At 70.2% G+C, this 55,984-nt stretch carries 54 protein-coding genes (2 of these 54 cut by a window edge); 32 read left to right on the top strand and 22 right to left on the bottom strand.

The window, feature by feature from the left end; genetic code table 11:
* Positions 1-77: the beginning of a pyridoxamine 5'-phosphate oxidase family protein gene (locus tag OHA61_RS33675; protein WP_406306184.1), read on the bottom strand. The gene continues 592 nt to the left of window position 1, outside the view; 77 of the gene's 669 nt are visible here — the first part of the coding sequence; it begins with the start codon at positions 75-77; the stop codon falls past the left edge of the window.
* A 23-nt stretch (positions 78-100) separates the two neighbouring features.
* On the opposite strand from OHA61_RS33675, the gene OHA61_RS33680 reads away from it, so the two are divergent.
* A complete protein-coding gene (locus OHA61_RS33680; RefSeq protein ID WP_406306185.1) occupies positions 101-1,432 on the top strand; it encodes an aminotransferase class I/II-fold pyridoxal phosphate-dependent enzyme in 1,332 nt (443 codons plus the stop codon).
* Here the strand turns inward: OHA61_RS33680 and OHA61_RS33685 are convergent.
* Positions 1,423-2,385, bottom strand: a complete 963-nt coding sequence (locus OHA61_RS33685) for a DMT family transporter (RefSeq protein WP_406306186.1) — start codon at positions 2,383-2,385, stop codon at positions 1,423-1,425. The genes OHA61_RS33680 and OHA61_RS33685 overlap by 10 nt on opposite strands.
* Before the next feature lie 74 nt (positions 2,386-2,459).
* Here OHA61_RS33685 and OHA61_RS33690 point away from each other — a divergent pair, with 74 nt between their 5' ends.
* Positions 2,460-3,371 carry a LysR family transcriptional regulator gene (locus tag OHA61_RS33690; protein ID WP_406306187.1) on the top strand — a complete coding sequence of 304 codons (912 nt, stop codon included), beginning with the start codon at positions 2,460-2,462 and terminating at the stop codon, positions 3,369-3,371.
* Positions 3,372-3,387: 16 nt separating this feature from the next.
* Here OHA61_RS33690 and OHA61_RS33695 read toward each other — a convergent pair whose 3' ends face one another.
* Complete coding sequence (locus tag OHA61_RS33695) at positions 3,388-3,855, bottom strand: pyridoxamine 5'-phosphate oxidase family protein (protein WP_406306188.1); 468 nt, start codon at positions 3,853-3,855, stop codon at positions 3,388-3,390.
* A 127-nt stretch (positions 3,856-3,982) separates the two neighbouring features.
* Here OHA61_RS33695 and OHA61_RS33700 point away from each other — a divergent pair, with 127 nt between their 5' ends.
* On the top strand, positions 3,983-4,633 hold the full coding sequence (locus OHA61_RS33700) for a cysteine hydrolase (protein ID WP_406306189.1): 651 nt from the start codon (positions 3,983-3,985) through the stop codon (positions 4,631-4,633).
* On the opposite strand, the gene OHA61_RS33705 is transcribed toward OHA61_RS33700, so the two are convergent.
* Both OHA61_RS33705 and OHA61_RS33710 read right to left on the bottom strand, forming a co-directional pair.
* Positions 4,620-5,063, bottom strand: a complete 444-nt coding sequence (locus OHA61_RS33705; protein WP_324975694.1) for a Rieske (2Fe-2S) protein — start codon at positions 5,061-5,063, stop codon at positions 4,620-4,622. The genes OHA61_RS33700 and OHA61_RS33705 overlap by 14 nt on opposite strands.
* 83 nt (positions 5,064-5,146) lie before the next feature.
* Entirely contained in the window at positions 5,147-7,285 is a 2,139-nt protein-coding gene (locus tag OHA61_RS33710; RefSeq protein ID WP_406306190.1) for a prolyl oligopeptidase family serine peptidase, read from the bottom strand.
* Between the two features lie 83 nt (positions 7,286-7,368).
* On the opposite strand from OHA61_RS33710, the gene OHA61_RS33715 reads away from it, so the two are divergent.
* The 7 genes from OHA61_RS33715 (at position 7,369) to OHA61_RS33745 (ending at position 13,366) form a co-directional block, all read left to right on the top strand.
* Positions 7,369-8,220, top strand: coding sequence for a HipA family kinase (locus OHA61_RS33715; protein WP_406306191.1), 852 nt, complete (start codon positions 7,369-7,371; stop codon positions 8,218-8,220).
* Positions 8,217-8,615 carry a DUF3037 domain-containing protein gene (locus OHA61_RS33720; protein WP_406306192.1) on the top strand — a complete coding sequence of 133 codons (399 nt, stop codon included), beginning with the start codon at positions 8,217-8,219 and terminating at the stop codon, positions 8,613-8,615. Before OHA61_RS33715 ends, OHA61_RS33720 begins: the two co-directional genes overlap by 4 nt.
* Before the next feature lie 154 nt (positions 8,616-8,769).
* Positions 8,770-9,531, top strand: a complete 762-nt coding sequence (fabG, locus tag OHA61_RS33725) for a 3-oxoacyl-ACP reductase FabG (RefSeq protein WP_406306193.1) — start codon at positions 8,770-8,772, stop codon at positions 9,529-9,531.
* Between the two features lie 17 nt (positions 9,532-9,548).
* Positions 9,549-10,310, top strand: coding sequence for an SDR family oxidoreductase (locus tag OHA61_RS33730; protein WP_406306194.1), 762 nt, complete (start codon positions 9,549-9,551; stop codon positions 10,308-10,310).
* A gap of 116 nt (positions 10,311-10,426) precedes the next feature.
* Positions 10,427-12,007: an ABC transporter substrate-binding protein gene (locus tag OHA61_RS33735; RefSeq protein WP_406306195.1), complete on the top strand. Its 1,581-nt coding sequence runs from the start codon at positions 10,427-10,429 to the stop codon at positions 12,005-12,007.
* A gap of 68 nt (positions 12,008-12,075) precedes the next feature.
* Entirely contained in the window at positions 12,076-12,759 is a 684-nt protein-coding gene (locus OHA61_RS33740; RefSeq protein WP_406306196.1) for a uracil-DNA glycosylase, read from the top strand.
* Between the two features lie 193 nt (positions 12,760-12,952).
* On the top strand, positions 12,953-13,366 hold the full coding sequence (locus OHA61_RS33745) for a hypothetical protein (protein WP_406307573.1): 414 nt from the start codon (positions 12,953-12,955) through the stop codon (positions 13,364-13,366).
* Between the two features lies 1 nt (position 13,367).
* Here the strand turns inward: OHA61_RS33745 and OHA61_RS33750 are convergent, their stop codons facing one another.
* Together OHA61_RS33750 and OHA61_RS33755 are read right to left on the bottom strand one after the other, a co-directional pair.
* Entirely contained in the window at positions 13,368-13,829 is a 462-nt protein-coding gene (locus tag OHA61_RS33750) for a hypothetical protein (protein WP_406306197.1), read from the bottom strand.
* 83 nt (positions 13,830-13,912) lie between these two features.
* Positions 13,913-14,428 carry a DinB family protein gene (locus OHA61_RS33755; RefSeq protein ID WP_406306199.1) on the bottom strand — a complete coding sequence of 172 codons (516 nt, stop codon included), beginning with the start codon at positions 14,426-14,428 and terminating at the stop codon, positions 13,913-13,915.
* A 149-nt stretch (positions 14,429-14,577) separates the two neighbouring features.
* Here OHA61_RS33755 and OHA61_RS33760 point away from each other — a divergent pair, with 149 nt between their 5' ends.
* The gene (locus OHA61_RS33760) at positions 14,578-15,483 is read left to right on the top strand and encodes a Gfo/Idh/MocA family protein (RefSeq protein ID WP_406307574.1); all 906 of its coding nucleotides are present in this window, start codon (positions 14,578-14,580) and stop codon (positions 15,481-15,483) included.
* Here the strand turns inward: OHA61_RS33760 and lnt are convergent.
* Both lnt and OHA61_RS33770 read right to left on the bottom strand, forming a co-directional pair.
* Positions 15,407-17,026 (bottom strand): apolipoprotein N-acyltransferase, encoded by a 1,620-nt coding sequence (gene lnt, locus OHA61_RS33765; protein ID WP_406306200.1) that lies wholly within the window; start codon positions 17,024-17,026, stop codon positions 15,407-15,409. The genes OHA61_RS33760 and lnt overlap by 77 nt on opposite strands.
* A 94-nt stretch (positions 17,027-17,120) precedes the next feature.
* Positions 17,121-17,579, bottom strand: a complete 459-nt coding sequence (locus tag OHA61_RS33770; protein WP_406306201.1) for a nuclear transport factor 2 family protein — start codon at positions 17,577-17,579, stop codon at positions 17,121-17,123.
* A gap of 128 nt (positions 17,580-17,707) precedes the next feature.
* Between OHA61_RS33770 and OHA61_RS33775 the strand changes: the two genes are divergently transcribed.
* Positions 17,708-18,331 (top strand): flavin reductase family protein, encoded by a 624-nt coding sequence (locus OHA61_RS33775; protein ID WP_389368872.1) that lies wholly within the window; start codon positions 17,708-17,710, stop codon positions 18,329-18,331.
* A 23-nt stretch (positions 18,332-18,354) separates the two neighbouring features.
* Here OHA61_RS33775 and OHA61_RS33780 read toward each other — a convergent pair whose 3' ends face one another.
* From OHA61_RS33780 to OHA61_RS33795, 4 genes are all read right to left on the bottom strand, one after another.
* Positions 18,355-19,512 (bottom strand): methyltransferase, encoded by a 1,158-nt coding sequence (locus OHA61_RS33780; protein ID WP_406306202.1) that lies wholly within the window; start codon positions 19,510-19,512, stop codon positions 18,355-18,357.
* Positions 19,513-19,643: 131 nt separating this feature from the next.
* Entirely contained in the window at positions 19,644-19,817 is a 174-nt protein-coding gene (locus OHA61_RS33785) for a hypothetical protein (RefSeq protein WP_266488392.1), read from the bottom strand.
* Positions 19,818-19,870: 53 nt separating this feature from the next.
* A complete protein-coding gene (locus OHA61_RS33790) occupies positions 19,871-20,746 on the bottom strand; it encodes an undecaprenyl-diphosphate phosphatase (RefSeq protein ID WP_406306203.1) in 876 nt (291 codons plus the stop codon).
* Between the two features lie 364 nt (positions 20,747-21,110).
* Complete coding sequence (locus OHA61_RS33795; protein WP_406306204.1) at positions 21,111-21,815, bottom strand: TVP38/TMEM64 family protein; 705 nt, start codon at positions 21,813-21,815, stop codon at positions 21,111-21,113.
* 48 nt (positions 21,816-21,863) lie between these two features.
* Here OHA61_RS33795 and OHA61_RS33800 point away from each other — a divergent pair, with 48 nt between their 5' ends.
* The 5 genes from OHA61_RS33800 to OHA61_RS33820 all read left to right on the top strand — a co-directional run bounded on the left by OHA61_RS33800 (position 21,864) and on the right by OHA61_RS33820 (position 26,325).
* A complete protein-coding gene (locus OHA61_RS33800; protein WP_406306205.1) occupies positions 21,864-22,574 on the top strand; it encodes a DNA alkylation repair protein in 711 nt (236 codons plus the stop codon).
* Positions 22,575-22,650: 76 nt separating this feature from the next.
* Positions 22,651-22,773, top strand: coding sequence for a hypothetical protein (locus OHA61_RS33805; RefSeq protein ID WP_406306206.1), 123 nt, complete (start codon positions 22,651-22,653; stop codon positions 22,771-22,773).
* 98 nt (positions 22,774-22,871) lie between these two features.
* Entirely contained in the window at positions 22,872-24,041 is a 1,170-nt protein-coding gene (gene tuf / locus OHA61_RS33810) for an elongation factor Tu (RefSeq protein ID WP_406306207.1), read from the top strand.
* A gap of 591 nt (positions 24,042-24,632) precedes the next feature.
* On the top strand, positions 24,633-25,475 hold the full coding sequence (locus tag OHA61_RS33815) for a patatin-like phospholipase family protein (protein WP_406306208.1): 843 nt from the start codon (positions 24,633-24,635) through the stop codon (positions 25,473-25,475).
* A gap of 4 nt (positions 25,476-25,479) precedes the next feature.
* Positions 25,480-26,325, top strand: a complete 846-nt coding sequence (locus OHA61_RS33820; protein WP_406306209.1) for a spermidine synthase — start codon at positions 25,480-25,482, stop codon at positions 26,323-26,325.
* Between the two features lie 42 nt (positions 26,326-26,367).
* Here OHA61_RS33820 and OHA61_RS33825 read toward each other — a convergent pair whose 3' ends face one another.
* The gene (locus tag OHA61_RS33825; RefSeq protein ID WP_406306210.1) at positions 26,368-27,390 is read right to left on the bottom strand and encodes a hypothetical protein; all 1,023 of its coding nucleotides are present in this window, start codon (positions 27,388-27,390) and stop codon (positions 26,368-26,370) included.
* A gap of 109 nt (positions 27,391-27,499) precedes the next feature.
* Here OHA61_RS33825 and OHA61_RS33830 point away from each other — a divergent pair, with 109 nt between their 5' ends.
* The 3 genes from OHA61_RS33830 to OHA61_RS33840 all read left to right on the top strand — a co-directional run bounded on the left by OHA61_RS33830 (position 27,500) and on the right by OHA61_RS33840 (position 29,315).
* Entirely contained in the window at positions 27,500-27,937 is a 438-nt protein-coding gene (locus OHA61_RS33830) for a DUF4442 domain-containing protein (RefSeq protein ID WP_324983634.1), read from the top strand.
* Positions 27,938-28,083: 146 nt separating this feature from the next.
* Entirely contained in the window at positions 28,084-28,731 is a 648-nt protein-coding gene (locus OHA61_RS33835) for a DedA family protein (RefSeq protein ID WP_361909260.1), read from the top strand.
* A 47-nt stretch (positions 28,732-28,778) separates the two neighbouring features.
* Complete coding sequence (locus OHA61_RS33840; RefSeq protein WP_361909257.1) at positions 28,779-29,315, top strand: gamma carbonic anhydrase family protein; 537 nt, start codon at positions 28,779-28,781, stop codon at positions 29,313-29,315.
* Positions 29,316-29,357: 42 nt separating this feature from the next.
* Here the strand turns inward: OHA61_RS33840 and OHA61_RS33845 are convergent, their stop codons facing one another.
* Positions 29,358-29,837: an ATP-binding protein gene (locus OHA61_RS33845; RefSeq protein ID WP_324978518.1), complete on the bottom strand. Its 480-nt coding sequence runs from the start codon at positions 29,835-29,837 to the stop codon at positions 29,358-29,360.
* 109 nt (positions 29,838-29,946) lie between these two features.
* On the opposite strand from OHA61_RS33845, the gene OHA61_RS33850 reads away from it, so the two are divergent.
* Both OHA61_RS33850 and OHA61_RS33855 read left to right on the top strand, forming a co-directional pair.
* Positions 29,947-32,793, top strand: a complete 2,847-nt coding sequence (locus tag OHA61_RS33850; protein WP_406306211.1) for a LuxR C-terminal-related transcriptional regulator — start codon at positions 29,947-29,949, stop codon at positions 32,791-32,793.
* 334 nt (positions 32,794-33,127) lie between these two features.
* Positions 33,128-33,865, top strand: coding sequence for an acyltransferase (locus OHA61_RS33855; RefSeq protein WP_324978515.1), 738 nt, complete (start codon positions 33,128-33,130; stop codon positions 33,863-33,865).
* A gap of 15 nt (positions 33,866-33,880) precedes the next feature.
* Here OHA61_RS33855 and OHA61_RS33860 read toward each other — a convergent pair whose 3' ends face one another.
* The gene (locus OHA61_RS33860) at positions 33,881-34,747 is read right to left on the bottom strand and encodes an EamA family transporter (RefSeq protein ID WP_406306212.1); all 867 of its coding nucleotides are present in this window, start codon (positions 34,745-34,747) and stop codon (positions 33,881-33,883) included.
* Positions 34,748-34,856: 109 nt separating this feature from the next.
* Here OHA61_RS33860 and OHA61_RS33865 point away from each other — a divergent pair, with 109 nt between their 5' ends.
* The 5 genes from OHA61_RS33865 (at position 34,857) to fxsT (ending at position 44,172) form a co-directional block, all read left to right on the top strand.
* Positions 34,857-35,429 carry an XRE family transcriptional regulator gene (locus tag OHA61_RS33865; protein WP_324978511.1) on the top strand — a complete coding sequence of 191 codons (573 nt, stop codon included), beginning with the start codon at positions 34,857-34,859 and terminating at the stop codon, positions 35,427-35,429.
* A 43-nt stretch (positions 35,430-35,472) separates the two neighbouring features.
* Positions 35,473-36,036 (top strand): YbaK/EbsC family protein, encoded by a 564-nt coding sequence (locus OHA61_RS33870; protein ID WP_406306213.1) that lies wholly within the window; start codon positions 35,473-35,475, stop codon positions 36,034-36,036.
* 450 nt (positions 36,037-36,486) lie between these two features.
* Positions 36,487-38,766 (top strand): FxsB family cyclophane-forming radical SAM/SPASM peptide maturase, encoded by a 2,280-nt coding sequence (locus OHA61_RS33875; RefSeq protein ID WP_406306214.1) that lies wholly within the window; start codon positions 36,487-36,489, stop codon positions 38,764-38,766.
* A gap of 94 nt (positions 38,767-38,860) precedes the next feature.
* Positions 38,861-40,192, top strand: coding sequence for a TIR-like protein FxsC (locus OHA61_RS33880; protein ID WP_406306215.1), 1,332 nt, complete (start codon positions 38,861-38,863; stop codon positions 40,190-40,192).
* Entirely contained in the window at positions 40,192-44,172 is a 3,981-nt protein-coding gene (fxsT, locus tag OHA61_RS33885) for an FxSxx-COOH system tetratricopeptide repeat protein (RefSeq protein WP_406306216.1), read from the top strand. Before OHA61_RS33880 ends, fxsT begins: the two co-directional genes overlap by 1 nt.
* A 6-nt stretch (positions 44,173-44,178) precedes the next feature.
* On the opposite strand, the gene OHA61_RS33890 is transcribed toward fxsT, so the two are convergent.
* Both OHA61_RS33890 and OHA61_RS33895 read right to left on the bottom strand, forming a co-directional pair.
* Positions 44,179-45,042, bottom strand: a complete 864-nt coding sequence (locus tag OHA61_RS33890; RefSeq protein ID WP_361909232.1) for an alpha/beta hydrolase — start codon at positions 45,040-45,042, stop codon at positions 44,179-44,181.
* Between the two features lie 132 nt (positions 45,043-45,174).
* Positions 45,175-45,582: a CoA-binding protein gene (locus OHA61_RS33895; protein ID WP_324978497.1), complete on the bottom strand. Its 408-nt coding sequence runs from the start codon at positions 45,580-45,582 to the stop codon at positions 45,175-45,177.
* A gap of 101 nt (positions 45,583-45,683) precedes the next feature.
* On the opposite strand from OHA61_RS33895, the gene OHA61_RS33900 reads away from it, so the two are divergent.
* The 3 genes from OHA61_RS33900 to OHA61_RS33910 are packed head-to-tail and all read left to right on the top strand — an operon-like array spanning position 45,684 to position 50,656.
* Positions 45,684-46,310 carry a YigZ family protein gene (locus tag OHA61_RS33900; RefSeq protein ID WP_406306217.1) on the top strand — a complete coding sequence of 209 codons (627 nt, stop codon included), beginning with the start codon at positions 45,684-45,686 and terminating at the stop codon, positions 46,308-46,310.
* 42 nt (positions 46,311-46,352) lie between these two features.
* On the top strand, positions 46,353-47,519 hold the full coding sequence (locus OHA61_RS33905; protein ID WP_406306218.1) for an exonuclease SbcCD subunit D: 1,167 nt from the start codon (positions 46,353-46,355) through the stop codon (positions 47,517-47,519).
* On the top strand, positions 47,516-50,656 hold the full coding sequence (locus OHA61_RS33910; protein WP_406306219.1) for an AAA family ATPase: 3,141 nt from the start codon (positions 47,516-47,518) through the stop codon (positions 50,654-50,656). The genes OHA61_RS33905 and OHA61_RS33910 overlap by 4 nt, the downstream gene beginning before the upstream one ends.
* Here the strand turns inward: OHA61_RS33910 and OHA61_RS33915 are convergent.
* Complete coding sequence (locus tag OHA61_RS33915) at positions 50,646-51,092, bottom strand: Lrp/AsnC family transcriptional regulator (RefSeq protein ID WP_406306220.1); 447 nt, start codon at positions 51,090-51,092, stop codon at positions 50,646-50,648. The two genes, OHA61_RS33910 and OHA61_RS33915, sit on opposite strands and share 11 nt — an antisense overlap.
* A gap of 94 nt (positions 51,093-51,186) precedes the next feature.
* Here OHA61_RS33915 and OHA61_RS33920 point away from each other — a divergent pair, with 94 nt between their 5' ends.
* A complete protein-coding gene (locus tag OHA61_RS33920; protein ID WP_406306221.1) occupies positions 51,187-51,669 on the top strand; it encodes a rhodanese-like domain-containing protein in 483 nt (160 codons plus the stop codon).
* A gap of 93 nt (positions 51,670-51,762) precedes the next feature.
* Here the strand turns inward: OHA61_RS33920 and OHA61_RS33925 are convergent, their stop codons facing one another.
* Both OHA61_RS33925 and OHA61_RS33930 read right to left on the bottom strand, forming a co-directional pair.
* The gene (locus OHA61_RS33925) at positions 51,763-53,445 is read right to left on the bottom strand and encodes a DUF885 domain-containing protein (RefSeq protein WP_406306222.1); all 1,683 of its coding nucleotides are present in this window, start codon (positions 53,443-53,445) and stop codon (positions 51,763-51,765) included.
* 59 nt (positions 53,446-53,504) lie between these two features.
* Entirely contained in the window at positions 53,505-53,987 is a 483-nt protein-coding gene (locus OHA61_RS33930; RefSeq protein ID WP_406306224.1) for an Lrp/AsnC family transcriptional regulator, read from the bottom strand.
* A 59-nt stretch (positions 53,988-54,046) separates the two neighbouring features.
* Between OHA61_RS33930 and OHA61_RS33935 the strand changes: the two genes are divergently transcribed.
* On the top strand, positions 54,047-55,246 hold the full coding sequence (locus OHA61_RS33935) for a trans-sulfuration enzyme family protein (protein ID WP_406306225.1): 1,200 nt from the start codon (positions 54,047-54,049) through the stop codon (positions 55,244-55,246).
* Here the strand turns inward: OHA61_RS33935 and OHA61_RS33940 are convergent.
* Positions 55,182-55,984: the 3' portion of a GNAT family N-acetyltransferase gene (locus OHA61_RS33940; protein ID WP_406306226.1), read on the bottom strand. 595 nt of this gene lie beyond the right edge of the window; 803 of the gene's 1,398 nt are visible here — the last part of the coding sequence; the start codon falls outside the window, past its right edge — the gene reads right to left on this strand; it ends in the stop codon at positions 55,182-55,184. The genes OHA61_RS33935 and OHA61_RS33940 overlap by 65 nt on opposite strands.

A 55,984-nucleotide genomic window follows, 5' to 3' on the forward strand; every position in this document is an offset into this window, starting at 1 on the left:
TACGCCGCACGCTCCTTGGCGCGCGTCGGGACGGTGCGGTCGGTCGGCTCGTATGCGTCCGGCATTGCCTTCTCCATTGCACTAGTGCATAATCTCGTTTGTGCTAGGAGACTATCGGATCGTAGGGCGCCGCGCATCGGAGATTGCCGCCAGCGTCGAGCGCGGGGTCGGCACGGGTGACCTGGAGCCGGGACAACTGCTGCCGCCCATGCGGGAGTTGGCGACCGAGCTCGGCGTCAACCCGAATACCGTCGCGTCCGCGTACCGGACCCTGCGCGAGCGCGGGGTGATCGAGACAGCCGGACGCAAGGGCAGCCGGGTGCGGCCCCGCCCGGCCGGCACCGCCCGCGGCACCATCGGCGTCGAAGCGCCCCCCGGCGTGCGGGACCTCGGCGAGGGAAACCCGGACCCCGCGCTGCTGCCCCCGCTGCATGAGGCGCTGGCCGCCGCGGCCCGGCGCAATGCCCAGGAGCCGGGCCTGTACGGACAGGCCCCCGTCGACGCGGAGTTCGGGCGTCTCGCCCGTGCGGGGATGGATGCCGACGGGGTGCCCGACGGGCCGGTCGCCGTCACGTCGGGGTCGCTGGACGCCATCGAGCGTGTACTCGCCGCCCACCTCAAGCCCGGTGACGCCGTCGCCGTGGAGGACCCCGGCTGGGGGAGCCTGCTGGATCTGGTGTCGGCGCTGGGACTGAAGCCCGTGCCGGTGGCGCTCGACGACGACGGGCCGCTGCCGGGCGAGGTGCGCAAGGCGCTCGCCGGCGGAGCCAGGGCGCTCATCGTCACCGACCGCGCCCAGAACCCCACCGGCGCCGCCGTGAGCAAGGCCCGCGCGCGTGAACTGCGCGCGGTGCTCGCCCAGTTCCCCCACACTCTGCTCATCGAGGACGACCACGGGCACGCCATCGTCGATCTGCCGCTGCACCCCCTCGCGGGGCCGACGGACAGCTGGGCACTCGTCCGCTCCACGGCCAAGGCGTACGGCCCGGATCTGCGCGTAGCCGTTCTCACCGGCGACGCCGTCACCGTCGACCGCGTGATGGGCCGGCAGGGGCTCGGGCCCGGCTGGGTCAGCAGGCTGCTGCAGCGCGCGGTCGTCCAGCTGTGGACGTCCGGTGCGGTGGATCCCCGTGAGGTCGCCCGCTCCTACGGACTGCGCCGCGACGCGCTCGTCCAGGCTCTCGCCGAGCGCGGTATCGAGGCCCACGGCCGCAGCGGCATGAATGTCTGGGTGCCTGTGTCCGACGAGACCGGAGCCGTGACGCGGCTGCTGCGCGCGGGCTGGGCGGTCGCGCCGGGAGCGCGCTTCAGGATGTCCTCGCCGCCCGGCGTACGGCTCACCGTCTCGGGCCTGGCGACGGACGAGATCGGGCAGGTCGCCGACGCGGTCGCCGCGGCGGCCGGCCCGGCACCCGCGCGCAGCTACGGCTGAGCCGCCGCGCGCACCTTCGGCCTGCTCTGGCTCAGCGCCGCGCCCGCCAGGACGATCAGCGCGCCGACCGGAGTGTTCCAGCCGAGCTGCTCGTCCAGCACCGCGACGCCCGCCGCCGTCGCGATGACCGGAATGAAGTACGTGACCATCTGCGCGGTCGTCGGACCGACCTCCGCGACCAGGCCGTACTGCATGAGCAGCGCGAAGCCCGTTCCCAGCGCGCCGAGCGCGATCACCGCCAGCAGGGGGACGAGCGGGAAGGAGGTCGGCAGTGTGGTGAACATTGGTGTGACGACGGCGAGTTGAACCGTGGCGAGCAGCAGCTGCGCACCGGTCAGCGAGAGGTTGGAATGGCTGCTGCCGGCGAGTGTGCGCCGCACATAGATCCAGCCGATCGGATAGCTCAGCGAGGCGAGAAGCGCCATCGCCGTCCCGCCGAAGTCGAGCCCCGAGAAGCCCTGCCAGGCACCGAGCACCGTCAGCACGCCGAGGAAGCCGATACCGAGCCCGGCGACCCGGCGGCGGGTGGGCCGGTCCTCGGAGAGGGCGACCATCGACAGGGCCATGCCCCACAGCGGCGAGGTGGCGTTGCAGATCCCCGCGAGCGTCGAGGGGATCGTCAGCTCGGAGTAGGCGAAGAGTGAGAACGGCAGCGCGTTGAGCAGGAAGGCGGCCACCGCGAGGTGCATCCAGGTGCGGATTCCGCGCGGCAGCCGGTCCCGACGGACCGCCATCGCGACGGCCAGCACCGCCGTACCGAAGAAGAGCCGCCCGAAGGTCACTTGAAAGGGGGCGTACGCGCCGGTGCCGACCTTGATGAGGAGAAAGCTGAAGCCCCAGACGGTGGAGAGCACCGCGAACCGGATGCGCCAGTCGAGGCCGCGGCGGCGTGCGGAGCCGGTAGGGGTGTGGGTGGGTGCCGAAGAGATTCTGGAGGGGGCAGCGGTGCTCATGGCGTCAACGATCCCGTCCCTGATCTCGTAGGACAAGCGAGAATTGTTTGGAGCCTTCGATTAGCATTGCTTACATGTTGAATCTGGAGCGCCTTCGAACACTCGACGCGCTGGCCCGCCACGGCTCGGTCAGCGGCGCGGCCGACGGGCTGCATGTGACGACCTCGGCCGTCTCCCAGCAGATGGCGAAGCTGGAGCGGGAGGTGGGCCAGCAACTGCTCGCGAAGAACGGACGCGGAGTCCGGCTCACCGACGCCGGTCAGCTGCTCGCCGACCACGCCGCGCGCATCCTTTCCCAGGTCGAGCTCGCCCAGTCCGACATCGAGGCACAGCGCGGACAGGTCGTCGGCGAGGTGCGGATCGGGGCGTTTCCGACAGCCGCCCGCGGGCTCTTTCCTGCCGCCTTGACCGCGCTGCGCTCTGCTCACCCCGAACTGCGCGTGCACTCACGCGAGGTGGAGCCCGAGCAGGCGATCAGGGAGGTGGTCAGGGGCGACCTCGACCTTGCCGTGGTCCTCGACTGGAGCAACAAACGACTGCCCATGCCCGGCGGGCTCGCCCAGGCTCATCTGCTCGACGACATCCCCGATGTCGCCATGCCCGCGGATCATCCGCTGGCGGACCGGACCGAGGTGGATCTGGAGGAGTTCGCGGAGGACGAGTGGGTGTCCTGGCCGGAAGGCGAATTCTGTTACGAGTGGCTGATGTTCACGCTGCGCTCGAAGGGCTTCGAGCCGCGGATCGCGCACATGGCGGAGGAGCACCACACACAGCTGGCGCTCATCGAGGCGGGGCTCGGGGTGTGCGTGACGCCGAGGCTGGGGCGGGGCTGGGTGCCCGAGAGGGTGCGGCTGGTACCCGTACGGCAGCGGATGCTCAGGCACATCTACGCGGTGTGGCGGGCGGACGCCGACCGCCGACCGTCGATCAGGGCGGCGGTCGCGGCGCTGCGCGAGGCGGGCGCCCGGGAGGATGCGGACGGCTGACAGCGTCTCCGGCGTCTCAGCTACCCGACAGCTTTCTGAAGTCCCACGACGCGATCGCGTCGGGAGTCAGCCGCAGCCACGCATGCCTGCCGTCGTGCGGCATCTCGTCGAGGCCGAAGTTCTTCCGCGCGAACAGGCTTTCCGGTACGTCCAGTTCGGGGCACGGCTCACCGCTGCGCGGTGCCTCGCCGACGAAGACGGCCGTGCCGGAAAGCTCGACGCCGCGCAGCTCCCCGTACTCCTCACCGTCGTCGATCACGACCGCGATCCGTGGATCGGCCCGCAGTTCGGTCCAGCGGCGGCTGCGGGTGATGGAGTACAGCCACAGCGAGCTCCCGTCCCAGGCGAACCACAGAGCGCTGACATGCGGACGGCCGTCCGCGGACACGGTGGCCACCCGGCAGGTGCGCTGCCCGGCCAGGAACTCGTCCAGCTCGCCGGGCGTCATCATGATGCGACGGCCCCGGCGCTGTGTGACGGCCATGCGCGGCCCCTCCCTCGTAGCTGACCAATGCAACTGACAGTGTGTCAGAAATCATGGAGGCTCTTCCGTCCTCGCGCAATGGCGGTTACTGTCGCGCGCCCGGTCCCAGCCCTATGAGGGGGAAGCTGTGGTGTCCTTGGAACAGCTCGCGGAGCAGCTCGACCCGGCCACCACCGTCCTGCTCACCGTCGAGTGCCAGCAAGGTGTCGTCGGTGTGGACAGCGCGCTGCCCGAACTCGCCGAGCAGGCCAGGTCGTCCGGCGCGCTCCACCGGGTCGCCCGGCTGGTCGCCGGGGCTCATGAGACGGGCGTCCAGGTGCTCCATGCGGTCGCCGAGCGGCGTCCCGACGGGCGCGGCGCCAGCAACAACGCCCGGCTGTTCCGCGCCGCCGCCCGGCTGCCCGTACAGCAGCACCCCGGTACGACTGCCGTCCGTATCGCGCCTCCGATAGAGGTGGCGGACGAGGATCTCGTCGTACGGCGGCTGCACGGCCTGTCACCGATCGCGGGCACGGATGTCGACGCACTGCTGCGCAATCTCGGCTGCCGCACGCTCGTCGTCACCGGGGTCTCGGCGAATGTCGCCATCCCCAACGCCGTCTTCGACGCGGTCAACCTCGGCTATACGGCGGTGGTTCCGCAGGACGCCATCGCGGGGGTGCCCGCCGACTACACCCCCGCGATGGTCCGTAACACGCTCGCGCTGGTCGCAACGGTCACCACGACCGACGACGTCCTGTCCTGCTGGAAACGGCCCCGCCCCGCTACGCGAGCTTGATCGAGCCGCCGTCGACGGTGATCGAGGCCGCGGGCAGCGGTTTGGTGGCGGGCCCCTTGGTGACGCTGCCGTCCGCCGCGCTGAACTGGCTCCCGTGACAAGGGCAGTTGATGGTGCCGTTCGAGATGTCCTTCACCGCGCAGCCCGCGTGGGTGCACTTGGACGAGAACGCCTTGAACTCTCCGGGTTTCGGCTGGGTGACAACCACATCGCCGATGACCTTGCCCCCGCCCTCGGGAATGTCCGCGATCTTGGCGATCTCCTTGCCGCCCCCGGCGCCCGCCCCGCCCGCCGGCTTGTCGGCCACCGACGTACTGCCGTCGTCCGAGCTGCCGCACGCGGTCAGCGCGACGGCGAGACCGGCCCCGCCCGCCGCGGCGACGACGGCACGGCGTGTCATGTTCCGCGCAGAACCCTGCGATCCGGTCATGATGGCTCCCTCTCAACGGTCCCTGTCCGGCCCCCGCGCAACGGCCGGTTCTTGATGGTGTACGAGTGGGCGGCGCGGCACGTTCAGATACTCGGGGAATTCAAGGATTTCTTCAGAAAGGCCGTCTCGAGCAGCATCAGGTTGGCGGCCTGGTCCTCCTGAGTGACCAGATGGGTGGCTCCCGAGAGCGGCAGAACCGTATGCGGGCGGCCGGCCGCGAGCAGCGCCGACGAGAAGCGCAGCATGTGTGCGAAGACCACGTTGTCGTCGGCGACGCCGTGCACCAGCAGCAGCGGGCGGGTCAGCTTGTGGGCGTACGGGACGAGCGAGCTGCGTTCGTAGTTCTCGGGCTGCACGTCCGGGTGGCCGAGGAACCGCTCTTCCCAGTGCGTGTCGTAGAGCCTGCGGTCGGTGGGGGCGGCGCCCGCGACCGCGGCGTGAAAGATCTCCGGATGGTGCAGCACCGCGCCCGCCGCCAGATAGCCGCCATAGGACCAGCCGCGGATCGCCACCGCGTCCAGGTCCAGATCCGGATGGCGCGAGGCCGCCTCGTGCAGCGCGTCGATCTGGTCCTCGAGTACGGGCCTAAGCCGGTCGCCCTGAATCGCCTTCGCCCAGGCGCGGCCCCGGCCGGGGGTGCCGCGGCCGTCCGTGACAAGCACGGCGAAACCCTGCTCGGCGAACCACTGCGACACGGCCGACCACCAACCGCGCCCATGCACCACCAACTGGATGCCGGCTCCTGAGTACGGGTTGAGGAGCAAGGGCAGCTTTCCCGAACCCGGCTCGTGCCACGAGGGCAGGAAGAGCTGGCTGCGCAGTTCACGCTCCCCGAGTGTGAGAAACACCGGCCGGGGCGTGACCAGTGGCTTCTCGGCGAGCACGGCGATCTGCCCGACGGGCTTGCCGCTCTGCAGCACGGTCACCGTCTGCCCCTCGTCCGTCCCGCTGTCCAGGACGACGGTGTCGCCTCCGACGTGGGCGGTGTGGACGCCGGGTCCCTCGCTGACCCGGACGAAGCCCGCGTCCGGGTCGTGGGACCAGACATGGATCTCGGTCGGATCCTCGCTCGCGGTGAAGAAGACGCGCTCGCCGACCGTGCCGACAACTTCGCGGACCTCAAGTCCGTCCGGGGTGAAGGCGTCCCCGATCCGCAGCCCGTGCGTGTCCGAGCAGCACCAGGGGATCACGGGGGTGCCCGAGGGGAGGCGGACCGGAGTGCCCGGCATCAGATCCACCCATGCCCGATCGTGGGCGCGATGCTGCGCCTTGGTCGCCCCGGTCGCGGGGTCCACGGCCAGGACGTACACCGAGCGCTGGTCGCGGGTCTGCACGGAGATCAGCGGGCCGTGGCCGTCCCAGCTCGCCGCCGTGACGTACTCGAAGGTCGGGTCGGTCCACCGAGAGGCGACGTGCTGCTCGCCCGCCGCCTCAGGGACCTCGACCGCCACCATCTCCGGTCCTTCGAGGCGCACGATGTGCATCGACACCTCGGCGTTCGCCGTCCCCGCCGCCGGATACGGCAGCGATACCGGCGGTTTCTCCGGATTCGCCGGGTCCGCGATGTACCAGCGCCGCACCGGTGAGGTGTCCACTCGGGCGACCAGCAGCGCGTCCCCGTCCGGCGACCACCAGTGCCCGCGCGTCCGGTGGATCGACTCGGCCGACACATGGTCGCAGAGCCCGTAGGTCACCTCGGGACCCTCGGGCGCGGCCAGCAGCCGGTCGTCGCTGCCGTCGGCCCGTACGACATGGAGCGCGCCCCCACAGACGTACGCGATCCGGTCCCCGTCCGGCGAAGGCCGCGGATCGAACGCCGGGCCCGCGGTGGCGATTGACCGCGGGGCGCCGCCGTCCGTCCGTACGGTCCACAGCTCGCCGCCCAGCGCGAAGGCCACCATCAGGGCCGCGCTGTCAGTCGCGTACGACACCAGACCCGAGGAGGTCTCCCTGGCGCGCTCCCGCCGGACCTTCTCCGCCTCTGGCACATCCGCTTCGACGCCGAGCGTGAGGGGGTCGGCGAGTAAGCGCTCCTGTCCGTCGACGTACAGCCACAGCCTGCTGACGCGGTCCTGTCCGCCCGTGCTGCGTACGAACAGCACGCGCGAGCCGTCGGGCGAGACGGTGAAGTGCCGCGGCACACCGAGCGAGAAACGCCGGGTGCGGGCGTACTGCCGGGGGAAGTCCTGGGTATCCATGAGGTCTTGCGTGTCGTCGGCCATGGGGCATCGTTGGCATGTTCGCGCAGGCCATGACAAGTGAATTCCGAGCGATCACCCGGCCCGCCCGGAAGTACTGTGGGGCAATGCTTTCCGAAGTCACAGCGACCCGCTATGTCACGCCCCTGCGTGAAGGCGGCTCGCTTCCCGGCATCGTCGAGGCCGACGATCTCGGCACGTACGTCATGAAGTTCACCGGAGCGGGACAGGGCCGCAAGACCCTGGTCGCCGAAGTCATCTGCGGACAGCTCGGCAGGCGGCTCGGTCTGCGGGTCCCCGAGCTGGTCACCATCCAGCTCGACCCCGTCATCGGTCTCGGCGAGCCCGATCAGGAGGTCCAGGAGCTGCTGAAGGCGAGCGGCGGGCTGAACCTCGGGATGGACTTCCTGCCCGGTTCGCTCGGCTTCGACCCGCTCGCCTACGAGGTGGACGCCGCCGAGGCCGGCAAGGTCGTCTGGTTCGACGCGCTGATCAACAACGTCGACCGCTCCTGGCGCAACCCCAACATGCTGGTGTGGCACGGCGACCTGTGGCTCATCGACCATGGAGCCACCATGATCTGGCACCACAACTGGCCGGGCGCCGCGGTATCGGCGGCCAAGCCGTACGACGCATCCGACCATGCCCTCGCGCCCTTCAAACCGGACATCGCCGCGGCCGCCGCCGAACTCGCGCCGATGGTCACCGAGGAACTGCTGACCGAGGTCGCCGACGACGTCCCCGACGAGTGGCTGGTCGACGAGCCGGGTTTCGGGACCACCGACGCGGTGCGCAGGGCTTATGTCGAGGCGCTGCTGCCCCGCGCGGCGACGATCCATGAGCGGATCTCGCTGAGCGCGCCCTCCAGGCCCCGGCCCTCGCAGGCACCCGGCTGGCTGACCGGGCGTCCGACCCCGTGGCCGCACCCGACGAAGAGCACGAAGGACGCGGGCCAGTGAGCGAGCGTGATGTCAGCGGGCGTGATGTCTTCGAGTACGCGCTGCTGCGTGTGGTGCCGCGGGTCGAGCGCGGTGAGTGTTTCAACGCCGGTGTGGTGGTCTACTGCCGTGCCAAGTCCTTCGTCGCCGCCCGTACGTATCTCGACGAGGGGAAACTCAAGGCCCTCGACCCGCGTGCCGATGTGACGGGGGTACGCGCAGCCCTGCGGGCCGTCGAGGGTGTCTGCCGAGGCGGCGAGGACGCAGGCCAGGCGGCGCGCGACGACGCGGGACGCCGCTTCCGCTGGCTGATCGCGCCGCGCTCGACCGTCGTACAGCCGGGCCCCGTGCACACGGGACTGACCTCCGATCCACAGGCCGAGGTGGAGAGGCTGCTCGACCTGCTCGTCCGGTAAGTGATTCCGTGAGTGACGGGGCGCACCCGGTGGGCCGTTGACACCGGGTGCCAGGGCTTCTAGCGTCACGTCTGCTGAAGGTACTAAGCGGTCGCTCATCCCTGGGACGTGGGACGTGCCGGGTGAGCCGCATCCAAGGGCGAGGAGAACCAGCATGTCCACCACCGAGCAGCGTGTCGCCGTCGTGACCGGGGCTGCGCGCGGCATTGGCGCAGCCACCGCGGTACGACTGGCGGCCGAGGGCCGCGCCGTAGCCGTACTCGACCTCGACGAGGCGGCCTGCAAGGACACCGTCGAGAAGATCACCGCGGCCGGGGGCAGGGCCCTCGCCGTGGGCTGCGACGTCTCCGACAGCGCCCAGGTGGAGGCCGCCGTCGCGCGCGTCGCCGCCGAGCTCGGCGCGCCGACGATCCTCGTCAACAACGCGGGCGTGCTCCGCGACAACCTGCTCTTCAAGATGAGCGAGTCCGACTGGGACACCGTGATGAACGTGCACCTCAAGGGCGCGTTCCTGATGGCCAAGGCCTGCCAGAAGTACATGGTGGACGCCGGATTCGGACGTATCGTCTCGCTCTCCTCCAGCTCGGCGCTCGGTAACCGCGGCCAGGCCAACTACTCCGCCGTCAAGGCCGGTCTGCAGGGCTTCACCAAGACCCTCGCCAAGGAGCTCGGCAAGTTCGGCATCACCGCCAACGCCGTCGCCCCCGGCTTCATCGTCACCGAGATGACGGCCCAGACGGCCGCCCGCGTCGGCATGGGCTTCGAGGAGTTCCAGGCCGCTGCCGCCACCCAGATCCCGGTCGCGCGCGTCGGGTTCCCCGAGGACATCGCCAACGCCATCGCCTTCTTCACGGGCGACCAGGCCGGCTTTGTCTCCGGCCAGGTCATGTACGTGGCCGGCGGACCGCTCAACTGAATCGGGAGACGACGGACATGACCGCAGAGGTACAGGACAGCGGAAAGGTCGCGCTGATCACCGGCGCGAGCCGTGGCATCGGCTACGGCGTCGCCGAGGCGCTCGTCGCCCGCGGCGACCGGGTGTGCATCACCGGCCGTGGTGAGGACGCGCTCAAGGAGGCCGTGGAGAAGCTCGGCGCCGACCGGGTGATCGCCGTCGCGGGCAAGGCCCACGACGAGGCCCACCAGGCGGCCGTCGTGGAGCAGGTCATGGAGGCCTTCGGCCGCGTCGACTTCCTGATCAACAACGCCGGGACGAACCCGGTCTACTCGCCGATGGCCGAGCTCGACCTGAACGTGGCGCGCAAGGTGTACGAGACCAACGTGATCTCGGCGCTCGGCTTCGCCCAGCAGACCTGGAAGGCCTGGCAGAAGGAGAACGGCGGTGCGATCGTGAACATCGCGTCCGTCGCCGGTCTCTCTCCCTCGCCCTTCATCGGTTCCTACGGCATGAGCAAGGCGGCGATGATCAACCTGACCCTGCAGCTGGCGCACGAGTTCGCGCCGGGTGTCCGGGTCAACGCGATCGCACCGGCAGTGGTCAAGACCAAGTTCGCCAAGGCCCTGTACGAGGGCAGGGAGGAAGAGGCGGCCGCGGCCTACCCGCTCGCGCGCCTCGGTGTGCCCGAGGACATCGGCGGAGCGGCGGCTTTTTTGACTTCTGACCAATCGGACTGGATCACGGGGCAGACGCTGGTCGTCGACGGGGGTATCTTCCTCAATGCCGGGGTGCACTGAGCCCCCTGGACCCTTTTGTTCCTGAATGTGTCAAGTGCCCTGCCGGGCCATCAGATTGACCCGGCAGGGCGCTGCGGTATGGTCGGCCGACCCATGGCTGAACGAGGAGCGTGCACGTGTTCTACCGGACCTGCCTGCAGGCCACTGCAGCCCTAGCGTCCATATCTCTGCTGGCCGGATGCAGCCTGTTTTCGGGTGAGAGCACCGAGCGCGAGCAGAAGATTACGGTCGGTACGATGAGTGAGCCCACGACCCTCGATCCGGCCGCAGCCTGGGACGGCTCATGGGAATTGCTGAGCAATGTCTTCCAGACGCTGGTGAGCTTCCCGTCCGGCAGCGCGGCGCCGCAGCCCGACGCCGCGAAGTCCTGCCGCTTCACTGATGCCAGCAACAAGCTCTTCGAGTGCGAACTGAAGCCTGGCCTGACCTTCTCCAACGGCGACAAGCTCGACGCCGCGGCGGTCAAGTACTCCATCGATCGTATCCGGAAGATCGATGCGAAGGGTGGCCCCAACGGTCTGCTCGGCTCGCTCGACAAGGTCGAGGCCGCCGGGGACCGCATCGTCAAGTTCAGCCTCAAGACTCCTGACGCCACCTTCCCGTTCATCCTCGCCACGCCCGCCATGGCTGTCGTCCCGCCCAAGGAATACCCGGCGGACAAGCTCCGCGAGGACGGCGGGCTGACCGGTTCGGGGCCGTACGTCCTGAGTTCGTACAAGAAGGGCGACCGGGCCGAGCTGACCAAGAACTCCAAGTACGAGGGGTTCGCGAAGCTCAAGAACGAAGCCGTCAGCATCCGCTACTTCCAGGACTCCGACGTGATGGTCGGAGAGCTCAAGAAGAAGAAGATCGACACGATCTACCGCGGTCTCACCGCGCAGGAGGTCGTGAAGTTTCAGTCGAAGCAGCCGGAGTACGACGGCCTCCAGCTCGTCGAGACGGTCGGCGCCGACATCCGCTACCTCGTCTTCAACTCCAAGGACCCGATGGCGGGCAAGCTCGCCGTACGCCGGGCGATCGCCCAGGTCGTCGACCGCGGCGCGCTGGTCGGCAAGGTCTACCAGGGCACGGCCGAGCCGCTGTACTCCATGGTCCCCAAGGGCATTTCCGGCCACACCACCGAGTTCTTCGACCGCTACGGCGAGCCGGACGTGGACAAGGCGCGGGCCATCCTCAAGGACGCCGGTATCACCAAGCCGGTGCCGCTGATGTTCGGGTACTCCTCCGACCGTTACGGCTCCGCCTCCAAGGCCGAGTTCGACGAGCTCAAGCGGCAGCTCGACGCCACCGGCCTGTTCAAGATCACGGTGGAGGGCAAGCCGGAGAAGGACTTCAGGAAGGCCTACCAGGCCGGCGAGTACCCCGTCTTCGGACGCGGCTGGTTCCCCGACTTCCCGGACCCGGACAACTTTGTGGCGCCGTTCGTCGGCAAGAACAACGCGCTCAGCATGCCGTACGAGAGCCCCGAGATCACCGACCAGCTGCTGCCCGCGTCCCGGCGCGAGAGCGACCGCGGTGCGGTCAGCAAGCAGTTCGAACGGGCACAGGAGATCTTCGGCGACGACGTTCGGCTGCTGCCCCTGTGGCAGGGCAAGATGTACGTCGCCTCCAGCGAGGAGATCGGCGGCGGCGAACTCGCGATCAACCCGCAGACGTTCATGCAGATGTGGCAGCTGTACCGCAAGGCCAGCTGGTAGACCCCGTTGTCAGTGGCCCCCGGTAGGTTCTTTTCCCGAGAACTGGTCCCATTCCGGAGGTTGTTGACGTGACCGACACCGACATGCTGCCCAAGTCCTGGCGCGGCGTCCTCGGCGAAGAGCTGCAGAAGCCCTACTTCAAGGAGCTCACCGAGTTCGTCGAGGAGGAGCGGGCCAAGGGGCCGGTCTATCCGCCGCGCGAGGAGGTCTTTGCCGCCCTCGACGCGACACCGTACGACCGCGTCAAGGTCCTGATTCTCGGCCAGGACCCGTACCACGGAGAGGGGCAGGGGCACGGCCTCTGCTTCTCCGTGCGGCCGGGCGTCAAGACCCCGCCCTCCCTGCGGAACATCTACAAGGAGATGCAGGCGGAGCTGGGCCACCCCATCCCGGACAACGGCTATCTGATGCCGTGGGCCGAGCAGGGTGTCCTGCTGCTCAACGCCGTGCTGACGGTGCGGGCCGGCGAAGCCAACTCCCACAAGGGCAAGGGCTGGGAGAAGGTGACGGACGCCGTGATCAGCGCCGTGGCCTCGCGGCCCGACCCCGCGGTGTTCGTGCTCTGGGGCGCCTACGCGCAGAAGAAGCTGCCCCTGATCGACGAGACGCGGCATGTGGTGGTGAAGGGCGCCCACCCCTCGCCCCTGTCCGCGAAGAAGTTCTTCGGCTCGCACCCATTCACGCAGATCAACGAGGCAGTCGCCGCCCAGGGCCACCAGCCCATCGACTGGCGGATCCCGAACCTCGGCTGAGCGTTCGCGCACCCGGCTGACAGGCTCGGGCCCGTGCCCGAGCCTGTGCGGCATTGTCACGGGCTGCGGCTAGCGTCGTGATCCGTGAATCGTCGCATTTCGCGCAATCGCCGCACGGACGTGGGAGGCCGCAGTGAGGGAGCAGCCGGAGGCGTTGGGGGACGCCGTCACCACCCGGATCGGGCAGGCGATCATGCTGTTGCACGGCGGAGACCGTGAGGAGGCCCGCAATCGCTTCGGCGCGATCTGGTCGGAGATCGGTGAGGCCGGTGATGCGCTGCACCGCTGCACCCTGGCGCACTACATGGCGGACACCCAGGACGACCCCGGTGACGAGCTCGCCTGGGATCTGCGGGCGCTGGCCGCGGCGGACGGGCTGAGCGAGGAGCGGCCGGCCCGGCGCGAGACGGCGCACGAGGTGCGTGCCTTCTACCCCTCGCTCCACCTCAACCTCGCCGCCGACTATGTGAAGCTCCAGCACCCCGAGGCCGCGCGGGTCCATCTCGACCGGGCTCGCGCGGCGACGGACGCCCTGGGGGACGACGGATACGGCAACGGCGTCAGGGCCGCGATCGAGCGTCTGGAGGTGCGGCTGCGGGGGGATTAAGTCAATTTCCGTAGACCTCCCGGCAGATCCTGGCTTCGGTGCTGCCGGGGCGCCAGTGGCCGTAGTCCTCGCTCAGCGCACAGACGCCAGGGGGGACGCCGACGGGCACCGGCGCCACAGGCTTCGTGGGCCGTGCAGGGCGCGCGGGCATGTCGCGAGGCCGGGCTGCCGGCTTCGCGGTGGCGGGTTTCGCGGGCCCCGGTCTCGACGGCTTGCGCGGGGCGTCCTCGATGGCGGCGGGCGGCGCGGTCTTCTCGGCCGCCGGGGGCGCGAGGGCCTCCCGCGCCGGGTCCGGTACCCGCTGCGGCCCCACGATCTGCGCCGGACGGCCGCTCCCCGGCGGCGGCAGCGGTGGTGCGGGCGCGGGCCGCGGCTCCACGGCCACGCATCCGGTCAGCACGACGCAGCCGGACAGGGCGAAGGCGGCCATCCCGGCCAGGACGGTTGTTCTCGTTCGGTGCACCTGGCCAACTCTGCTGTGCGCGGCCCGCGTTCACCGTCGTACGCGCAGACAATGGCCCACAAGGGTGACGAGGGAGCCGTCGGTCACTCGCCGGTCGCGCCGTCGATCCGCTCACGGAGAAGGTCGGCATGGCCGTTGTGCCGCGCGTACTCCTCGATCATGTGTGTATAGATCCAGCGCAGATTGAACAGCTCCCCGGTGCGGCGGTCTTTCCCCACCGAGAGCTCATCCAGCGATCGTCCCGCGACCGCCTGCCTGGCCCGCGCGATCTCGGCCTGCCAGGTGGCGTACCCCTCGGCCCAGGTGTCGGCCTCGGTGACATCGAAGTCGCGGTCGGGCTCTTCCTTGGAGTAGTAGATCGGCGCGGGCTCCTCGCCGGCCATGACCACCGGGAACCAGTGCCGCTCGACCTCGGCCATGTGCCGCACCAGGCCGAGCAGACTCAGCGTGGAGGGTGGCGCCGACGCCGTGCGCAGCTGCTCGTCGTCGAGCCCCGCGCATTTCACTTCCAACGTGGCCCGGTGGTAGTCGAGCCAGCCGTCCAGCATGGTGCGTTCATCTGCGGCGAGAGCCGGTTCGGTACGCTCAGGTGTCGTCATGGCGATCATCCTGGAGCACGGACCCACCTGCCGCCAGGCCTTATTCGCCGAGCATTGTGCGCAGCAGCTCTGGCACCGGCAGCGCACGTATGCTGCCGGAGCACACGACGCACACGAAGGACAACCGGCACAGCGCCAAGGAGGCCCCTGTGAAGGTCGGCTGCATCGGGCTCGGCGACATCGCGCGGAAGGCCTATCTGCCCGTGCTCACCACGCTGCCCGGGGTCGAACTGCATCTGCAGACCCGGACCCCCGCCACCCTCGAGCGGATCGCCGAGACCCACCACATCCCGGCCGGGCACCGCCACACCGACCTCGAGTCGCTGCTCGCGCAGGGCCTCGACGCCGCCTTCGTCCACGCACCGACGTCCGTGCACGCCGAGATCGTGGCGCGGCTGCTGGAAGCGGGTGTGGCGACGTACGTCGACAAGCCGCTCGCGTACGAACTGGCCGACTCCGAGCGGCTGGTGGCCCTCGGCGAAGCGCGTGGCGCCAGCCTGGCAGTCGGCTTCAACCGCCGTCTCGCGCCGGGCTACGCCCAGTGCCTGGAGCACCCGCGCGAGCTGATCCTGATGCAGAAGAACCGCGTCGGCCTCGCCGAGGATCCACGCACCCTCGTACTCGACGACTTCATCCACGTCGTCGACACGCTGCGCTTTCTGGCTCCCGGACCGATCGACCACACCGATGTACGGGCCCGGATCGTCGACGGCCTGATGCACCATGTCGTGCTGCAGCTGTCCGGCGACGGCTTCACCGCGATCGGGACGATGAACCGGATGAGCGGCTCCACCGAGGAGATCCTCGAGGTGTCGGGCCAGGACACCAAGCGCGAGGTCCGCAATCTCGCGGAGGTCGTCGACCACAAGGGGCAGCCGAGCGTACGACGGCGGGGCGACTGGGTGCCGGTCGCGCGCCAGCGCGGTATCGAGCAGTCGGTGCTGGCCTTCATCGACGCCGTACGGGCCGGGAAGCTCCTCAGCGCACAGGACGCGCTGCGGACTCATCAGCTGTGCGAGCAGGTGGTGCTGCGAGCCCTGGAGCAGGCCTCCTGAGCGAGCGCACACCCTCGGCGGCGCAGAGCGCGGCGAGGACCGCCAGTGCTCCGTAGACCGGCCAGTCGCCGAACCTGACGAACGGGGTGGTGCCGCGGGCCAGCGGGACGTCGTAGACGGCGGCGGTACTGCTGTCCGTGCCGAGCAGGCGGCCGACCTGGCTGCCGTCGGGTCCGTACACCGCACTGACGCCGGTGAGCGTGGCGTGCACCATCGGCCGGCCGCTCTCGGCCGCCCGCAGCGCCGCCAGCGAGGCGTGCTGCTCGGGCGCCCAGCTCCCCTGGAACGACGAGGTCGCCGACTGGGCGATCAGCAGCTGCGCGCCGTCCCTGGTCAGCCTCCTGCCCATGTCGGGAAACGCCGACTCGAAGCAGACCAGCGGCCCCAGACGCAGTCCGCCCGTACCCTCGCCGGGCAGCACCATCACCACCGGACGGCTGCCGCGCAGCCGGTCCTCGCCGGCAGCCTTGCCGACCGAGGTCGCCCAGCCCAGCAGCTCGCGGGCCGGTATGTACTCACCGAAAGGAACGAGCCGCATTTTGTCGTAGCGATCACCCGTCGGACCCTGTGGGCCCACCAGAACCGAACTCTTGAAGATCCCCGCCCGGCCGTCGCCGTCCTTGCTCCGGGCGTCCACATTGACCAGCAGATCCGCGCCGACCGCGCGCGAGAGCACCGCGATACGGGCCGCCAGATCGGGGCGCTCGCGCAGATCCGCGCCGACGCTGCTCTCGCCCCAGACCACCAGATCGATGTCCTGACCGGCCAGTTGGCGGGTCAGCTCCTCACTGCGGGCGAAGCGCCGCTCGACGCTCTCGAGACCGTCGACGACACCCGGCTGTACGACAGCGATACGGGCCCGCCCCCACGGCTCCGGCTGCGGAAGCCAGAGCCAGACCGCGGTCGTGGTGAGCGCACAGATGACCCCGCCGCCCACCGCTGCCGTCCGGGCTTGCGGCACCGCGATCAGCACCGTCACCACGGTGTTCACCGCCACCACGAGCAGGCTCACCAGCCAGACGCCACCCACAGAGGCGAGCCGCAGCGCGGGGGAGACCTGCCACTGGCTCGCTCCCAGCAACCCCCAGGGGCCGCCCAACCCCTCCCACGACCTGACCACTTCGATCATCAGCCAGCCCGAGGGCACCACCGCCAGAGCGGCGACCGCTCTGGCCGGCCTCGGCCGCCTCCCGGACAGCAGCGACCACACCAGCCACCCCCAGGGCGCCCACAGCAGCCCCAGCAGCGCGGCGATCAGCACGATGAACACATGCAGGCTCGGGATCAGCCAGTGATGCACGGCGATCATGAAGCCGATGCCGCCCAGCCAGCCCTCGACCGCCGCCCGGCGGCCCGTCGGCGCGTCCCGGACCAGGAGCATCCACGGCACCAGCGCGACATACGCGAACCACCACAGCGAGGGTTCGGGAAAGGCCAGAGCGGGCAGCGCACCGGCGGCCACCGCGGCGACGGCCCGCCAGCGCGCAGATGCCGCGAGCTCTCGCGCGCGGGCCCTGCCAGGCCGGCCGACCGGAATCCGCATACCGCGCCTCCTCGTCCGCCCCGCGGCGACCGCGAGCGGTGTCGTCTCCAGTGTGCGCGAGCAGGACCTGCAAGGACAGTGCGCCCGGGGTCGGTCAGACGCCGCCGGGGGCTTCCGGAGCCCGCCGCCACTTCTCGTGGATCACCACGGTGCGCAGCCGCCAGCCCGCGTCCGTACGCAGCAGGCCGAAGGTGTACCGGCCGCCGGAGACGAAGTCGTCCCCCGACTCCAGACGCATCGGGTTCACATAGTCGGCCTGCAGCTCGGCCCGGTCGCCCGGATAGCCGCCCAGGTCCTGAATGTGCAGCCGCCGGTTGACGATGAGGTGCTGGCGTACGGGAAAGAGACGCATCGTCTCGGCCAGCCAGTCGGCTGCCTCGGCGGCCTCGCCCTCGATCCCGCCCGAGCTGCGGTAGTCCGCGCGCCCCTCGGGGGTGAACAGGGCGCGGTAGGCGTCCCAGTCGCCGTCGTCCACCGCCACCGCATAGCTGGTGATCAATTCATCGATGGTCAGTCGGTCCATCACGGTCGCGAGATCCACGCGCTGCGTCATCGGGTCAGTTTCGGGCAGTAAGGGCCCCAGGCCAAGAGCTGTGCACGCCAGTCACCTGCTCTTCACCCGCTCTTGTTCAGCAAACGGTCGATCTGCGCCAGTTCGTCGTGAGGCGCCATACTTCCCCCATGCGCATCGACTACGACCCGGCCCAGTGCGACCGCGACACCTTCTACCGGCTGCTGACCGCCACCGTCGTCCCCAGGCCCATCGCCTGGGTCTCGACAACATCGGCCGACGGCACGGACAACCTCGCCCCGCACTCCTTCTTCACGATCTCGTGCGTGGCACCGCCCGTCGTGCAGTTCACCTCGGTCGGCCGCAAGGACTCGCTGCGCAATGTCGAGGACACCGGGGCCTTCGTGGTCAACTTCGCACCCGAGCCGCTCTTCGAGCAGATCAACGCCACCGCCACCGACTTTCCGCGTGGCATCAGCGAGTTCGACGCGGTGGGCATCGCCCGCGAGACGAGCCTGCGCGTGAAGCCTCCGCGCGTAGCGGCATCGCCGGTGGCCCTCGAATGCGAACTGCACAGCACCGTACGACTCGGCGACTCGACGGTCGTCTTCGGCCGCGTCGTCCATGCCGCGGTCAGCAAGGAAGTGATGGCGGGCGGGCACCCCGAGGTGACGAAGCTGGCGCCGCTCACCCGGCTCGGCAAGGACGAATGGGCACCGCTCGGAGTCGTACGCGAGATCTCCCGCGTTCCGTACGCCGAGTGGCAGGACGGCGCCGACGGCCTGGGCCGCTGAGCCGGGCGGCCGGAGGCTCTGTCCTACTGCCTGACGGCCCGCAGCACCACGAACTTCGGGTCGCCGGCGACGACTTCGCAGTTCCCGAACAGGCGGCGCAGTCTCAGGTGATAGCCGAGATGGCGGTTTCCGACGACCCAGAGCTCGCCCCCGGGCCGCAGGGCGCGGCGGGCCTCGCCGAACATCCGGCGGGCGGCCGTGTCCGTCGTCGCCCGGTGCGAGTGGAACGGCGGATTGTTCAGCACCAGATCGACGGACGCGTCCGGCACACCCGACAGACCGTCGCCCACCAGGAACTCCGCCTTCGTGTCCGACGGGACGTTCTCGCGGTACGTCGCCTCGGCCGAGGAGACCGCCGAGAACGACTCGTCGATGAAAGTCACCGAGGCCGCCGGATTGGCCAGTGCGGCCGCCGTGCCGACCACGCCGTTGCCGCAGCCCAGGTCGACGACCCGCTCCGGACCGTTTCGCTTCGGCAGGCTGCGCAGAAAGAAACGGGTGCCGATGTCGAGGCGCTCGGCGCAGAAGATGCCCGCGTGATTGGTGACACTCCGGCCCGCGAGCACGCCCACGTCGCCGGGCAGCGCATAGCGCAGCGGCCAGGGGCTCGGGGTGCGGGAGAGTCTGGGGTCGGGCGTACAGAAGATGAGCCGCGCCTTCTTCACCGCGAGCGAGGTCCTGGTCGGGCCGAGGATCCGCTCGAACAGCTTCAGCGTCGAGGTGTGGATCTCGCTGACCATCCCGGTGCCCATGACGACCGTGTCCGCGTGCACGGCGGGCGCGAGGCGGTGCAGCTGGTCCTCCAGCAGCGCGAGGCTCTTGGGCACCCGGATCAGCAGTACGTCGATACGCTCCGGCGGCAGGTCCCTGACCGACCGGAGGCATGCCGCGTCCACGTCGATGCCGTTGCGGGCCAGATTCGCCCGGGTCGCCTCCTGGCCGAGGAAGGAGTCCGTGATCTGTACGGGCCGGTGGGCTGCGAGCGAGGTGGCGAGGGCGCCCCAGCGGTCCCCGACGACGACCAGCGTGCCGTTCAGGTCCGTGGGCGCGGCGTCGTCGATCCCCTTGAGCTGCCGCAGAAGGTACTCGTCGGCGGCGTCCCAGGCGCGGAGGGTGTCGCGGGGGTCCTCGGGGAAGCGGGCGAGCTCGAAGCCGCCCCATGACGTCGTCAAACGGTTCATTGTGCACTCAGGCTAGCCGAGCCCCCGATCAAGCCGAGCGCTCCTGGCCTGCCCGCCCTGCGCTCAGGCCCTGTCCGGCCGATCTTGCCGGGCTCGCCGGCCTGATCGACCGGACAGGACCTAGGCCTGACCTAGGCGGCGTGCTGCACGTCCCCGAGCGCGGCCGCGGCCCACTCCACCACCAGTGCCTCGTACTCCGGGCGCCGGTCGTCGGGCAGCTCGCCGTCCGCCCATAGCTCTCGGATCCGGGCATTGAGCTCGGCGGCGGACAACGCGGTTTCTGACTCGCGGGACAAGGGGGACATGCAGACAGGCTAAGGCCTGGGTACGACAGCCGTCAGTCCCGCGTCAACGCGCCTCAGCCGCCCGACTCACCCGCGTGCGGGCTCAGCGCATCCGTTCCGACCAGGATGAACAGCAGGATTCCCAGCAGAATGCGGTAGATCACGAAGGGCATGAAGCTCTTCGTAGTGATGAACTTCATGAACCATGCGATCACCGCGTAGCCCACGGCGAAGGCGATGATCGTCGCGAAGAAGGTCTGCGGCCAGTCCACATGCCCGCCCTCGCTCGCGTCCTTCAGCTCGAAGGCGCCCGAGGCCAGTACGGCCGGGATGGCCAGCAGGAACGAGTAGCGAGCCGCCGCCTCGCGCGTGTAGCCCATCAGCAGACCGCCGCTGATGGTCGCGCCCGAGCGCGAGACGCCCGGAATCAGGGCCATCGCCTGGCAGGCACCGTAGATCAGACCGTCCTTGACACTCAGTTCCTGCAGCGTCTTGCGCTGCTTGGCGGCCCGGTGCTTGCCGCCCTGCTCGTCACGGGCGGCAAGACGGTCGGCGATGCCGAGGACTATGCCCATCACGATCAGGGTCGTCGCGATCAGCCGCAGATCCCGGAACGGGCCCTCGATCTGGTCCTTGAACGTGACGCCGAGCACACCGATCGGGATCGAGCCCACGATGACCAGCCAGCCCATCTGGGCGTCGTGGTCACTGCGCAGCTCCTTGTTCGTCAGGGAACGGAACCAGGCGGAGACGATGCGTGCGATGTCCTTGCGGAAGTAGATGAGGACGGCCGTCTCGGTGCCGATCTGGGTGATCGCGGTGAAGGCGGCGCCCGGGTCCTCCCAGCCGGCGAAAGCGGCGGTGAGCCGCAGATGCGCGCTGGAGGAGATCGGCAGGAACTCGGTCAGTCCCTGGACGAGCCCGAGGATGAATGATTCGAACCAAGACATCGAAAACTACGCCACCCAAGAAATGATCACGGTCTGACGGCGCGTAGCGTTCCCGATCATGCGCCAGGTCTCAGGAAGCCTAGCGTCCCCCGATCGGCGGCAATCTCGCAGCCCCTGTCAGCGCCCGCACCGGGCCCCGCCCCGTCGGCGTCTCTGGAGCCGCGAGCCACCGTCCGCGATTCCGGCGACGACGTCCCCCGTTCAACGGCCGGACGTGGCCCACGCCTTGGTGCGCGGCCCCGCGCGCAGTCCACTCCTCCCACGCCAACTGGGCGGTGGTGGCGAGCAGATGAGGCAGCGGGGAGCCATGGACCGTAAGCCCGGGTCCAGCAATACCTTGCCCCTGACCGTCTGTGTGCCCGGTCTAACGCCCTCGCAGCCGGTGCCGCTTGCACCAGGCGACCCAGGCCGCGGCCAGCCCCGTCACCACGATGAAGCCCATCGCGATCAGGAACGCCGGGGACGTCGGCGAGCCCGCCCGGCTGCCCGCGACCACATAGGCCGCCGTGTTCGGGATCGAGCCGATTGCCGTCGCCAGCAGAAAAGGGACATAGCGCATACGGGAGACGGCGGCGCAGTAGTTCGCCGCGGCGAAGGGCACGCCGGGGAAGAGCCGCACCGCCAGCATCGAGCGGAAGCCGTGCTTGCTCAGCTGGGTGTCGGCCGCCTTCAGCCAGCGCCCCCGCAGCAGCGGCCGCAGCGCGTCCTGCCCGAGCAGTCGCCCCAGCGCGAACGAGATACCCGCACCCAGCACCGTTCCGGCAAGGGCCGAGACGAACCCGGCCTGCGAGCCGAAGAGCGCGCCCGCCGCCAGATTGAGCAGCGGGCGCGGCACGAAGGCCGCGGTGCACGCCCCGTACGCGACGCCGAACAGCACGACCGCGGCAGCCCCGCTCAGCTGCGGCGGCCAGCCCGCCGAGAGCAGCCGCTGCGGCTCGTACAACACCACCGTCACCGCGGCGGCGGCCAGCATCGCCACGAGCAGCGACAGCCGCGACCACGGGGAGAACAGCGCCCTCGTGCAGCGCACGGCGAGGCCCGATGCGGGCCGGGGGACGGGGTCGAGCATCCGGGGAGAGTAACCGACACGGGATGTGATCGCCGTAATGTGAGCCGCATGACCCCGGTCCACCCGCCCGCCGTCCCGCACAGCGAGCTCGCCGACACCGTCCTTGCGCGCCTCACCGCCGTGTACCCGACCGGCGCCGATGCGGTCAGGGCCGAGTCGGCCGCCGCGTACATGAAGGGCATCGCGCCCTTCCTCGGGCTCTACACCGGCACCCGCCGCGAGCTCTCCCGCAGCGTTCTCGACGGCACCGCCGTCCCCGACGAGGCCGACTGCACCGCGATCGCCCTGCGCTGCTGGGAGCTGCCCGAGCGCGAGTATCACTACTTCGCCGTCGACTATCTGCGCCGTCATGTGAAGCGCTGCTCCTCCGGTTTGCTGCCGGTCGTACGCCATCTCGTCGTCACCGTCTCGTGGTGGGACACCGTCGACGCGCTCGCCGCACATGTCGCCGGACCGCTCGTGAGCGCCGATCCCGGGCTGAGGTCCGTCATGGACAGCTGGATCGAGGACGACGACCTGTGGGTCGCGCGCACCGCGCTGCTCCATCAGCTCCGCTACAAGGACGCGACCGACACGGAACGGCTCTTCGCCTACTGCCTGCGCCGCGCCGACCACCCCGACTTCTTCATCCGCAAGGCGATCGGCTGGTGCCTGCGCGAGTACGCCAAGACCGATGCCGACGCGGTACGCGACTTCGTCGAGCGGCACCGGGACCGGCTCGCGCCGCTGTCCGTACGCGAGGCGCTCAAGAACGTGTGACCTGCTGAACAGGTACAACTCCCGCGCGGGGAAAACCGTTCGACGCGGCGAAGCGCCCTGAGCGATCATCGTCGACATGTTCCGGTACGCCTTCCTCGCAGCGCCGTCCGCAGTCGCGGACGCGCCGAAGGCTGCCGCATTCCCCGCAGCGGCCGCAGCCGTCGCTGCCGCAGCGCCCCTCGACAGCGCCCGAAGCTGACCCTTCCCGGATCGTCCGGCGGACCCCACAGGGGGAGGGTCGGCAAGGCCCAGGGGTCCCACCACGCTTCGAGTTCCGAGGAAACCGAGGAAACAGCCATGCCCAAGACGGCATACGTGCGCACCAAGCCGCACCTCAACATCGGCACCATGGGCCACGTCGACCACGGCAAGACCACACTCACCGCCGCCATCACCAAGGTCCTCAGCGAGCGCGGGACCGGCACCTTCGTGCCGTTCGACCGGATCGACCGGGCTCCCGAGGAGGCGCAGCGCGGCATCACCATCAACATCGCGCACGTCGAGTACGAGACCGACACCAGGCATTACGCGCACGTGGACATGCCGGGCCATGCCGACTACGTCAAGAACATGGTCACCGGAGCCGCGCAGCTGGACGGGGCGATCCTCGTCGTCTCGGCGCTCGACGGGGTCATGCCGCAGACCGCAGAGCATGTCCTGCTCGCCCGCCAGGTGGGCGTCGACCACATCGTCGTCGCCCTGAACAAGGCGGACGCGGGCGACGACGAGCTCACCGACCTGGTGGAGCTGGAGGTCCGCGAGCTGCTGACGGCCCATGGGTACGGCGGGGATGCCGCGCCGGTGGTACGGGTCTCCGGGCTCAGGGCGCTGGAGGGCGACCCACGCTGGACGGCCGCCGTCGATGCGCTGCTCGACGCCGTCGACACGTATGTGCCGATGCCCGTCAGGTACACGGACGCGCCGTTCCTGCTCCCGGTGGAGAACGTGCTCACCATCACCGGGCGCGGCACGGTCGTCACCGGCGCCGTCGAGCGGGGCACGGTCCGCGTCGGCGACCGCGTCCAGGTCCTCGGCGCGGACACCGAGACGGTCGTCACGGGTCTGGAGACCTTCGGCAAGCCGATGGAGTCCGCGGAGGCCGGTGACAACGTCGCCCTGCTGCTGCGAGGCATGGCGCGTGACGCGGTCCGGCGCGGCCATGTGGTGGCGGCGCCCGGCAGCGTCGTGCCGAGTCGGCGCTTCACGGCGCAGGTGTACGTCCTGTCCACCCGGGAGGGCGGCCGTACGACGCCGGTCTCCACCGGCTACCGGCCGCAGTTCTACATCCGCACGGCGGACGTCGTCGGCGACGTCGACCTCGGCGAGGTGGCGGTCGCCCGGCCCGGCGACACGGTCACGATGACCGTGGAGCTGGGCCGCGACATCCCCCTGGAGCCGGGCCTCGGCTTCGCGATCCGCGAGGGCGGCCGCACGGTGGGCGCGGGGACGGTGACGGAACTGGTGTGACTGCGGGGTGGGCCGCGGCGGCGAGGCGCGCCGGCTGCGCGGGGCGGCAGCGTGTCGCCGGCTGCCGCGTCCCGCCTCCTGCACCCTGCGGGAGGGAGCGCCGGTTCGGCGGGCGGCGAGGTGCGGTCGGTTTCGCCGCGCGGCTTGGCGCGAGCCGCGCGACGAGGCTGGCGGTGGGGGCGTGGGGGCGTCAGCCCCCGTCCCACCCCGCCGCACCCCAGGAGGCGGTATCCGGTACCCGCCGCGATGGGCCGCGGCGTCGGCGTCCGCTTCTCTGCCCGCCCGCACCCGCGGGAGGGCGGCGCCCGTTCCCACCTGGCGGGGATGCGAGGTGCACCGCGGAGTCGGCGCCCCCGCGGTAGGGCGTCAGCCCCCACGGCCGCCTCTTGCACCCTGCGGGAGGCGATCGGCCAGGCAGCGGCGTGCGTGATTCGGGCCGCGAAGCCGGCGTCCCCGGGGGTGCGGCCTGCGCTTCCCCCACCGGCGCCCGCGTCGCCGCGAAGGCCGGCGCCCCGGGGGCGTGGGGGCGTCAGTCCCCGCGTCCCAGCCCCGCCGCACACCGCGGGACGCGGTCGCGCCAGACTGACTCCCATGGCTGACACGGCAGTTGTACTCGGCGCCGGCGGAATCACCGGCGTGGGCTGGGAGATCGGCATCCTCCACGGACTCGCCCGCGCGGGCGTGGATCTGACCACCGCCGACCTCCTCGTCGGCAGCTCCGCGGGCGCGGTCGTCGCCGCCCAGGTCGCTTCCGGCAGGCTGGGCCTCGCCGGGCTGTACGAGCGCCAGCTCGCCCCTCCGGAAGGCGAGAGTGCCGCCCGGTTCGGTCTTTCGATGACGCTGACGTACGCACGGGCGATCCTCTCGTCCCGTACACCCGAGGAGTACGGACGCAAGCTCGGCAGGTTGGCACTCGCCCGCGACACCGGCGACGAGGCGTCCCGCCGCGAGGTGATCGCCCGGCGGCTCCTCTCACACACATGGCCGGAGCGGCGCCTGCTCGTCACCGCCGTCGACGCGCTCACGGGCGCGTTGACGACGTACGACAAGGACAGCGGGGTACCGCTCGTCGACGCCGTGGCGGCCAGCTGCGCGGTCCCCGGTGTCTGGCCGCCGGTGACCATCGATGGCCGCAGGTGGATCGACGGGGGCGTGCACACCACGGCCAATGCCCATCTCGCCGCCGGTTACGAGCGGGTGGTCGTCCTCGCGCCCATCGCCTACGGCACGAAGGCCATGGCCTCCCCCCGCGCCCAGGCCGCGCAGCTCGCCGCGGCGGGCGCCCGTGTCGAGGTCATCACCCCGGATGCCGCCGCCAGGAAGGTCATCGGCCGCGGCCGGCTGGACCCGGCGCTGCGTGCCCCCGCCGCCCGTACCGGGCTGGCCCAGGCCGCCGCGCACGTCAAGGCCGTCGCCGCGGTGTGGGCACAATGAGACGGTGAACGAGCAGCTACCCGTCATCCGCGAGGTTGACCGCGGCACCGCCAAACTGATGCCGGACATCGACCGGGACCGGGCCTGGCTGCTGACGGTGGACGGTGCGCCCCAGTCGTATGTCGACCTGGACGCGCCCACCCACCTGGAGTTCGAGTACGCGCAGCGCCTCGGTCATGTCGTCGACTGCGCCGCGGACGAGGGCGTCCCTGTCGACGTGCTGCATCTGGGCGGCGGGGCGCTGACCCTGCCGCGTTATGTGGCCGCGACCCGGCCCGGCTCGCGCCAGGACGTCGTGGAGGCGGACCGCGGACTGCTGGCGCTGGTCGCCGAGCAGTTGCCGCTGCCCGCGGGATCGGGGATCGAGGTGCACGGCGCAGATGCCCGCGCCTGGGTCGAGGCGGCTCCCGCGGACTCCGTGGACATACTGATCGGCGATGTCTTCGGCGGCTCGCGCGTACCCGCCCATCTCACATCGGTCGAGTACGCGCGTGCCGCCGAACGCGTCCTGCGGTCCGGCGGAATCTACGCCGCCAACCTGGCCGACGGCGCGCCCTTCGCCTTCCTGCGCTCCCAACTCGCCACATTCGCCTCGGTGTTCACGGAGCTGGCGCTGATCGCCGAACCCTCCGTGCTGCGCGGGCGGCGATTCGGCAACGCGCTGCTGCTCGCCTCGCAGACCCCCATCGACACGGCGCCCCTCGCCCGCCGCACCTCCGCCGACGCCTTTCCGGCGCGGCTGGAGCACGGCTCATCGCTGACCCGGCTCATCGGGGACGCGAAGGTCGTACGGGACGCGGACGCGGTGGCGTCACCCGAGCCGCCCGACGGCGCCTTCAGCATCGGGTGAGGCGGCCGGACAGACCCGCTGCCGGCCGCACTGCCGAACGGATCAGTCGGTGGGCGTTCCCGCCAGCCGGACCGTGCTCAGGATCTGCGCGATGGTCGCGTCCGGGACCTCGTCCTTGACACCGGTGTTGGCGTACAGGACCCAGCTCGCGAAGTCACCCTTGCTGTTCTTGAAGGTGAACGCGATCGACTTGCCGTCGGTGCTGCACTTGTTGGTCTTCTTCACGCCGAGCGCGGTGGCCGTGGCGACGCTGCCGGTGAGCCCGGACTTGGTGGTGTAGGGCTTCGCCTTGGTGATCTTGACCGTGCCCTTGGGCTCCTTCTGCGCGTAACCAGCCCAGACCCAGTTGCCCGCCTCGTTGTAGGCGCCGGTGGCGGTGTCGGTCGCGCCCTTGCCGCCCTTGGTGCCGGTCGAGCTCAGGCCCCACTGCTCGGGCTTGCCGTCCTTGTCGGTGTCGAACGTGCACCACTTGGACTTGTAGTGGGCCGGGGCCGACATGACGACGACGGGCGAGCCGTCGTTCTTCTTCTCGTCCTCGAAGAAGGTGCTCACGCTGGAGCCGGCGACTTCCCAGGTGGGCGGGACGTCGAACTGGGTGCCGCGCTTGGGGTTGGTGACGACCTTCCAGCCCGCGATGAGCGGCTTGGCGTCCTCGCCGCCGCGCGGGTTCTCGGTGGGTGAAGCGGGCGCCGTGCTGGGCTTGTTGGCGGTGGGCGTCTTCGAGGCGCCGACCTTGCTGCCCTCGTCGCTGGTGCCCTTGTCGTCGTCCTTGAGCACGATGACGCCGGTGACGACCGCGGCCGCGACGACAGCCGTGGCCGCGACGATCGCGACGATGGTCGTCTTCTTCTTGTCGTCCTGCGGCGGCTGCGGCGCACCGGGCGGCTGGCCGGGCACGGCGTACTGCGGCACCGTCGGCTGCTGGTACGGATTGGGCTGCTGGTAACCCGGTTGCTGGTATCCCGGCTGCTGATAGGGATTCGGCTGTTGGTACCCCGGCTGCTGGTACGGGTTCTGGTCCTGCGGGTTCTGCTCGCCCCCGGGCGGCTGCTGTCCTGGCCACATGGCGAGTAACGATAGAGGTGCGGTGCCACGGGTGCCACGTCCGCCCCCGCCAGGGGATGGCCAATACTGCTACTCATGGGTAACATCGCCGTCCATGAGCGCTGATCAGATGTCAGTCGGCGAGATGCTCGCCGCCACGGTCCCCATGGCCCGGACCCTCAACCTGGAGTTCCTTGAGACCACCGCTGAGCGGGCCGTCGTCCGCATGCCGGACCAGGGCGACTTCCACAACCATGTCGGCGGACCGCACGCCGGAGCGATGTTCACACTCGCCGAGACCGCGAGCGGTGCCATCGTCATCGCCGCCTTCGGCGACCAGATGAACCGTGCCGTACCGCTCGCCGTCAAGGCGGAAATCGGCTACAAGAAGCTGGCGATGGGCGTCGTCACCGCGACCGCCACGCTCGGCCGCCCGATCGCCGATGTCGTCGCCGAACTGGACGCGGGGGAGCGCCCGGAGTTCCCCGTCGAGATCGCCATCCAGCGCGCGGACGGCGCGGTGACCGGCGAGATGACGATCGTGTGGACGCTGCGCCCCAACGCCTGAGCGTGGCGGCCGAGCTCACTGCCCGAGCTCACTGCCGCACACCGCGTGAGCGCACTGCCTGAGCGCCCGAGGTAGGCTGCCCGGCGTGCGCCGACGCGGGCGCACGCCGGGGAGCCCGCGCCCGGTGACCTCGGGAGGAACCGGCGTTGCACGTCCAGGAGTGGCTCGAGACCGTCCCTGCGGTCAGCATCTACCTCCTGGTGGGGGTGGTCATCGGCCTTGAGAGCCTCGGCATTCCGCTGCCGGGCGAGATCGTCCTCGTCAGTTCTGCCCTGCTCGCCTCGCAGCACGGCGAGATCAATCCGTACATCCTCGGCGCCTGTGCCTCGGCCGGCGCGATCATCGGCGACTCCATCGGCTACGCCATCGGGCGCAAGGGCGGCAGACCTCTGCTGGCCTGGCTCGGCGGGAAGTTCCCCAAGCACTTCGGTGAGGCGCAGATCGCCATGGCGGAGCGGTCCTTCGAGAAGTGGGGCATGTGGGCCGTCTTCTTCGGCCGCTTCGTCGCCCTGCTGCGTATCTTCGCCGGGCCGCTCGCGGGCGTGCTGCGCATGCCGTACTGGAAGTTCCTCATCGCCAACGTCTTCGGCGGCATCCTCTGGGCGGGCGGTACGACCGCCGTCATCTACTCCGTGGGTGTGGTCGCCGAGGCCTGGCTCAAGCGGTTCTCCTGGCTGGGGCTCGTCCTCGCCGTGCTGATCGGCCTCACCTCGATGCTGGTGCTCAAGAGCCGTGCCAAGAAGGCGGCCGCGCAGGCGAAGGCCGAGCCGGAGCCCGTGCCCGCCTCCGACTGACCCGCAATACGCGAAGGACTGACGAGAAGAACCGAGGAGAGACGGCGATGGCAGCAGGAAAGGCACTGATCGCGGCAGTGGGCGGCAAGGAGCCGAGCATCGCGCCCGACGCCTTCACCGCTCCCACTTCCGTCGTGATCGGTGAGGTCACCATGGCCCCGGGCTCCAGCGTCTGGTACCACACGGTGCTGCGCGCGGACTGCGGCCCGATCGTCCTGGGCGCCGACACCAACATCCAGGACAACTGCACGGTCCACGTCGACCCCGGCTTCCCGGTCACCGTCGGCGAGCGCGTCTCCGTCGGCCACAATGCCGTGCTGCACGGCTGCACCGTCGAGGACGACGTACTGGTCGGCATGGGCGCCACCGTCCTCAACGGCGCGCACATCGGCGCCGGTTCGCTGATTGCCGCGCAGGCGCTCGTACCGCAGGGGATGCGCGTACCGCCCGGCTCGCTCGTCTCGGGCGTGCCCGCAAGGGTCAAGCGTGAGCTGACCGAGGAGGAGCGGGAGGGCATCAAGCTCAACGCCTCGATGTATCTGCTGCTGGCCAAGGGGCATCGCGAGGCGACGGAAACCGGCTGAAGTCCCGCCGGGTTCCCGTCCGCTCGACGCGGCCGCAGGCCGCTACACCGGGGGTCCGCCGGAAGAGGCGGGCATGACAATCTCGGCCGCCACCACGCTGCCGGCTTCCAGCCTGCGCGTGGTGGTCCGTGTCGCGAACGCGTCGACGAGCCGGAGACCATGACCGAGGTCGGCGTGGGCGTCCAGCGGCTCCTGCCGCCGTACTGAGCGGTGCTTCCAGCTGCCGCCGTCCCTGACCTCGGTCGTCAGGGTGTTCCCGCGGACCCTGATGGCCACTGCGACCCACGAGCTGCCGCTGTGCAGCACCACATTGCTGACCAGCTCGGTGACGATCACCGCAAGTGCCTCGTGGAAGTCGTCGTGCAGTCGCCACCGCTGCGCGACGGCGCGGGCGAAGTGCCTCAGCGTGCGCGCGGCTTCCGGCGTCGCCGACATCGCACACTGGGCCAGTCCCGAAATTCCGCCATACGGCATCCGGCCGGAAGGCGGACGGTGGGGGGACTCCTCTGCTGATGCGATCACTGTCGGCTCCTTTTGCCCAGGTGGTGCCCGGGCGCTGGGTCTAACCTCGTGGGCAGCGCACACTCGGCGCAATTGGGGAGACTGAAGTACGGATACCTAAAGAAATGAAATGCCCGGAAATGTCGAGGAGGGTGAGCCGGTGAACACGCTCGGTGACGACGCCTGGGAAAGGTGGCTGAAACAGACCCTCGACCGTCCCACTCGCCAGCCGGCCCTGCTCCTGATCGAAGGAAAGGCAGGAACCGGCAAGAGCCGACTGGTCGACCGGCTGCTCGATGCCTCCGAGACGGGCCCGCGCCCACGCGTCGTCCTGACCTTCACCGCTTCCGGCACCGCACTGGCACATCACCCGGCCCATCCGCCCCGCCCCGAGACGGGCAACGACCGGACCACCGGGCGCACCCGTATCGAGCCGCCCCCGCAGTCGCCGCGGATCTGTCCGGACGCCGCCGCGCTGGCCGTGGAACTGGCGTCCCTGGTCGAATCCGGCGGCCCCGTACTGCTGATCGCCGAAGACGTGCACCGCGCCGACCCGGGCAGCCAGGACCTGCTGCGGCGGCTGCTGGAACGGCCGCCCGCGGGACTCGCGGCCGTGCTGGTCTACCGGCCCGAGGAGCTGGCCGAACCCGGTCTGGTGCTGGGCAGACCTGTGAGCTACCCGGCCGGGCTGTCCCTGCTGCGCATACGACGCGAACCACTGGACGCCGACGAGGTGCGCCGGCTGGTCGAGGAGCGGCTGGGCCCCGAAAGCTGCCCGCCGGAACTGGTCGCCCGCATCCACGAGCGCTCCGCGGGAGTCCCGCAGGTCGTCGTCGACCTGGTGCGCCAGCTGGAGGACGTGTGCGGCCCGAAGGAGCGCTACACGGCACGGGACGTGGACGCCACGGGCACTCCCGTACGGCTGGCCGAACTGGTCCTCGGCCGCCTGGCCGCGCTGTCACCGGAGCACCGGGCCGTCCCGCGCGCGGCGGCGGTACTGGACGAGCCCGGCAGCGCCGATGACCTGTACGCGGTCGCCGCGCTGCCCGCCGAGACCGGCCGCGAGGCACTGATGGCCGCCCTGCGCGGAGCCGTACTCCAGGAGACCGGCAGTGATGTGTACGGATTCCCCTCACCGCTCGCCGGCACGGCCGTCTACGAGGAGCTCCCCGGGCCGTTGCGCCAGGACATGCACCGCCGGGCCGCCGCCGTCCTCGCCCGTCGCCACCCCGTGCCCTGGGCGCGGCTCGCCACCCACCGGCACCGCGGCGGTCAGCTGCGCGGCTGGCTGAAGGCAGTCGAGCGTGCCGCAGAGCAGTGTGCCGAGGCCGGCGAGCACCAGACGGCGATGGACCTGCTGGAACACGCCCTGTCCCACCCGTCGGTCCCGCGCGAGGTGCGTGCCAGGCTCGCGCCGCTGCTGGCCCACAGCGCGGTGCTCGGGCTGCACACCGACCAGACCGTCGAGGTGCTGCGCCAGATCCTCGACGACCAGTCCCTGCCCCCGGCCGTACGCGGTCAGATCAGGCTCGACCTGGGACTCGTCCTGTACAACCAGGCCGGTATGGGCCTGCAGGGCTGGGTGGAACTGGAGCAGGCGGCCGACGAGCTGGCGGAACGTCCGGCCCTCGCCGCGCGCGCCATGTCGGCGCTCGCCATGCCCGTGATGTCCGCGGTCCCGCTGGAACGCAATCTGCACTGGCTGGAGAAGGTCCAGAAGATGGCGGCCCGCAGCGACGACCCCGAAGTGCGCACGGCGGTCGCCGCCAACTGCATCGCCGTACAGCTGGAGATCGGGGACCCCACGGCCTGGGACGTGCTGGAGCGGCTGCGCGAGGAGACCGATCACCCCGACCGGCTCCCGCACGTGGCGCGCGGGCTGGTGAACGCGGCGGACGCCTCCCTGTGGCTGGGACATCTGCAGCGCGTGGGGGACCTGCTGGAAGAGGGGCTGGATCTGGCGGCCCGCAGCGGAGCCTCGTACGTCGAACAGGACGGGCGTGGCAGCGTCCTCCTGCTGGACTGGATCAACGGCCGGTGGGAGGGGCTTGCCGCCCGGGCGCGGGCCTTCGTCGCCGAGACGGGCGTCATGCCCGGGCCGGCGGCCGACGCCCGGATCGTCCTCGGCATGCTCGCCCTGGCCCAGGGCGAGTGGCAGCAGATGGCGGCATGGCTGTCGGGCGACGGGCATCCGCTGCCCGTCGGCTCACCGCTGCCGCATGTGGCCGCCGCCGCCGGTGCGCTGGTGCGTACCGCCATCGCCCGCGGCGACATCGACACCGCGGCCTCCGAGGCGGCCGACGCCTGGGACCGACTGCGTGACAAGGGCGTCTGGGTCTGGGCCTCGGAGCTCGCGCCCTGGGCCGTCGAGGCGACCGCACGCGCGGGCCGGGCGCAGCTGGCCTCGGACATGGTCGCCGAGTTCGAGGCGGGCCTGAAAGGCAATCTCGTACCGGCGGCCGCGGCCGCACTCCAGTGGTGCCGTGGCGTCCTGCTGGAGACGGCGGGCGAGCCGGCCCGGGCGGTGCCCCACTTCCGTGAAGCAGCGGCCCTGTACACCGAGATGCCCCGCCCGTACGTGGCCATCCTCACCACCGAGGCCGCCGCGCAGTGCGTGCTGGAGGCGGGCCGGGGCACCGAAGCAGCCGCTGCCGTCGAGGAACTGGCCCTGTGCGTGCAGCAACTGACCGACCTGGGGGCGGGCTGGGACGCGGCACGCGTACGGGCGACGCTCCGAGCCCATCAGCCCGCCCCCGAGCAGCGCCCCCGCGGGCGCCCGAGCTACGGGGACCAGCTCTCCCCGCGTGAGCAGGAGGTCGTGGACCTGGCATCCGCGGGGCTCACCAACCGTGAGATCGCCGCTACGCTGCATCTGTCGCCGCGTACCGTGGAGCAGCATGTCTCCCGGGCCCGCCGGAAGCTCGAATCGCAGTCCCGGCAGCAGCTCAGCCGGTCGAGGAACAGCCGCCCGGTCTGATTTTTTTGCGTATCCGTAGATCGCGTTCACGGATAGGCGCTCGTCCGCCTGCGGCATACCTTCCAGGCACCGGAATGCGGATCGCACCGTTGCCGTGTCTTGTAGCGGCAGTCAGAGTGCCCGCTTCGGTGCTGTGCCCGGGATGCCGGAAGGCCGGGGCGAGCGCGGGCCACGTCCCCACCGCGGTGGCCGCCTCGTCCAGACAGAGGGGTCCGGCCCCGGGCACAGCCTGTCGTCCCTGACGGCTGATCAATACCCTTGTGTGACGCGGCGTGGGGCGAACATCACAGCGCGCGGCCGTGATCAGGCCGGGCGGGCCGACTACCGTGTGCGGGTGCCCCGGAACAGAAACACGTTCTCATCGCTGGCCGCCTGGCGGCGGCGCGTCCTCACGCGCGCCGTCCAGCGCGGCTGGCGCTGGGTGCAGGAAACAGGCGCAGTCACGGCGGAGCACCCCGGCCCACTGCGCTTTCGCCGGCTCGGCTCCGGCACCCGGCTCGCCTTCCCGCAGGGCACCGTCTTCGGCGAGGCGTGGATCGAGCTCGGCGACCACTGCATCATCGCCGAACAGGTCACCCTCACCGCGGGGATGATGCCCGGTCTCGACCTCGGCGCCGACCCCATACTGACGCTCGGTGACGGTGTCGTCCTGGGCCGCGGCAGCCATGTCATCGCCGACACCAGGGTGACGATCGGCTCGGACACGTACTGCGGGCCGTATGTCTACATCACCTCGACCAACCACAGCTACGACGATCCCCATGAGCCGGTCGGCAAGCAGTGGCCCCGCACCGAGCCGGTCGAGATCGGTCCCGGCTGCTGGCTGGGCACCGGTGCGGTGATCCTTCCCGGCGCGCGGCTCGGCCGCAATGTGGTGGTCGCGGCGGGCGCTGTCGTCCGCGGCGAGGTCCCCGACCACTCGGTGGTCGCCGGGGCTCCCGCCCGGGTCGTACGCAGCTGGGACCCGGTCCGCGGCTGGCAGCCCCCGCTGCGCACGCCCGCTCCCGTGCCGATCCCGGAAGGCATCACCTCCGAGCAGCTGCTGGCGCTCGCGGAGCTGGAGGAGAGCTGACCGCGGGGGCGGCGGTCAGCCCGTGGCCAGCAGGAGCGTGCCCACCAGCGCGAGCCCCGCGCCCGTCGCCTGGACCGCACGCAGCCGTTCCTTGAGCAGGACGAGCGCGGCGAGGACCGTCACCACCGGGTAGAGGTTCGCGAGTACGGCGGCGATGGTCACGGGGCCGTGCTGCGCGGCGATGGAGTAGGTGCCGTTGGCCGCGACGTCGGCGAGGCCGACGAAGGCGAGCGCCGGGATCGAGGCCCAGACGATCCGCATCCCGCCGTCCTCGGGCAGGGCCCGCGCCCCGCGCTTCACCGATACGAACAGGGCCGCGCCGCCGACCGTCACATTGGTGACGCGCTGCACGAACAGTGCGAGGAAGAGACCGGTGATCGTGGTCGACGCCTCGGAGATCAGGGCCATCACCGCGCCGAAGCCGAAGGCGGCGAGGAGGGTCAGCAGGATGGCCTGACGCTGCACCGGCGCACCGCGCAGCTGGGGTCCGCCCGCCAGCACGATTCCGGCCACGGCGACGGCGATGCCTGCAAACTGCAGCAGCCCGGGCCGCTCGCCGAGGATCAGACCGATGCCGACGGGCACGGCGACGCCAAGCGAGCCGAGCGGGGAGACGACACCCATCGGCCCGAGGGCGAGCGCTTTGTAGAAGGCGAGCATCGCCACGGGGCCGACGACACCGGCCGCGACGGCGTACCAGAGCTGCGGTCCGGCCTCCGCCCAGCCGCCGGTGGCGATGACGATCGCGCCGAGTACCACCACCGCGATCGCCTGCGAGGCGACGACGACCGTGAGGGCCGGCATGCGTCGCGTCAGCAGTCCGCCGCCGAAGTCGGCCAGACCCCACAGGAGGCTGGTGGCCAGGGCGAACAGTGCGGTCATGGCGGGCCTCGCAGTACAGTGCAGTGAACGTTTGGGTGCACCACACGGTAGTGCAATGTATTGAACTCTGTCATCCAGAATATTGGACGGCCGGACAGTTGGACGGAATGTGTCGGACCTCGATCAGCTCACCCAGTCGCTCGCCCGCAATCTCAAGCGCTGGCGCGGCGAGCGGGGGTTCACGCTCGATGCCCTGGCCGCCCGGGCAGGGGTCAGCCGGGGCATGATCATCCAGATCGAGCAGGCGCGGACGAATCCGAGCGTCGGGACCACGGTGAAGCTCGCGGACGCCCTCGGCGTCAGCATCACCACACTCCTCGACTACGAGCAGGGCCCGCAGGTCCGCCTCGTACCCCCGGAACAGGCAGTCCGCATGTGGTCCACATCGTCCGGCAGCTACACGACCCTGCTGGTCGGCACCGAGGGCGCCGGTCCCCTCGAACTCTGGGGCTGGAAGCTGATGCCCGGCGACACCAGCGAATCCGACCCGCACCCGGACGGCACGGTCGAGCTGCTCCATGTCACCGCCGGTGAGCTCACCCTCGTCGTCGACGGCGAGCCTCACGCCGTACCGGCGGGCACCTCCGCCACCTTCGAGGCGAACGCTCCGCACGTCTATCGCAACGAGGGGGACGAGCCGGTGGAGATGACCATGGCCGTCTCGATCCCGCCCGCGCGCTGAGCCGCTCAACCGCCAGTGTGGGAGCGGCTGTTAGCGTGGACCAATGCACGCTCCCATCGGTACTTTCGACGATGCCTGGCCCGCTGCCGACTGCCTCGAACTGCTCACCGAGCCCGTCGCCGACGCCGTGCGGGCCTGGCACGGGGACATCCCCGCCCAGCAGCTGATCTACGTCGACACCGACCCGGAGATCGCGGACACCGCCGCCTTCGTCGAGCACTACGGACGGGAGCTGCTCGAACAGTCGGCGAACTGTGTGGTGGTCTCGGGCAAGCGCGGCGGCGAGTCGACGCTCGCGGCGTGTGTGGTCCTGTCCAGTACGCGGGTCGATGTGAACGGGGTCGTCCGCAGGCAACTGGGCGCACGCAAGGCGTCGTTCGCCTCGATGGACACGGCGGTCGGCGAGACCGGAATGGAGTACGGCGGCATCACACCCATCGGGCTGCCCGCCGAATGGCCGCTGCTGGTCGACTCCTCCGTGATCGACACGGAGTGGGTGCTCATCGGAAGCGGACGCCGCCGCGGGAAGCTGATCGTGCCGGGGAAGGCGTTCGCGGAGCTGCCGGGTGCGGTGGTCGTCGAACGTCTCGGAATCGAGACGTCTTGAGTAGCCAAGGCCATGGCGGAGGCGGGCGACTGCCTTTTACTCTGGTACGCGCGCCCGCGCGTGTCGCCCGAACGGCTGGCCTGGTCGGGCATTCGGCAACCAAAGCGCCTGCAATTCGTTGGCGCCGAGGGGGGACACGTGTTGTGCGAAATGTCCGAATAAGCGGTATTGATTCACAATAGTCTCACTGGTGCGCATTCCTGCGTGCCATGAGCCATCCATACTGAAAGGCGCTCAATGGACACTGCCCTTGTCTCCGCGGTCGGCAGGCCCGAGGCCGCACCCCGTCAGCAGGTTACCCATCGGGAGCCGCTGGTGAAACAGGCCATTGGCCACGCTGGTGGGGACCTGCCCGAGTCCGTCCGTCGACTGTTGTCGGTCAGTGACGGGTCTCGTCCGTTGGGTGCAGCCTTTCAGTCCTCGATCTGAGTGACTGAAAGGAGCCGAGCCGTGGACCGGCCACTCCCGTCGTTGAGTCAGTTCGTGCTCAAGGTGCACAGCCGTTGTGATCTCGCGTGTGATCACTGCTATGTCTACGAGCACGCGGACTCGAGCTGGCGTGGTCGGCCCAGGGCAATGGCTGAAAAGGCGATGGAAAAGACGGCGGCACGCATCGCCGAGCATGCCAGGGCCCACCGGCTTTCGCTGGTCCAGGTCGTGCTGCACGGCGGGGAGCCGCTGCTGGCCGGGCCCATCCGATTAAGGAAGGCCGCCGAGGAGCTGTACGGCGCCCTGGACGGCGTGTGCGCCCTGGATCTGCGCATTCACACCAACGGAGTGTTGCTCGACGAGCGCTTCTGCGATCTCTTCGCCGAACTGGACATCAAAGTCGGCGTATCGCTCGACGGTGACAAGGCATCCAACGACCGCCATCGCCGCTATGCCGACGGCCGCAGCAGCCATCCGCAGGTGCTGCGGGCCGTGGATCTCCTCAACCGGCCAGCGTACCGGCGGCTGTTTGCGGGACTGCTGTGCACGATCGATGTCGAGAACGACCCCCTTGCGGTGTACGACGCCCTGGTCGCCCTGCGTCCCCCGCGCATCGACTTCCTTCTGCCCCATGCGACCTGGGATGTGCCACCCCCGCGGCCGGGGGCGTCGGCGACGCCCTACGCGGACTGGCTCGGCGCCATCTACCGGCGCTGGGACGGTTACGGGCGGCCGGTCCCCGTGCGGATCTTCGACTCCGTGCTGCGCACACTGCGCGGTGAGAGCAGCCTGACCGAGTCGCTGGGCCTGGCGCCCGCCGATCTTGTCGTCATCGAGACCGACGGCACCTTCGAACAGGCCGACAGTCTCAAGACCGCCTATGACGGCGCACCTGTCACGGGCATGGACGTCTTCGCGAACTCCTTGGACGAGGTGCTCGAGCATCCCGGAATGCTCGCCCGTCAGCTCGGAGTTGAGCAGCTCAGCGATCAGTGCCGCGCCTGCCCGGTGGTCACCTCCTGCGGCGGTGGCCTCTACGCCCACCGCTACCGGACCGGAAGCGGATTCGACAATCCCTCCGTCTTCTGCCCCGATCTGATGGCACTGATCACGAGTATCCGCGACAGGGAAGCCACAGCGGCGGCACAGCCGGCCGGGCCCCTGCGATCCGGGGAAGCCGACGACCTCGACGAACTGGCCACGGGATTCGGCAGTGCGGACACCGTGGGGCGCCTGGCGGCCGCCCAACTCGACCTCAACCGGGAACTGCTGGCCGCCGTGAGCGAGCGTGCCCCAGTCGCCGACAGGGCCGCGGCGGCGGCATCAGAGCTGCTGCGGCAACTGGACCAGGACGCCCCACACGCGGTGGACGCGGTGCTGGCTCACCCGTATACGCGTCCCTGGGCCCTGCGCGTCCTGAAGGGCTGGGGGTCGGGGACCATCACGGCAGGTCTCGCCGAGCTCGCGGCGGCCAGTGCGATGAGGGCGCGGAGCGAGGTCACAGTCGTCGTCCCGGTGAGCGACGGACTGCTGCGGCTGCCCGGTATCGGCGCGGTGACTCTGGGACACGTTTCCGGCCACGCGGAGGTGGCCATGGACGTCGAGGGCTTCTCCGTACGGGCTGCGGGCAGGATGCTGCGGATCGCCTGGGAGGAGGGGGTTGACGGACTCACTCCGCACTGGCAGCCCGTGCGACTGGTCGAACTTCCCGGCTGGACCGTGGCGTTGGAGGACACCGACCCGCTGAGAGACGCCTATGAGCGGCCCGCGGCTCAGCGCCTGTCCGCCGGTGAGGCGAAGAATTGGGCAGAGGACCTGACCGAGGCCTGGTCGTTGATCCAGCGTCAACTGCCGTTGTACGGACCGGGCTTGGTGGCAGGCCTGCGAGCCATCACCCCGCTGCACGCTTCGGACGGCGGTGATTTCGGCGCCGCTTCCAGAGAAGCCTTCGGAGCGGTGGGGGCGGTCAGGCCCGGCTCGCCGGACCTGTTGGCACTGGTGATCATCCGCGAGTTCCAGCAGATGAAGCTGGGTGCGGTACTGGACCGTCACGATCTCTGCCCGGGGCCGCTCGTCGGCCTGATGCAGGAGGCGTACGCGCAGCTCGCGGTGGCGGACTTCTGGCGCGTACGGAGGCTTACGGCGGACGGCGAGTCTGCGCGCACGGCGCGGGCGCAGTGCGTCGACCGGCGCAGACAGGCCGCCAGGGCTGTCGAAGGGCTGGCCGGATCAGGTGCGCTGACGCCCCTTGGCGAGCGATTTGTGGCGGGGATGACGAGCAGGCTTCGCGCATTCGACTGAGGGGAGACGCGGGCAGGCGTGTTCGCGCTGTTCCGCTGAGTAATCGGCGTTTCTACACTGAGGGATCCATCGACATGGACCGGGGGAGACGTTGTTGCTTGGAGCCATGGGGGCGGGGGGAGATGGATCAGAGCCATACTTCTTCCTCAGCTATGCACACACGCCGAAGAATCATCCGAAGGACAAAGACCCGAACATCTGGGTGAAGAGGCTGCACAGCGATCTGTGCGATCACGTGCGCCAGCTCACCTCGCTTCCGGCTGGTGCGCCGGCCGGGTTCCTGGATCAGGAGATGCAGCCCGGGGAAGGCTGGCAGGAGCGGCTGTCGGAGGCTCTGGCCTACTGCAGGGTCTTCGTGCCGCTCTATTCGCCGCGCTACTTCCTGAGTGAACAGTGCGGCCGTGAATGGTTTGTCTTCTCCAAACGCGCGGCACACCATCAGGCGCGCAACAACAGCAGCCCGGTGACCGGGATCGTTCCGGCGCTGTGGGTTCCGGTGCCGGCGAAGCAGCTTCCGCATCCGGCGGAGCGGCTGCAGTTCAACCATGCGACGTTCGGGGAAGATTATGCCGACGAGGGGTTCTACGGGCTGATCAAGCTCAGATACTTGCGGGACCAGTACGAGCGCGCGGTCTATCTCCTCGCGAAGCGCATCGTGAGCGTGGCCGAGCAGACACAGATATCCGAGGGCGATCCCCGCCAGGACTACGGGTCGATGCCCAGCGCGTTCGGACCGCCCGGTCATCCACGGGAGATGGAGGTTTCGGTCCTCGCCTGTTCGCGGTCCAGTCTTCCTCCGGACCGGGGCTCCGACTGTTACGGCCCCCGTCCGCGCGACTGGAATCCGTACCATCCCAAATCCTCCCGACCGATTGCCGACCACGCCGTCGATCTCGTCAGAAACCTGGACTACCGGGTGAGCGTCGGGGATTTCGAGACCGAAGCGGAGCGCCTTTTGGCTCCGGGGCCGCCGCGGGCGCCGAGCCTTCTTCTGCTGGACCGCTGGGCGCTCGACGCCCCGCACCGCAGGGACCTGGTGCGGCGGCTGTGCGCCGAGGACCGGCCGTGGATCAGCGTCATGATTCCCTGGAACCGGGAGGACCCCGAATCGCGGGAGCGGGAGGGGGAGTTGGGTGCGGCCACGGAAGCGTCTCTGGCTCCGAGGCCGGATTCGAGTGGCGGGCATCGGTCGTCGAGTGGTGGACTGCCCACGCTGGAGGCGTTCAGCCAGGAGCTGCCGGGCGCGGTGAAGTCGGCGGACAAGCACTACGCGGCCCATGCGCGGACCTATCCGCCACCAGGACCCAGCGCTGCGATCCCACGGGTGCTTCCCTCGGGGATCGGCTACGGAGCGGCAGTTCCCGCATCCACCGCTCATGACACGGAGCAGCCAAAAGGCAACGCCGACAAGGGGGAGGGGTCGTGATGACAGGGAATCGCGAAGGGACCATTGTCACCTTCTACTCGTACAAGGGCGGCACGGGCCGCACCATGGCGCTGGCCAACGTCGCCTGGATTCTGGCGGCGAACGGCTATCGAGTGCTGGCCGTCGACTGGGACCTGGAAGCACCGGGCCTGCACCGCTTCTTCCACCCGTTTCTCGATCTCCCCGTCCTGGAAGCCACTCCCGGGCTGATCAATCTGATCACCGAATACCAGGAGGAGGCCCGGCGGCCCGCGCAGCGCGAACACGACTGGCACCGCGACTATGCGCGGGTCAGGCCGCACGCCACCTCTCTGGACTGGGCCTTTCCGCAAGGTGGCAGTCTGGACTTCCTCTCCGCCGGCAGGCGCAATCGCGACTATTCGGCGACCGTCGGAAGAATGGACTGGGACGACTTCTACGAGCGTTTCGGGGGCGGTCAGTTCTTCGACGCGATGCGTGCGGACATGCGCCGTCACTACGACTACACCTTGATCGACAGCAGGACCGGACTCAGCGATATCGCCGATATCTGCACGGTCCAGATGCCGCAGGTTCTCGTGGTCTGCTTCACCCTGAGCGACCAGAGCATCAATGGCGCGTCAGAAGTGGCCCGCGACATCGCGGAGCGGTACCACGACAAGAACATCCGCATTCTGCCGGTTCCGATGCGCATAGACGACGGCGAGAAGGAGAAGGCCGACGCCGGTCGCGCACTGGCCAGGGAGAGCTTCCCCGGGCTTCCTGCCGGGCTGAGCAGGGACGAACTCGCCAATTACTGGGGATCGGTTGAGGTTCCGTACCGGCCCTTCTACGCGTATGAGGAAATCCTCGCGACCTTCGGTGACGCTCCGAACATTTCCAGTTCGATGCTCACCGCCTGCGAGCGGCTCACCTCCGTGCTCACCGATGGGCTGGTGAGTACGCTGCCACCGATCGACGAGGCGGAACGGCGCGCCCATGTGAAGTCCTATACGCGGCGACCGCCGGTTCCGCAGTCCAATGTGGTGCTGCCCTATGTGGCCGAGGACCAACTGTGGGCCGACTGGCTCGAATCGGTACTCAGCCGCAGCGGATTCAGCGTGGCGCCGGTGGATGTCCGTTCGGGACGACTCGCCGGTGTCGAAGCGGAATTCGGGTCCGCCGGGGCGTACACCGTGCTTGCCGTGGTCTCGCAGGCCTTTCTCGACGCGCAGCCGGACGGGAACCTGTGGGAGTCGTCCACGAGTCTCGATTCCTCCGTCGGCCGCCGTCAGTTGGTCCCGGTCCGAGTCGGTGACGTACGCCGCAATCTGCCCATCAGCATCCGGGGCGTCGATCTGGTGCGGCTCGACGAGGAGGATGCGGCGACCGCGCTGCTGTCCGCGATGGACCGGGGGGAGAGAGCCGCCATGTCCCGGCCGGCCGCGGCGGCCGGAGTGCGCTACCCCGGTTCCGTACCCAAGGTGTGGAATCTGCGGCCCCGCCACTCCTGGTTCACCGGGCGTGCCTCCGTCCTTGACCGACTGCGCGACCAGCTGCGCGGCGACACCCGCTCCGGCCAGCGCTTCCCCCAAGTCCTCTACGGACTGGGGGGCGTTGGCAAGACGCAAGTGGCCCGTGAGTACGCACACCGCTTCCGCGCCGACTACGACTTGGTGTGGTGGGTGGAGGCGGAACAGCCCGACCGTGTGGTGTCCTCACTCGCGGAGCTGGCCGCGGAGCTCGGTCTGAGGGCCGGTGATGTGGTCGCCGAGGCCGCCGAGGCCGCGGTGCAGGCGCTGCGCAGGGGCGAACCGTACTCCCGCTGGTTATTGATCTTCGACAATGTGGAGGATCTCGACGGTGCACTGAAGCTGCTCCCCGAAGAGACCGGCCCCGTGTCCCAGGGCGTATACGGCCATGTCCTGGCCACCTGCCGCAACAAGCCACGATCGACGCGGCTGGAACCGATGGAGGTCGAGGTCTTCACCCGCCCCGAGAGCGTCGAGCACCTGTGCCGCAGGGTGTCGAAACTGCCCTCCCGGGATGCCGACCGGGTGGCCGAGGCTGTCGGTGACCTCCCGCTTGCGGTGGAAGTGGCGGCTGCCTGGCTCGCCGAGACGGCCACTCCGGTGGACTCCTACGTGGAGCAGCTGAAGGAGCAGAGCACCAAGGTCCTCTCACTCGGCAAGCCCGAGGACTACTCCCTGCGGATCGGCGCGACCTGGAACATTTCGATCGCGCGGCTGCGCGAGGAGTCCAAAGCGGCTGTTCGGCTGCTCGAGCTGTGTTCGTTCTTCTCCGCGGAGCCGATATCGATGCAGCTGATCGGCAGTGACTCGATGCTTCAGTCGCTGCTGCCGTACGACCCCGACCTGCGGGAAAGGTACATGCTGGGCAAGGTCATCGAGACCCTGAACCGCTTCGCGCTGGCCAAGGTGGACCAGGACCCGGTGGACAGCAGAATCCAGGTCCACCGGCTGGTACAGGCAGCGGTCCGGGCCGGACTCTCGCCGGAGGAACAGGAAAAGGCGAAGCACGAAGTGCATCGCGTTCTCGCCGAGGCCCGGCCGGCGGAGCGGGCGGACAGGGACAATCCCGTCAACGACCCCAAGAGCTGGCCGAGTTTCGACCTGATCTGGCCCCACCTCGATCCGTCGGGCATCGCGGACTGCGACGAGGAGAACGTACGGCAGCTGATGGTCGACCGCGTCCGCTACCTGCTCAAGCGCGGTGAACTCGAGGCCGCGCGGGTCCTGGGCTCGCAGCTCAACGAGACCTGGTCCCGTGAGCTGGGCGAGAACGACCTCCAGACCCTGAACATGCGCTTCGAGCTGGCCAACGCCCTGCGGGCGCAGGGGAAGTACCACGAGGCCCACGACATGGACGAGGACACCCTCGCCCGCCAGATCCATGTGCTCCATGAGGACCACCCGCATGACGACCATCCCAGCATTCTGATCACCACCGGCAGCCTGGCCGCCGATCTGCGCGGCCTGGGGCGGTTCGACGACGCGCTGGAAAGGGACCGGCGGATCTACTACGGATTCCGCCAGATCTTCGGCGAGAACCATCCGCGCACGCTCATGGCGGCCAACAACCTGGCGATCGACTACCGGCTCACCGGTGACAGCGAACGGGCCCGCAGGCTGGATGAGAAGACGGTGGAGCGTCGCAGCGCACTGCTGGGCGAAGACCATCCGTTCACCCTGACGACCAAGGGTCACCTCGCTCGTGACCTGCGGGAAACCGGGGAGTACAGGTCCTCGGTACAGGTCCTGCGCGAGGTCGTGGCCGCGTTCGAGCGCGTACTGAACACGGATGTGCCCGAGGTGCTGCGAACGGCCAAGAGCCTCGCGGTCTCCCTCCGCAAGGCCGGCGAACCGCACGAGGCGAAACGCATCACGGAGGAGACGTACAAGCGCTACCGGGGGCGGTACGGACCGAAGGTGCCCGACGCCCTCGCCTGCGGGCTCAACCTGGCCGCCGACTATTCGGCGGTCGGAGACAAGCAGGCGGCACTCGACCTCGCCCTGCAGATCCTGGACGGGTACCGCGAGACGCTGGGCAACGACCATCCCTTCACCCTGGCCTGCCGCAACAACGTGACCATCTACCAGCGCGGTCTCGACGCCCCGGCTCAGGCGGCGGAAGCGGGTGAAGTGATCCGCACGGCGCTGGAGGGGGCGTTGGGCACGCGTCATCCCTTCACCCTGTGCGCGGCGATCAATCTCGCCAACTCCTACGGGGACTTGGGAGAGCACGAGAAGGCAGAGCACTGGGAACGGGCCGCGCTGGAAGGCCTGTTGCACCGGTACGAGCCGACGCACCCGGATGTACTGGCCTGCCGGACCAATCTCGCGATCACGCTGCGTTCGGCAGGAAGAGAGGAAGAGGCTCAGCAATTGCGCACGGAGACGCTGGCGTCCGCCACCAAACAGCTGGGCGTGAAGCATCCGATCACCGAGGCGGCACGGGAGTGGCGGCGCGTCAACCGCGACCTCGAGCCGCAGCCGGTCTGAGGCGGCTCACGAGGTGGCCCAGCTCAGTACGCGCGTGAGCACCTGCAGCGCACCGAAGTGGGCCGCCCCGCGCTTCACCGCCAGTTGCGCGCCGGGAATCCGCTCGGCCAGCCACCGGGTGTGCTGCACCGGGGCGAAGACATCGTCCTCGCCGTGCCAGAGCAGCACCCGCGCTCTGATGTCCTCGGGGCGGAACTCCCAGTCCGTGCTGAACGCCATGATGTCGTCGACCCAGCCGTCGGCCGAACTGCGCAGCGCTTCCTTGAAGTTGCGTACGAGCATGGACTGGATGGCGACGTCGGCCACGATCCCGCGGTCGGACTCCGGCAGCACGCGGAGCATGTCGGCGACCCAGCCCGCCGGGTCCGCCCGGATCGCCGTCGCGCGGAACCGCAGCGCGGCGGCCAGCTGTCCAAGGCCGGCTGCCGCGTTGATGTACTCCCGGACATTGGACTCGGTCATGCCCTCGAACCAGTCGAGGCCCTGGGCATCACGTGGAGCCAGCCCGACGAGCGCGGCCGTACGCGTCGCGCGCTTGGGCAGCAGAGCCGCGCAGGCCAGAGCATGCGGAGCGCCGCCGGAGCGCCCTACGACGGCGAACTCGTCGAGCCCCAGTTCGTCGGCGATCGTCTCGACATCGTCCGCGGCATTGGCCACCCGCCGCCCCGGTAATCGATCCGACCCGCCGTACCCGGGACGGTCGAAGGTGATCAGACGCACCCCCATCCGGTACAGCAGTCCGCTGCGCGGAGCCTGACCCAGCCGGCTGCCCGGAGTGCCGTGCAAGAGAAAGACCGGCCTGCCCTGTGGATTTCCCTGGTGCTCCACAGCAAGAGTCCGGCCGTCCCGGGTGCGAATCAGCTGCCCCAACTGGTGCCTCCCCCGTGTGGTCGGTACGCCGCAAGTATGGGCGCACGCCGGGGGCGTGGTACATACCCGAACAACCCCAGTCCGCTCGTGCGGGGGCGTGTCCGGCTGTCGTCGGCGGGCCGCTCGGCGCCGTCAGCCCAGCCGCGGGATCTCGATCGCCGGGCAGCGGTCCATGACCATGTCCAGGCCGCTGGCGCGGGTGCGCTCATAGGCGTCCTCGTCGATCACGCCCAGCTGGAACCAGACCGCCTTCGCGCCGATCGCCGCCGCCTCGTCCGCGACCGCTCCCGCGAGGCCCGAATTGACGAAGACGTCGACCACGTCGACGTCGAAGGGGATGTCCGCGAGCGTCGCGTACCCCTGCTCGCCGTGGACCGTCTCGGCCTTGGGGTGCACCGGGACGATGCGCTTGCCGTAGCGCTGGAGGACGTCGGCGACCCCGTACGCCGCCCGTGACTGGTTGTTCGACAGGCCGACCACCGCCCAGGTGTCGCCCGTGGAGGTAAGGATCCTGCGGATCGTCTCTGCGTCTGCGTACATGCATCACACAACGGGTGGCCCGCGCGGAGCATTCCCCTCCGCTTCCCTCGCCTCCGCTTCCCTCTGCGCTCGTGCCCTTCGCAGGCGCATAGGGTGGCCGGATGCAGGAGCAGTACCGGACGGTCGCCCGCGCGGGCGTGCACGAGACCGAGATCAACAGATCGCGCTTCATCTGCGCGCTCGCGCCCGCCGCGACCGAACAGGAGGCGCAGGCCTTCGTCGCACGCATCCGCAAGGAGCACCCGACGGCCACGCACAACTGCTTCGCGTACGTCATCGGCGCCGATGCCTCCGTACAGAAGGCGAGCGACGACGGCGAACCCGGCGGCACGGCGGGTGTGCCCATGCTGCAGATGCTGATGCGGCGCGACGTCCGGTATGTCGTGGCCGTCGTGACCCGGTACTACGGCGGTGTCAAACTTGGCGCGGGCGGGCTGATCAGGGCGTACGGCTCAGTCGTCGGCGAGGCCCTGGACGCGCTCGGCACCATCACCCGCCGGCGCTTCCGGCTGGCCACCGTCACGGTCGACCACCAGCGGGCGGGCAGGCTGGAGAACGAGCTGCGGGCGACCGGTCGCACGGTGCGCGAGGTGCGGTACGGGGAGGCGGTGACGATCGAGATCGGGCTGCCGGACGCCGATGTGGACGCCTTTGCGGGCTGGCTGGCCGACGCCACGGCGGGGACGGCGGGACTGGAGCTGGGGGACGAGGCGTATGGAGACGCCTGAAGCCGCCCGTGATGTCAGACCCCACCGATACTCTCGGGGATCATGAGATTCCTGCATACGTCGGACTGGCACCTGGGGCGTTCGCTCCACCGGGTGAGCATGCTCGACGCCCAGGCCGCGTTCCTCGACCACCTGGTGGCGACGGTGCGCGATCGCGACGTGGACGCGGTACTGGTCGCGGGAGATGTGTACGACCGGGCGGTGCCGCCGCTCGCCGCCGTCGAGCTGTTCGACCGCGCGCTGCACCAGCTCGCCGCCGCCGGTGTGCCGACCGTGATGATCTCCGGGAACCACGACTCGGCGCGCCGGCTCGGTGTCGGGGCGGGGCTGATCGAGCGTGCCGGGATCCATCTGCGGACCGATCCTGCCGGGTGCGCCACACCGGTGCTGCTGGGCGACGCGCACGGACCGGTGGCCTGCTACGGACTCCCGTATCTCGAACCGGCCCTGGTGAAGGACGAGTTCAGGACGGAGAAGGCGGGCCACGAGTCGGTCATCGGCGCGGCCATGGAGCGGGTGCGCGCCGACCTCGCGACCCGGGAGCCGGGGACCAGATCCGTCGTCCTCGCCCACGCCTTCGTGGCGGGCGGCCAGGAGAGCGACAGCGAGCGGGACATCACCGTCGGAGGCGTATGCGCCGTGCCCGCCGGGGTCTTCGACGGCGTGGACTATGCCGCCCTCGGCCATCTGCACGGCTGTCAGACCATCACCGAGCGCGTGCGCTACTCCGGATCGCCGCTCGCCTACTCCTTCTCGGAGACGAGCCACCGCAAAACCATGTGGCTCATCGAACTCGGCGCGCACGGCGACATCGAGGCAGAGCGCATCGACTGCCCCGTTCCGCGGCCGCTCGCCCGGCTGCGCGGACCGCTCGGCGAACTGCTCGACGACCCGGCCCTCGCAGCGCACGAGCAGTCGTTCGTCGAGGCCACGATTACCGACGCCGTCCGCCCGGCCGAGCCGATGGCACGCCTGGCCGAGCGCTTCCCGTACACCCTCAGCCTGGTCTTCGAGCCCGAGCGCACCGGCAAGGAGGAGATTCTCTCCTATGCACAGCGGCTGAAGGGACGCGACGACCAGCAGATCGCCGAGGACTTCGTGGCCCATGTGCGCGGCGGCAGCGGGCCCGACGGACTTGAGCGCACCGTGCTGCGCGGTGCTTTCGACGACGTACGGGTGGACGACGGCGTGCGCGAGGTGGCCAGGTGAGACTGCACAGGCTGAGCCTCACAGCCTTCGGCCCCTTTGCAGCCGCCCAGGAAGTCGACTTCGACGAGCTCTCCGAGGCCGGGATCTTTCTGCTGCACGGCCCGACCGGAGCAGGCAAGACCTCTGTCCTCGACGCCGTCTGCTTCGCCCTGTACGGGGCGGTGCCCGGCGCGCGGCAGAGTCCCGGCGCCTCGCTGCGCAGCGACCACGCGGCGGCCGGGACCTTCACCGAGGTCTGCCTCGAACTGACCGTGGCCGGACGGCGGTTGGAGATCCGGCGGCGGCCCGCCCAGCCCCGCCCCAAGAAGAACGGGCAGGGCTTCACGACCGAACGGGCCCAGAGCTGGCTGCGCGAATACGACGCCAAGGAAGGCGCGTGGAAGGCGCTGAGCCGTTCCCACCAGGAGATCGGCGAGGAGATCGCGCAGCTTCTGGGGATGAGCCGCGACCAGTTCTGCCAGGTGGTGCTGCTGCCGCAGGGGGACTTCGCCCGCTTCCTGCGCGCCGATGCGGAGGCTCGCGGCAAGCTGCTCGGGCGGCTCTTCGACACACGCCGCTTCGCCGCGGTCGAGGAGCGCCTGGCCGACCGGCGGCGCGCGGCCGAACAGCAGGTACGGGCCGGTGACGAGCGGCTGCTCGCCATCGCCCACCGGATGGAGCAGGCCGCGGGCGCGACGGCGGGGGACTGGCCGCCGCCCCGGCAGCAGCCGGGCGACCCCGGTCTCGCCACGGCCGTCCTGGAGTGGGCGGCCGTCGCCCGCGCGGGTGCCCGGGAGACGCTGGACATCGGGGACTGCGCGCTGGCCGCGGCGGAAAGCCGGCAGGCGGCCGCGCGCCACGCCCTGGACGCCGAGCGCGAACTGGCCAGGCTGCAGACGAGATACGCGGACGCACGGGAGCGGCGCGAGGCAGTGGAGGCGCGGCGCCCCGAGCGGGACCAGAACCAGGCCACGCTGGAACGGGCCCGCAAGGCGGAGCTCGTCGAGCCCGCGCTGAGGCTTCGGGACGACGCCGAGCGAGAACACCGCACCGCGCACGCCGGCCGCGACCGGGCGCGCGGCGGGCTGCCGCCCGAGCTCAGGGACGCGGGAGCGGAGCAGCTGTCGGCCCTGGAGCGGAAGCTGCGCCAGGACCTGGGCGGCCTGGAAGCCGCCCGGCGGGCGGAGCGGCGAAGCGCTGAGATCACCGGTGAGCGGGCGGACCTCGACCGTCAGGCCCGGGCGGACGAGGACCTGCTCCAGGACGCGGCGAGCTGGCTGGCGGACTGGGACAGGGTCCGGCGGACCGGCCAGGAACGGATCGCGGCCGCGCAGGAAGCGGCGACGCGCGCGGAACACCTCGCGGGGAAGCTCGATCCGGCGCGCCGCAAGGCACGGGCAGCCCGCGAACGGGACGAACTGGCGGCACGCACGGCGCAGATGGAGGAGAGGCTGCGTACGGCACGTGAGCGCGCGAACGCGGCCCACGAGAGCTGGCTCGACCTCAAGGAACGCCGGCTGAGGGGCATCGCGGCGGAGTTGGCCACAGGTCTGGTCCCCGGCGAAGCCTGCGCGGTCTGCGGTTCGGCCGACCACCCGGCCCCCGCCCGGGCGGGCGCGGGGCACGTCGACCGCGCGGCCGAGGACGCGGCGTACCGGGACTACACGCGAGCGGACGCCGCCAAGACGGACACGGAACGCGAACTGGCGGTAGTGCACGAGGCGTTCACGACGGCGAGGGACGAGGCGCGGACGCCGGCGCCGGGTTCGGAACCGGCAGGGGATGCGGGTGCCGCGTTGCGGGCGGGCGCGGGGCTTGATGTGGCGGCTGGTCAGCCGGGTGAGACGCCGGACGGGACCGGAACCTTCTCCGGGACCGGCGCCGAGCCCGACGCCGCCGAACTGTTCGCCCTCGTCGAGGAGTTGGAGAGCGAGTACCGTCACGCGCACCACGTCGCCTCCGGCATGCACGACGCGCGCGAGGCGCTCGACCGCGCCGAGCGGGAGCACGAAGGGCGGCTCGCCGCTCAGCAGCAGGCCGAGCGACGGGTCGCGGCGCGGACTTCGCAGCGCGAAGGCCTCGACCGGGAACAGGCGGCGCTGGAAAGCGAGTTGGTCCGGGCCCGGGGCGGCGCGGCCAGTGTCGCCGAGCATGCCGACCTGCTGGAGCACAGGGTGGGCCTGCTGGCCGGGGCAGCCGACGCCGTGCGGTCCTTCGACCTCACCGCGCAGCGGCTGAAGGAGGCCGACGACCGGCTGGCCGACGCCGCGTTCCGGGCCGGGTTCGACACACCGCGCGCCGCGGCCGCCGCGCTGCTCTCAGTAGCTGAGCAGCGTGGCCTGCAGCACCGCATCGACGCCTGGCAGACCGAGGCGGCCGCGGTCGCCGACCGGCTGGCCGAGGCGGACACCCGCAGCGCCGCGGAGCATCCGCCCGCCGACCCGGAAGCCGCCCGCGTCGCCCACGACGACGCCGAGCGGGCACTGCGCGATGCCGCGTCCGTGCTCGCCGCCGCCCGCGACCGGTGCGCCGAGCTCGCGAGACTGTCCCGCGGGGCCGTGGCGGAAGTACTCCGATTGGGCCCGCTGCGCGAGGAGTACGACCGGGTCGCCCGGCTCGCCGCGCTCACGGCCGGCACATCCGCCGACAACGAACGCAAGATGCGTCTCGAGTCGTACGTGCTCGCAGCCCGCCTCGAACAGGTCGCGGCCGCGGCCACAGCCCGGCTGCAGCGTATGTCGTCCGGCCGCTACACCCTGGTGCACAGCGACACCAAAGCGGGCGGCAGGCGCTCCGGGCTGGGCCTGCATGTCGTGGACGCCTGGACGGGAAGCGAACGTGACACGGCGACGCTCTCCGGCGGTGAGACCTTCTTCGCCTCACTCGCCCTCGCACTCGGCCTCGCCGATGTCGTCACCGACGAGGCCGGGGGTGTACGGCTCGACACCCTCTTCATCGACGAGGGCTTCGGCAGCCTGGACGACCAGACTCTGGACGAGGTGCTCGACGTCCTCGACTCGCTGCGCGAACGGGACCGCAGCGTCGGCATCGTCAGCCATGTCGCCGATCTGCGCCGCCGTATCCCCGCCCAGTTGGAGATCGTCAAGGAGCGGCACGGCTCCGTCGTTCGGCTCCGTTCGGCCCCCCTCAGCGGCTGATGGCCCGCCGGGGCAGTGGGGATGAGTAGACAACGCTGGTGGTGACCGACCCCAGCGCACCGATCTTTCCCGAGACCTCCTCGAGATGGGTCATCGAGCGCGTCGCGACCTTGAGGACGAAGCAGTCGTCGCCGGTCACATGGTGGGCCTCAAGGATCTCCGGCGTCGTATCCAGCAGATCGTGGAAGGGCTTGTAGTTGCCGTTGGGATAGCGCAGCCGTACGAACGCGAGGATGGGCAGACCGAGCCGCTCCTGGTCGACGACCGCGGTGTAGCCCGCGATGACCCCGGCCTCCTCCAGCCGCCGCACCCGTTCGGTGACGGCGCTCGCGGACATGGAGACGGCTCTGGCCAGCTCGGCGAAGGTTGCCCGGCCCTCGTGCTGGAGTGCCTGCAGGATGCGCCAGTCGGTGGCGTCCGGTGAATATCCGGTCATGTCCGAGAGATAACAGGGGAATCCCCGGCCGATCAAGACAGGCCCCGGGGATTCTCACTTCAGCCCGACGATCACCGATCGTAGATTCTTGGTCATGACCACGACGCAGCTCACCGCGAACCCCGTCCTCCGCGTGCCGCCGGCCTCGCCCGCCGCTGCCGCCGCGTACTTCGGCGCGAGCCTCGCCTTCCATGCCGATGTCTCCGATGTCGCCTCGGCACTGGCGGCAGGCGGCGACCTCGGATTCGTCGTCCTCGACTCACGTTCGACCGAGTCGTGGGACCAGGGGCATGTCCCCGGTGCGATACATCTGCCGACCGCGCTGATCCCGGAGCAGGCCGGGCAACTGCTCGACAAGTCGGTGCCGGTCGTCACGTACTGCTGGGGCCCGGGCTGCAATGGTGCGACCCGCGCCGCGCTCGCACTCGCCGAACTGGGCTACCAGGTCAAGGAGATGATCGGGGGCTTCGAGTACTGGGCCCGTGAGGGCTTTGAGTTCGAGACCTCGGAGGGCAGCGGGAAGCGCGAGGCCGACCCGCTGACTGCGCCCGTCGACGCCGACGACTGCGGCTGCTGACGACTCGCGACGAGGGTCGGTGCTCAGGGGGTGTCACGCCCCCCGAGCCCCGCCGCCTCACTCGGCCGCGTCAGCCGCCGGTCCGACCGATCGTCAGAGCTTGGACAGTTCGTCGACCAGATCGTCCAGCCCCAGCGAACCCTGCGACAGCGCCGCCATGTGCCACGCCTTCGCGTCGAACGCGTCGCCGTGCGCCTTGCGGGCGTTCTCGCGGCCCAGCAGCCAGGCCCGCTCGCCCAGCTTGTAGCCGATCGCCTGCGCGGGCATCGACAGATAGCGCGTCAGCTCGCTCTCCACGAAGTCGGCCGGCCGGCCGCTGTGACTGCCGAAGAACTCCTGCGCCAGTTCCGGAGTCCACCTCTCGCCCGGGTGGAAGGGCGAGTCCGCCGGAATCTCCAGCTCCAGGTGCATGCCGATGTCCACGATCACCCGGCACGCCCGCATCATCTGCGCGTCCAGATAGCCGAGCCTGCGCTCCGGGTCGGGCAGGAACCCGAGCTCGTCCATCAGCCGCTCCGCGTACAGCGCCCAGCCCTCGGCGTTGGCGCTGACGCCGCCGATCGTCGCCTGATAGCGGGAGAGCTGGTCCGCGACATGCACCCACTGCGCGATCTGCAGGTGGTGGCCGGGCACGCCCTCGTGGTACCAGGTCGACACCAGGTCGTACACCGGAAAGCGGGTCTCGCCCATGGTCGGCAGCCAGGTGCGTCCGGGCCGGGTGAAGTCCTCCGAGGGACCGGTGTAGTAGGGCGCCGCCGCACCGCCCGGGGGAGCGATACGGGACTCCACCTTCCGTACCCGCTCGGCGAGTTCGAAGTGTGTGCCGTCCAGTGCCTCGATCGCCTCGTCCATCAGCTTCTGCAGCCAGACCCGTACCTCCTCCACGCCTTCGATGTGCTCGCCGTGCACATCGAGGTGCGCCAGCGCCTCCCAGGGCCCGGCGCCCGGAAGGATCTTGTCGGCCTCGGTCTTCATCTCGGCCAGCAGCCGGTGGTATTCGGACCAGCCGTAGGCGTACGCCTCGTCGAGATCGAGGTCGGTGCCGTTGAAGTAGCGCGACCAGCGGGCGTAGCGCTCGCGCCCGACCGTGTCGGGGGCGTCCGCCACGGCAGGTCCGTACACATCGCGCATCCAGTCGCGCAGAACGGTGAGGGCTTCGGTTGCCGAGCGGGCAGCGGCGTCGAGTTCGGCCCTGAGTGTCGCGGGGCCGTCCGCGACGAAGTCGTCGAACCAGCTCCGGTCCGTGCCGATCCACTCCGTCATTTGGCCGATATTCGTCTGCGTGGCACGTGGGCCGCCCAGGAGCTTGCGCTCCAGACCCAGTTCCAGCGAGGCCCGGTAACCCTCCAGCGCGTGCGGCACGGCACGAAGCCGCTGGGCGATGGCTGCCCAGTCCTCATCGGTTTCCGTGGGCGTCACGGTGAACACCTCGCGCACCGTATGCACTGGTGAGTGCAGATTGCTGACCGTACGAAGACCCTCATCAGCCTCGTGAACAGCGAGTTCGGCTGTCAGACGCTCCCGCAGCAGCCGCCCGCAGCGCCGCTCGGCGTCGTTCTCGGCACCGGGCAGCTTCTCCGCATGGTCGAGCCTGGCCAGCGTCTCGCGTGCGAGCCCGGCGAGTGCCTCCTGACCTGCGGGGGAGTAGTCGGGAAGGAGACCCGAGCTCTCCTTGACCCCGAGATATGTGCCAATCGTCGGATCGAGTTCGATGAGTGCGTCGACGTAGGCGTCGGCGACCTGGCGGGGCAGCTGGCTGCTGAGGGTGACTGACATGGGCACATCCTCATACGAGTGGGGCCTCCGCGTCACCATCATCGAGTCCCAGCGGCCTGTCAGCCACCTGTCTCAGGAGGCAGCAGCGGGCCGCAGTCCCACTGCTGGAAGATCAACCGGGTCTCGACCCGGGCGACCTCGCGCCGGGAGGTGAACTCGTCCACCACGAGTCGCTGCAGATCCGCGGTGTCCGCCACGGCCACATGCACCAAGTAGTCGTCCGGGCCCGTGAGATGGAAGAGCGCACGGGACTCGGGCAGAGCCCGGATGCGCTCGACGAACGGACCGATCAGTTCACGCCGGTGCGGACGAACCTGTACGGAGAGCAGCGCCTCAAGGCCCCGTCCCAGCCGGGCCGGGTCCAGGGCCAGCCGGTGCCCGAGGATCACACCGGAGCGGCGCAGCCTCGCCACCCGGTCAAGGCACGTGGAAGGAGCGACTCCGACCTCCGCCGCCAGATCGCGGTAGGTGGTCCGGGCGTCGTTCTGCAGCAGCCGGAGTATGTGAAGATCCACCGGGTCGAGAGCGACAGTTTCAGCCATTCGCCGAACGTAACACGGGCTATGGCCAAGACCTGCCGGTGGGTGTTCACAGTGCGGGCATGGAGAACGCAGCCTTCGCCGCCCACCCACCCCGGGCGCTGGCCACCGAAGCAGTCCACGCCGGACGCGAGGATCTCGCGCAGCTGGGTCTGCATGCCCCGCCGCTGGATCTGTCGACCACCTATCCCTCCTACGACGCCGCAGGCGAAGCGGAACGGATCGACGAGTTCGCCGCCACCGGAGCGCGCCTGGAGGGGCCGCCCGTCTACGCCAGGCTGGACAACCCGACCACGGCCCGCTTCGAGACCGCCCTGGCCAGGCTCGAGGGGGCCGAGAGCGCGGTCGCCTTCGCCAGTGGCATGGCGGCTCTCACCGCCGTACTGCTGGTGCGGGCGAGCATGGGCCTGCGCCATGTGGTCGCGGTGCGTCCGCTGTACGGCTGCAGCGACCATCTGCTCGGAGCCGGCCTGCTGGGCACCGAGGTGACCTGGACCGACCCGGCGGGCATCGCCGCGGCGATCCGGCCGGACACCGGTCTGGTGATGGTGGAGACGCCCGCGAACCCGACGCTTGCGGAGGTCGATCTGCGGGCCGTGCGCCACGCCTGCGGCTCCGTGCCGCTGCTCGTCGACAACACCTTCGCCACCCCAGTGCTCCAGCGGCCGGTCGAGCACGGCGCCCGGCTCGTGCTGCACAGTGCCACGAAGTATCTGGGCGGGCACGGCGACGTGATGGGCGGAGTGGTGGCCTGCGACGAGGAATTCGCGGGCAAGCTGCGCCAGGTGCGCTTCGCGACCGGCGGCGTTCTGCACCCGATGGCCGGATATCTGCTGCTTCGGGGACTGTCGACCCTGCCGGTACGGGTGCGGGCCGCCTCCACCACCGCAGCCGACCTGGCCTGCCGCCTGGCGGCCGACCCGCGCGTCGCCCGCGTCCACTATCCGCGGATCGGCGGTGCGATGGTCTCCTTCGAGGTGTACGGCGACCCGCACGCCGTGATCGCCGGCGTACGGCTGATCACCCCGGCGGTCAGTCTCGGCAGCGTCGACACGCTGATCCAGCACCCGGCCTCCATCAGCCACCGCATCGTGGCTGAGGGAGACCGGCGCTCGGCGGGCGTCAGCGACCGGCTGCTGCGGCTGTCGGTCGGGCTCGAGGACGTCGAGGATCTGTGGCGCGATCTGACCGAGGCCCTCAGCGCTCAGCCTGTTCGAAGCGAGCGCGGGGGCGTAGGGCAGTCGCGTCCAGTCGGGCGGTGATCACCAGCGTGCCCTCCTCGATCTGAAAGTCGAGCGGAAGTCCGAGACCGCGCATGGCGGCGACCATGCCGGTGTTGGACGACTGGGTCACGGCGTAGACGCTCTCGCAGCCTGCCTCGACCGCCAGGTCGACCAGTCGGCCGAGCAGCTCCGCGCCGATGCCGCGGCGCTGCCAGGCGTCCTCGACGAGCAGGGCGACCTCGGTCTCGTCGCCGTCCCACAGCAGATGACCGAGGGCGACGAGCTTGCCGGAAGTCGTCTGCACGGCGAGTGTGCGGCCGAAGCGCGGGCTGAGCAGATGGTTGAGATAGCGGTCGGCGTCGCCGATCGGGCCGTGGTAGCGAAGGCTCAGGGTGCGGTCGGAGCAGCGGTCGTGCATGGCTCTCGCTGCCGGGACATCGCCCTGGTCGGCGCGGCGCACGGTGATCTCATTGCCCTCGGGGAGGGTGAGGACGTCCTCGCTGCGCGGGACGCGGGGGCCGAGGCGGGCATCCAGCTCGACCAGGGCGCGCGCCCGGGCGAACTCCGTGGGGGTGAAGGGGAGGTAGGGCCGCTCTACGGTGATCGCGCCGCCGTTCGGGTCGCGCAGCCGCATCACCGTCTCCTCCAGAACGCCCTCGACGGGAGGCGTCTCGCCCGTGGGCCGGCCCGTGAGGCCGACGGCGGGCAGCGAGTGGATCGTGCAGCGGCCGAGCAACTGGCGCAGCGCGAGCGGCAGTTCTGCCGCGTCCAGGGCGG

Source organism: Streptomyces sp. NBC_00885 (assembly GCF_045207475.1).
In the GTDB taxonomy this organism is placed as follows: Bacteria; Actinomycetota; Actinomycetes; order Streptomycetales; family Streptomycetaceae; genus Streptomyces.

Bases quoted from the DNA above. Each gene is read 5' to 3' on its own strand.
- OHA61_RS33920 (WP_406306221.1), top strand. From the start codon at position 51,187: ATGACCACGACGCAGCTCACCGCGAACCCCGTCCTCCGCGTGCCGCCG.
- OHA61_RS33935 (WP_406306225.1), top strand. From the start codon at position 54,047: ATGGAGAACGCAGCCTTCGCCGCCCACCCACCCCGGGCGCTGGCCACC.
- OHA61_RS33685 (WP_406306186.1), bottom strand. From the start codon at position 2,385: ATGAGCACCGCTGCCCCCTCCAGAATCTCTTCGGCACCCACCCACACC.
- OHA61_RS33770 (WP_406306201.1), bottom strand. From the start codon at position 17,579: ATGACGCAGCGCGTGGATCTCGCGACCGTGATGGACCGACTGACCATC.
- OHA61_RS33785 (WP_266488392.1), bottom strand. From the start codon at position 19,817: ATGTCCCCCTTGTCCCGCGAGTCAGAAACCGCGTTGTCCGCCGCCGAG.
- OHA61_RS33925 (WP_406306222.1), bottom strand. From the start codon at position 53,445: ATGTCAGTCACCCTCAGCAGCCAGCTGCCCCGCCAGGTCGCCGACGCC.
- OHA61_RS33805 (WP_406306206.1), top strand. From the start codon at position 22,651: ATGTTCCGGTACGCCTTCCTCGCAGCGCCGTCCGCAGTCGCGGACGCG.
- OHA61_RS33780 (WP_406306202.1), bottom strand. From the start codon at position 19,512: ATGAACCGTTTGACGACGTCATGGGGCGGCTTCGAGCTCGCCCGCTTC.
- OHA61_RS33710 (WP_406306190.1), bottom strand. From the start codon at position 7,285: ATGGCCGACGACACGCAAGACCTCATGGATACCCAGGACTTCCCCCGG.
- OHA61_RS33790 (WP_406306203.1), bottom strand. From the start codon at position 20,746: ATGTCTTGGTTCGAATCATTCATCCTCGGGCTCGTCCAGGGACTGACC.
- fabG (WP_406306193.1), top strand. From the start codon at position 8,770: ATGTCCACCACCGAGCAGCGTGTCGCCGTCGTGACCGGGGCTGCGCGC.
- OHA61_RS33860 (WP_406306212.1), bottom strand. From the start codon at position 34,747: ATGACCGCACTGTTCGCCCTGGCCACCAGCCTCCTGTGGGGTCTGGCC.
- OHA61_RS33775 (WP_389368872.1), top strand. From the start codon at position 17,708: ATGCGCATCGACTACGACCCGGCCCAGTGCGACCGCGACACCTTCTAC.
- OHA61_RS33715 (WP_406306191.1), top strand. From the start codon at position 7,369: ATGCTTTCCGAAGTCACAGCGACCCGCTATGTCACGCCCCTGCGTGAA.
- OHA61_RS33930 (WP_406306224.1), bottom strand. From the start codon at position 53,987: ATGGCTGAAACTGTCGCTCTCGACCCGGTGGATCTTCACATACTCCGG.
- OHA61_RS33870 (WP_406306213.1), top strand. From the start codon at position 35,473: ATGCACGCTCCCATCGGTACTTTCGACGATGCCTGGCCCGCTGCCGAC.
- OHA61_RS33850 (WP_406306211.1), top strand. From the start codon at position 29,947: ATGCCCGGAAATGTCGAGGAGGGTGAGCCGGTGAACACGCTCGGTGAC.
- OHA61_RS33730 (WP_406306194.1), top strand. From the start codon at position 9,549: ATGACCGCAGAGGTACAGGACAGCGGAAAGGTCGCGCTGATCACCGGC.
- OHA61_RS33830 (WP_324983634.1), top strand. From the start codon at position 27,500: ATGTCAGTCGGCGAGATGCTCGCCGCCACGGTCCCCATGGCCCGGACC.
- OHA61_RS33690 (WP_406306187.1), top strand. From the start codon at position 2,460: ATGTTGAATCTGGAGCGCCTTCGAACACTCGACGCGCTGGCCCGCCAC.
- OHA61_RS33840 (WP_361909257.1), top strand. From the start codon at position 28,779: ATGGCAGCAGGAAAGGCACTGATCGCGGCAGTGGGCGGCAAGGAGCCG.
- tuf (WP_406306207.1), top strand. From the start codon at position 22,872: ATGCCCAAGACGGCATACGTGCGCACCAAGCCGCACCTCAACATCGGC.
- OHA61_RS33815 (WP_406306208.1), top strand. From the start codon at position 24,633: ATGGCTGACACGGCAGTTGTACTCGGCGCCGGCGGAATCACCGGCGTG.
- OHA61_RS33900 (WP_406306217.1), top strand. From the start codon at position 45,684: ATGCAGGAGCAGTACCGGACGGTCGCCCGCGCGGGCGTGCACGAGACC.
- fxsT (WP_406306216.1), top strand. From the start codon at position 40,192: ATGACAGGGAATCGCGAAGGGACCATTGTCACCTTCTACTCGTACAAG.
- OHA61_RS33755 (WP_406306199.1), bottom strand. From the start codon at position 14,428: ATGACGACACCTGAGCGTACCGAACCGGCTCTCGCCGCAGATGAACGC.
- lnt (WP_406306200.1), bottom strand. From the start codon at position 17,026: ATGCGGATTCCGGTCGGCCGGCCTGGCAGGGCCCGCGCGCGAGAGCTC.
- OHA61_RS33905 (WP_406306218.1), top strand. From the start codon at position 46,353: ATGAGATTCCTGCATACGTCGGACTGGCACCTGGGGCGTTCGCTCCAC.
- OHA61_RS33915 (WP_406306220.1), bottom strand. From the start codon at position 51,092: ATGACCGGATATTCACCGGACGCCACCGACTGGCGCATCCTGCAGGCA.
- OHA61_RS33800 (WP_406306205.1), top strand. From the start codon at position 21,864: ATGACCCCGGTCCACCCGCCCGCCGTCCCGCACAGCGAGCTCGCCGAC.
- OHA61_RS33695 (WP_406306188.1), bottom strand. From the start codon at position 3,855: ATGGCCGTCACACAGCGCCGGGGCCGTCGCATCATGATGACGCCCGGC.
- OHA61_RS33745 (WP_406307573.1), top strand. From the start codon at position 12,953: ATGCTGTTGCACGGCGGAGACCGTGAGGAGGCCCGCAATCGCTTCGGC.
- OHA61_RS33705 (WP_324975694.1), bottom strand. From the start codon at position 5,063: ATGACCGGATCGCAGGGTTCTGCGCGGAACATGACACGCCGTGCCGTC.
- OHA61_RS33895 (WP_324978497.1), bottom strand. From the start codon at position 45,582: ATGTACGCAGACGCAGAGACGATCCGCAGGATCCTTACCTCCACGGGC.
- OHA61_RS33795 (WP_406306204.1), bottom strand. From the start codon at position 21,815: ATGCTCGACCCCGTCCCCCGGCCCGCATCGGGCCTCGCCGTGCGCTGC.
- OHA61_RS33825 (WP_406306210.1), bottom strand. From the start codon at position 27,390: ATGTGGCCAGGACAGCAGCCGCCCGGGGGCGAGCAGAACCCGCAGGAC.